Annotated in this window: 46 protein-coding genes, 3 tRNA genes and 3 pseudogenes (1 of these 52 running past the window's edge); 29 read left to right on the forward strand and 23 right to left on the reverse strand. The window is 67.0% G+C overall.

Going from position 1 to position 57,671, the window contains the following annotated elements; all coding sequences use genetic code 11:
- The 9 genes from GOPIP_RS19340 to GOPIP_RS19380 all read left to right on the forward strand — a co-directional run.
- Positions 1-321, forward strand: a 321-nt coding sequence (locus GOPIP_RS19340; protein ID WP_006371461.1) for a PhoH family protein, incomplete at its 5' end; no start/stop codon positions are given.
- Positions 318-920, forward strand: a complete 603-nt coding sequence (gene ybeY / locus GOPIP_RS19345) for an rRNA maturation RNase YbeY (protein ID WP_006371462.1) — start codon at positions 318-320, stop codon at positions 918-920. The genes GOPIP_RS19340 and ybeY, both read left to right, overlap by 4 nt.
- Complete coding sequence (locus tag GOPIP_RS19350) at positions 917-2,338, forward strand: hemolysin family protein (protein ID WP_006371463.1); 1,422 nt, start codon at positions 917-919, stop codon at positions 2,336-2,338. The genes ybeY and GOPIP_RS19350 overlap by 4 nt, the downstream gene beginning before the upstream one ends.
- Positions 2,335-2,694: a cytidine deaminase gene (locus GOPIP_RS19355; RefSeq protein ID WP_006371464.1), complete on the forward strand. Its 360-nt coding sequence runs from the start codon at positions 2,335-2,337 to the stop codon at positions 2,692-2,694. The genes GOPIP_RS19350 and GOPIP_RS19355 overlap by 4 nt, the downstream gene beginning before the upstream one ends.
- Positions 2,691-3,602, forward strand: a complete 912-nt coding sequence (gene era, locus GOPIP_RS19360; protein ID WP_006371465.1) for a GTPase Era — start codon at positions 2,691-2,693, stop codon at positions 3,600-3,602. The genes GOPIP_RS19355 and era overlap by 4 nt, the downstream gene beginning before the upstream one ends.
- A 57-nt stretch (positions 3,603-3,659) precedes the next feature.
- Positions 3,660-5,174 (forward strand): YhgE/Pip domain-containing protein, encoded by a 1,515-nt coding sequence (locus GOPIP_RS19365; protein WP_006371466.1) that lies wholly within the window; start codon positions 3,660-3,662, stop codon positions 5,172-5,174.
- 12 nt (positions 5,175-5,186) lie between these two features.
- A complete protein-coding gene (gene recO, locus GOPIP_RS19370) occupies positions 5,187-5,978 on the forward strand; it encodes a DNA repair protein RecO (protein WP_006371467.1) in 792 nt (263 codons plus the stop codon).
- Positions 5,959-6,780 carry an isoprenyl transferase gene (locus GOPIP_RS19375; RefSeq protein WP_006371468.1) on the forward strand — a complete coding sequence of 274 codons (822 nt, stop codon included), beginning with the start codon at positions 5,959-5,961 and terminating at the stop codon, positions 6,778-6,780. The genes recO and GOPIP_RS19375 overlap by 20 nt, the downstream gene beginning before the upstream one ends.
- On the forward strand, positions 6,777-7,190 hold the full coding sequence (locus GOPIP_RS19380; RefSeq protein ID WP_006371469.1) for a hypothetical protein: 414 nt from the start codon (positions 6,777-6,779) through the stop codon (positions 7,188-7,190). The genes GOPIP_RS19375 and GOPIP_RS19380 overlap by 4 nt, the downstream gene beginning before the upstream one ends.
- Here GOPIP_RS19380 and GOPIP_RS19385 read toward each other — a convergent pair.
- Both GOPIP_RS19385 and GOPIP_RS19390 read right to left on the reverse strand, forming a co-directional pair.
- The gene (locus GOPIP_RS19385) at positions 7,163-7,606 is read right to left on the reverse strand and encodes a Fur family transcriptional regulator (protein WP_006371470.1); all 444 of its coding nucleotides are present in this window, start codon (positions 7,604-7,606) and stop codon (positions 7,163-7,165) included. The genes GOPIP_RS19380 and GOPIP_RS19385 overlap by 28 nt on opposite strands.
- Positions 7,603-8,031, reverse strand: coding sequence for an ArsR/SmtB family transcription factor (locus tag GOPIP_RS19390; RefSeq protein WP_014360461.1), 429 nt, complete (start codon positions 8,029-8,031; stop codon positions 7,603-7,605). The genes GOPIP_RS19385 and GOPIP_RS19390 overlap by 4 nt, the downstream gene beginning before the upstream one ends.
- Before the next feature lie 126 nt (positions 8,032-8,157).
- On the opposite strand from GOPIP_RS19390, the pseudogene GOPIP_RS19395 reads away from it, so the two are divergent.
- The 4 genes and pseudogenes from GOPIP_RS19395 (at position 8,158) to GOPIP_RS19410 (ending at position 12,502) form a co-directional block, all read left to right on the forward strand.
- Positions 8,158-9,024: pseudogene (locus GOPIP_RS19395) on the forward strand (oxygenase MpaB family protein).
- 142 nt (positions 9,025-9,166) lie between these two features.
- Positions 9,167-10,567 carry a glycine--tRNA ligase gene (locus GOPIP_RS19400; RefSeq protein WP_006371474.1) on the forward strand — a complete coding sequence of 467 codons (1,401 nt, stop codon included), beginning with the start codon at positions 9,167-9,169 and terminating at the stop codon, positions 10,565-10,567.
- A 116-nt stretch (positions 10,568-10,683) separates the two neighbouring features.
- The gene (locus GOPIP_RS19405; RefSeq protein ID WP_035728456.1) at positions 10,684-11,187 is read left to right on the forward strand and encodes a cold-shock protein; all 504 of its coding nucleotides are present in this window, start codon (positions 10,684-10,686) and stop codon (positions 11,185-11,187) included.
- Entirely contained in the window at positions 11,180-12,502 is a 1,323-nt protein-coding gene (locus GOPIP_RS19410) for a deoxyguanosinetriphosphate triphosphohydrolase (RefSeq protein ID WP_006371476.1), read from the forward strand. The genes GOPIP_RS19405 and GOPIP_RS19410 overlap by 8 nt, the downstream gene beginning before the upstream one ends.
- A gap of 45 nt (positions 12,503-12,547) precedes the next feature.
- Here the strand turns inward: GOPIP_RS19410 and GOPIP_RS29735 are convergent.
- Positions 12,548-14,818: pseudogene (locus tag GOPIP_RS29735) on the reverse strand (glycoside hydrolase family 3 C-terminal domain-containing protein).
- Positions 14,819-15,151: 333 nt separating this feature from the next.
- Between GOPIP_RS29735 and GOPIP_RS19420 the strand changes: the two are divergent.
- Together GOPIP_RS19420 and dnaG are read left to right on the forward strand one after the other, a co-directional pair.
- Complete coding sequence (locus tag GOPIP_RS19420; protein WP_006371480.1) at positions 15,152-16,441, forward strand: PE-PPE domain-containing protein; 1,290 nt, start codon at positions 15,152-15,154, stop codon at positions 16,439-16,441.
- Positions 16,442-16,508: 67 nt separating this feature from the next.
- Positions 16,509-18,425 (forward strand): DNA primase, encoded by a 1,917-nt coding sequence (dnaG, locus tag GOPIP_RS19425; protein ID WP_006371481.1) that lies wholly within the window; start codon positions 16,509-16,511, stop codon positions 18,423-18,425.
- 78 nt (positions 18,426-18,503) lie between these two features.
- Here the strand turns inward: dnaG and GOPIP_RS19430 are convergent, their stop codons facing one another.
- A complete protein-coding gene (locus tag GOPIP_RS19430; RefSeq protein WP_006371482.1) occupies positions 18,504-18,668 on the reverse strand; it encodes a hypothetical protein in 165 nt (54 codons plus the stop codon).
- Between the two features lie 569 nt (positions 18,669-19,237).
- On the opposite strand from GOPIP_RS19430, the gene GOPIP_RS19435 reads away from it, so the two are divergent.
- The 3 genes from GOPIP_RS19435 to GOPIP_RS19445 are packed head-to-tail and all read left to right on the forward strand — an operon-like array spanning position 19,238 to position 24,389.
- On the forward strand, positions 19,238-21,484 hold the full coding sequence (locus GOPIP_RS19435; protein WP_006371484.1) for a glycerol-3-phosphate 1-O-acyltransferase: 2,247 nt from the start codon (positions 19,238-19,240) through the stop codon (positions 21,482-21,484).
- A complete protein-coding gene (locus GOPIP_RS19440) occupies positions 21,481-22,968 on the forward strand; it encodes an HAD-IB family hydrolase (RefSeq protein ID WP_006371485.1) in 1,488 nt (495 codons plus the stop codon). The genes GOPIP_RS19435 and GOPIP_RS19440 overlap by 4 nt, the downstream gene beginning before the upstream one ends.
- The gene (locus GOPIP_RS19445; protein ID WP_006371486.1) at positions 22,965-24,389 is read left to right on the forward strand and encodes a wax ester/triacylglycerol synthase domain-containing protein; all 1,425 of its coding nucleotides are present in this window, start codon (positions 22,965-22,967) and stop codon (positions 24,387-24,389) included. Before GOPIP_RS19440 ends, GOPIP_RS19445 begins: the two co-directional genes overlap by 4 nt.
- Before the next feature lie 42 nt (positions 24,390-24,431).
- Here GOPIP_RS19445 and GOPIP_RS19450 read toward each other — a convergent pair.
- Positions 24,432-24,504: transfer RNA gene (locus GOPIP_RS19450), tRNA-Asn, on the reverse strand.
- Positions 24,505-24,678: 174 nt separating this feature from the next.
- Positions 24,679-24,755, reverse strand: a tRNA-Ile gene (locus tag GOPIP_RS19455).
- Positions 24,756-24,879: 124 nt separating this feature from the next.
- On the opposite strand from GOPIP_RS19455, the gene GOPIP_RS19460 reads away from it, so the two are divergent.
- A complete protein-coding gene (locus GOPIP_RS19460; protein WP_006371487.1) occupies positions 24,880-25,305 on the forward strand; it encodes a pyridoxamine 5'-phosphate oxidase family protein in 426 nt (141 codons plus the stop codon).
- A gap of 19 nt (positions 25,306-25,324) precedes the next feature.
- Here GOPIP_RS19460 and GOPIP_RS19465 read toward each other — a convergent pair whose 3' ends face one another.
- Together GOPIP_RS19465 and GOPIP_RS29740 are read right to left on the reverse strand one after the other, a co-directional pair.
- Entirely contained in the window at positions 25,325-26,077 is a 753-nt protein-coding gene (locus tag GOPIP_RS19465; RefSeq protein WP_006371488.1) for a GntR family transcriptional regulator, read from the reverse strand.
- Positions 26,037-26,126, reverse strand: a pseudogene (locus tag GOPIP_RS29740) (acyl-CoA dehydrogenase family protein); the annotation flags it as partial. The pseudogene GOPIP_RS29740 and the gene GOPIP_RS19465, both read right to left, overlap by 41 nt.
- 114 nt (positions 26,127-26,240) lie before the next feature.
- On the opposite strand from GOPIP_RS29740, the gene GOPIP_RS19470 reads away from it, so the two are divergent.
- Complete coding sequence (locus GOPIP_RS19470) at positions 26,241-27,101, forward strand: Rv1363c family protein (RefSeq protein WP_210739538.1); 861 nt, start codon at positions 26,241-26,243, stop codon at positions 27,099-27,101.
- 1 nt (position 27,102) lies between these two features.
- Here the strand turns inward: GOPIP_RS19470 and GOPIP_RS19475 are convergent, their stop codons facing one another.
- Positions 27,103-28,272, reverse strand: a complete 1,170-nt coding sequence (locus tag GOPIP_RS19475; RefSeq protein ID WP_006371490.1) for a TetR/AcrR family transcriptional regulator — start codon at positions 28,270-28,272, stop codon at positions 27,103-27,105.
- A gap of 183 nt (positions 28,273-28,455) precedes the next feature.
- On the opposite strand from GOPIP_RS19475, the gene GOPIP_RS19480 reads away from it, so the two are divergent.
- The 5 genes from GOPIP_RS19480 (at position 28,456) to GOPIP_RS19500 (ending at position 33,860) form a co-directional block, all read left to right on the forward strand.
- Positions 28,456-29,283: an enoyl-CoA hydratase-related protein gene (locus GOPIP_RS19480; protein WP_006371491.1), complete on the forward strand. Its 828-nt coding sequence runs from the start codon at positions 28,456-28,458 to the stop codon at positions 29,281-29,283.
- Positions 29,284-29,373: 90 nt separating this feature from the next.
- Positions 29,374-30,978: a fatty-acid--CoA ligase FadD5 gene (gene fadD5 / locus GOPIP_RS19485; protein ID WP_006371492.1), complete on the forward strand. Its 1,605-nt coding sequence runs from the start codon at positions 29,374-29,376 to the stop codon at positions 30,976-30,978.
- A gap of 235 nt (positions 30,979-31,213) precedes the next feature.
- Entirely contained in the window at positions 31,214-32,344 is a 1,131-nt protein-coding gene (locus GOPIP_RS19490; protein ID WP_006371493.1) for an NDMA-dependent alcohol dehydrogenase, read from the forward strand.
- A gap of 27 nt (positions 32,345-32,371) precedes the next feature.
- The gene (locus tag GOPIP_RS19495) at positions 32,372-33,217 is read left to right on the forward strand and encodes a serine hydrolase domain-containing protein (RefSeq protein ID WP_006371494.1); all 846 of its coding nucleotides are present in this window, start codon (positions 32,372-32,374) and stop codon (positions 33,215-33,217) included.
- Positions 33,218-33,341: 124 nt separating this feature from the next.
- On the forward strand, positions 33,342-33,860 hold the full coding sequence (locus tag GOPIP_RS19500; RefSeq protein WP_006371495.1) for a DUF3145 domain-containing protein: 519 nt from the start codon (positions 33,342-33,344) through the stop codon (positions 33,858-33,860).
- A gap of 360 nt (positions 33,861-34,220) precedes the next feature.
- Here the strand turns inward: GOPIP_RS19500 and GOPIP_RS19510 are convergent, their stop codons facing one another.
- From GOPIP_RS19510 to aceE, 6 genes are all read right to left on the reverse strand, one after another.
- Entirely contained in the window at positions 34,221-35,672 is a 1,452-nt protein-coding gene (locus tag GOPIP_RS19510; RefSeq protein WP_006371497.1) for an acyl-CoA carboxylase subunit beta, read from the reverse strand.
- A 29-nt stretch (positions 35,673-35,701) separates the two neighbouring features.
- The gene (locus GOPIP_RS19515; protein ID WP_035728464.1) at positions 35,702-36,973 is read right to left on the reverse strand and encodes a KasA/KasB family beta-ketoacyl-ACP synthase; all 1,272 of its coding nucleotides are present in this window, start codon (positions 36,971-36,973) and stop codon (positions 35,702-35,704) included.
- Positions 36,970-37,275: a meromycolate extension acyl carrier protein AcpM gene (gene acpM, locus GOPIP_RS19520; RefSeq protein ID WP_006371499.1), complete on the reverse strand. Its 306-nt coding sequence runs from the start codon at positions 37,273-37,275 to the stop codon at positions 36,970-36,972. Before acpM ends, GOPIP_RS19515 begins: the two co-directional genes overlap by 4 nt.
- Positions 37,276-37,408: 133 nt before the next feature.
- Positions 37,409-38,317, reverse strand: coding sequence for an ACP S-malonyltransferase (locus tag GOPIP_RS19525; protein WP_035728476.1), 909 nt, complete (start codon positions 38,315-38,317; stop codon positions 37,409-37,411).
- A 195-nt stretch (positions 38,318-38,512) separates the two neighbouring features.
- Positions 38,513-39,784, reverse strand: a complete 1,272-nt coding sequence (locus tag GOPIP_RS19530; RefSeq protein WP_006371501.1) for a PucR family transcriptional regulator — start codon at positions 39,782-39,784, stop codon at positions 38,513-38,515.
- Between the two features lie 108 nt (positions 39,785-39,892).
- The gene (gene aceE, locus GOPIP_RS19535; protein WP_026920035.1) at positions 39,893-42,739 is read right to left on the reverse strand and encodes a pyruvate dehydrogenase (acetyl-transferring), homodimeric type; all 2,847 of its coding nucleotides are present in this window, start codon (positions 42,737-42,739) and stop codon (positions 39,893-39,895) included.
- 321 nt (positions 42,740-43,060) lie between these two features.
- On the opposite strand from aceE, the gene GOPIP_RS19540 reads away from it, so the two are divergent.
- The 4 genes from GOPIP_RS19540 (at position 43,061) to GOPIP_RS19555 (ending at position 45,670) form a co-directional block, all read left to right on the forward strand.
- The gene (locus tag GOPIP_RS19540; RefSeq protein ID WP_035728467.1) at positions 43,061-43,618 is read left to right on the forward strand and encodes an Rv2240c family protein; all 558 of its coding nucleotides are present in this window, start codon (positions 43,061-43,063) and stop codon (positions 43,616-43,618) included.
- Positions 43,619-43,759: 141 nt separating this feature from the next.
- Positions 43,760-44,197, forward strand: coding sequence for a DUF3052 domain-containing protein (locus GOPIP_RS19545; protein WP_006371504.1), 438 nt, complete (start codon positions 43,760-43,762; stop codon positions 44,195-44,197).
- Positions 44,194-44,676, forward strand: a complete 483-nt coding sequence (locus tag GOPIP_RS19550) for a peroxiredoxin (RefSeq protein ID WP_006371505.1) — start codon at positions 44,194-44,196, stop codon at positions 44,674-44,676. Before GOPIP_RS19545 ends, GOPIP_RS19550 begins: the two co-directional genes overlap by 4 nt.
- A 109-nt stretch (positions 44,677-44,785) precedes the next feature.
- On the forward strand, positions 44,786-45,670 hold the full coding sequence (locus GOPIP_RS19555; RefSeq protein WP_035728470.1) for an SGNH/GDSL hydrolase family protein: 885 nt from the start codon (positions 44,786-44,788) through the stop codon (positions 45,668-45,670).
- 6 nt (positions 45,671-45,676) lie between these two features.
- Here GOPIP_RS19555 and GOPIP_RS19560 read toward each other — a convergent pair whose 3' ends face one another.
- The 8 genes from GOPIP_RS19560 to GOPIP_RS19600 all read right to left on the reverse strand — a co-directional run.
- The gene (locus GOPIP_RS19560; RefSeq protein WP_006371507.1) at positions 45,677-48,607 is read right to left on the reverse strand and encodes an acyltransferase family protein; all 2,931 of its coding nucleotides are present in this window, start codon (positions 48,605-48,607) and stop codon (positions 45,677-45,679) included.
- Between the two features lie 407 nt (positions 48,608-49,014).
- Positions 49,015-49,911 carry an SGNH/GDSL hydrolase family protein gene (locus tag GOPIP_RS19565; RefSeq protein ID WP_035728472.1) on the reverse strand — a complete coding sequence of 299 codons (897 nt, stop codon included), beginning with the start codon at positions 49,909-49,911 and terminating at the stop codon, positions 49,015-49,017.
- Between the two features lie 89 nt (positions 49,912-50,000).
- Positions 50,001-52,058 carry a protein kinase domain-containing protein gene (locus tag GOPIP_RS19570; RefSeq protein ID WP_006371509.1) on the reverse strand — a complete coding sequence of 686 codons (2,058 nt, stop codon included), beginning with the start codon at positions 52,056-52,058 and terminating at the stop codon, positions 50,001-50,003.
- Between the two features lie 37 nt (positions 52,059-52,095).
- Positions 52,096-54,696, reverse strand: a complete 2,601-nt coding sequence (locus GOPIP_RS19575) for a protein kinase domain-containing protein (protein WP_006371510.1) — start codon at positions 54,694-54,696, stop codon at positions 52,096-52,098.
- 194 nt (positions 54,697-54,890) lie between these two features.
- Positions 54,891-55,808 (reverse strand): YfaP family protein, encoded by a 918-nt coding sequence (locus GOPIP_RS19580; RefSeq protein WP_006371511.1) that lies wholly within the window; start codon positions 55,806-55,808, stop codon positions 54,891-54,893.
- A 676-nt stretch (positions 55,809-56,484) separates the two neighbouring features.
- Positions 56,485-57,357, reverse strand: a complete 873-nt coding sequence (locus tag GOPIP_RS19590) for a bifunctional 5,10-methylenetetrahydrofolate dehydrogenase/5,10-methenyltetrahydrofolate cyclohydrolase (RefSeq protein WP_081482537.1) — start codon at positions 57,355-57,357, stop codon at positions 56,485-56,487.
- Between the two features lie 96 nt (positions 57,358-57,453).
- Positions 57,454-57,525: transfer RNA gene (locus GOPIP_RS19595), tRNA-Val, on the reverse strand.
- Positions 57,526-57,618: 93 nt separating this feature from the next.
- Positions 57,619-57,671, reverse strand: the 3' portion of a protein-coding gene (locus GOPIP_RS19600; protein ID WP_006371514.1) for a CPBP family intramembrane glutamic endopeptidase. Its footprint extends 700 nt past the window's final position; only the last 53 of its 753 coding nucleotides appear in the window; its start codon lies off the right edge, out of view — the gene reads right to left on this strand; it ends in the stop codon at positions 57,619-57,621.

Raw genomic sequence — 57,671 nt, forward strand, 5'->3', positions numbered from 1 at the left:
CAGATGAAGATGTTCCTGACCCGGCTGGGTTTCGGGTCGAAGGTGGTGGTCACCGGCGACACCACGCAGGTCGACCTGCCCGGCGGTGCGCAGAGCGGACTGATGGCCGCCACCCGCATCCTCGACGGCATCGACGACATCCACTTCGCCACCCTGACCAGTCAGGACGTGGTCCGGCACCGGCTCGTCGCCGACATCGTCGACGCCTACGGGCGGGCCGAGGAGGCGGCGCAGGACAACCCGCGACTGCGTGACTCGGATCGCATCGGTGGCCCCAATCGCGCCGCGCGGCGCTCGGCAAGTCAGGGACGACGCTCATGAGCATCGAATTCGCCAACGAGTCCGGCGTGGACGTCCCCGCCGAATTGGTGCTCGCCGCAGCACGATTCGCGACCGAGGCGATGGACGTCCATCCAGGTGCCGAACTCTCGGTGCTCTGTGTGGACGAGCCGACGATGGCCGACATGCACGTGCAATGGATGGATCTGCCCGGTCCCACCGACGTGATGAGCTTCCCGATGGACGAGTTGGTGCCCGGCGGGCGGCCCGACGCCGCCGAGCCGGGCCCCGCCATCCTCGGCGACATCGTGCTCTGCCCCGAATTCGCCGCCAAACAGGCCCGCGAGGCCCGGCGCTCACTCGAGCACGAACTGGCGATGCTCACCATCCACGGCGTCCTGCATCTGCTCGGCTACGACCACGCCGAACCCGACGAGGAGAAGGAGATGTTCGGCCTGCAGAACCGTCTGCTCGAAGAGTTCTACGCACAGCGGCACCGCGAGTCCCAGCAGCAACGCCAGACCGATCGGGACACCCGTCTGCTGACCAACATCGGGTTCACCGACTCCCCGTTCCCCGAATTCCCGGGAGGTGACGAGGGCTCCGCGCAGCAGCGGCCCGCGGGCTCGACGGAGCAGTGACCGGGGCCGCCTATCTGTGGTTCGCGCTGTCCGCCGTCGTCCTCGTCGTCCTCAGCGGAGTGTTCGCCGCGGTGGACACCGCGGTGTCGACCGTGTCGATCGCCCGTGTCGAGGACATGGTCAAGGAACGGCGCGCGGGTGCGGTGCGGCTCATGCGGGTGCTCGCCGCCCGCGCGACCTATGTCGGTCTCGCGGTGTTGCTGCGGGTGGTGTGTGAAACCGCTGCCGTCGCGTTGGTTGCGGTGATCGTCGTGTCCGAACTGGGCATCGGGTGGGGACTGATCGTCGCCATCGCCGGGATGGCGGTGGTGTCATATGTGGCGGCCGGGGTCGGCCCGCGCACGCTCGGTCGTCAACACGCCTACACCATCGCGCTGGCCTCGGCCGCGGCGCTGCAGATCCTGGGCGTGATCCTCACCCCGCTGACCCGGTTGCTCATCCTCATCGGAAACGCGGTGACGCCGGGTAAGGGATACCGCAACGGGCCGTTCGCCACCGAGGTCGAGTTGCGTGAGGTCGTCGACCTCGCCGAGGCGAGCGGGGTGGTGGCCGCCGACGAACGCCGCATGATCCAGTCGGTCTTCGAACTCGGCGACACCAACGCCCGCGAGGTGATGGTGCCGCGACCGGAGATGATCTGGATCGAGAGTGACAAGAGCGCCGCGCAGGCAACGAGTCTGGCTGTGCGCAGCGGGCATTCGCGTATCCCGGTGATCGGGGAGAACCCCGACGACATCCTCGGGGTGGTGTATCTGAAGGATCTCGTGGAGCGCTCGATGCGCGGCGAGGACGCCCGCTCGGTGAGCGTTTCGGCGGTGATGCGCCCGGCGGAGTTCATCCCCGACTCCAAACCGCTGGACCGGGTTCTGGAGGACATGCGGCGCACCCACAACCACATGGCGTTGCTCGTCGACGAATACGGCGGCATCGCCGGGCTGGTCACCATCGAGGACGTCCTCGAGGAGATCGTCGGGGAGATCACCGACGAGTACGACACCGGTGAGGTCGCCCCCGTGGAAGACCTCGGCGACGGTCGGTACCGGGTCTCGGCGCGACTGCCGGTGGAGGATCTCGGCGAACTGTTCGACATCGACATCGACGACGACGAGGTCGAAACCGTCGGCGGGCTCGTCGGCCTCGAACTCGGCCGGGTGCCGCTGCCGGGGGCTCGTGTCGCCAGCCACGGCCTGCAACTGGTGGCCGAGGGCGGACCGAATCGGCAAGGCCGCCAGCGCATCACGACCGTGCTCGTCGAGCAGATCGAGGAGCCCGAGACGGAGCGGGATCCGCTCGATGCCCGAGAGGACGAGCGCAACGACGCGCCGGGCAGGCGTGGCGGCTCGCGGGGCGGTGACCGCTCCCGACGCAACGGCGAATACGCTGAGCGCCGGGACGCCCAGCAGAAGGAGGCCATGTGAGCGAGCCATTGGGTGACGAAGACGCCAAGTTGGTGACTCTCGCCCGCGGCGCGCGTGGCCGGGCGCAGTCGCCGTCGGGCGCGGCGGTCCGCGAGGGAGACGGCCGAACCTATGCCGGTGCCGACGTGCGTACCGCCTCGTTGGAACTGTCGGCACTACAGGTCGCGGTGGTCACCGCACTGTCGAGTGGCGCCGAGTCCTTCGAGGCAGCGGTGATCGTCGGCGGTGGCGCCGACGACCCGGGCCGCGCGACGCTCGCCGAGATCAGCCCGGACGCACTGCTGGTGGTCACCGACGCCGCGGGCACCGTGCTCGACCGGGTCCGCGCCGGTGCCGGGGCGGACACGGCTTCATGACCGAATTCCGTTCGGGTTTCGTGTGTTTCGTCGGCCGGCCGAACACCGGCAAGTCGACTTTGACCAATGCGCTGGTGGGCGAGAAGATCGCGATCACCTCGAATCGGCCGCAGACCACCCGCCACACCATCCGCGGAATCGTGAATCGGCCCGACGCGCAGCTGATCCTCGTCGACACCCCGGGGCTGCACCGGCCGCGCACGCTGCTCGGTCAGCGGCTCAACGATCTGGTCCGCGACACCTACTCCGAGGTCGACGTGATCGGTGTCTGCATCCCGGCCGACGAGCGGATCGGTCCGGGGGACCGGTGGATCGTCTCGCAGGTCCGGCAGATGGCGCCGGGGACCACGGTGCTCGGCATCGTGACCAAGATCGATCGCGTCGGGCCCGAGCAGGTCGCCGCCCAGCTGCTCGCCCTCTCCGAATTGCTCGGACCCACATCGGAAGTGGTACCCGTCTCGGCGACCTCGGGTGAGCAGATCGACGTGTTGACCGACGTGCTGGTGTCGCTGATGGAGCCCGGGCCGGCGTTCTATCCCGACGGAGAACTCACCGACGAGCCCGAACAGGTCCTGATGGCCGAGTTCATCCGCGAGGCCGCACTCGAGGGAGTTCACGACGAGTTGCCGCATTCGCTGGCGGTGGTCATCGAGGAGATCATCCCGCGCGAGGATCGGGCACCGGAGCAGGCGCCGATGGTCGATGTCCACGCAATCCTCTACGTCGAGCGTGACAGCCAGAAGGGCATCATCATCGGCCACAAGGGTGCCCGTCTGAAGGCGGTGGGCACCACGGCGCGCCGTCAGATCGAGGCGATGCTGGGTGTGAAGGTGTACCTTGACCTGCACGTGAAGGTGGCCAAGGACTGGCAGCGCGACCCAAAGCAGTTGCGCCGCATGGGCTTCTAGGACACCGCAGGCTGGTGCGGGCGAGGTGGGCCCGCATCGCGGACCGGAGGGGTAGCGATGGGCAGGCACGAGGAGACCGGGCACGTCCCCGAGGGTGAGGAACTGGCTCGGCCGGGCGAACACGAACGTCCACAGCGGGACGTCCGGGTCACCACCACGATCTCCGGGGTCCTGGGCTCGCCCCGGTTCTGGCTGCTCCCGCTGCTGTTGGTGGTGGTCGTGATGTCGTTCATGGCCGCCCTCTACATGGGCGCCATCGCCGATCCGGAGAAGAACCTGCACAACTTCCCGGTCGCGATCGTCAACGAGGACAGCGGCGGCAGTCTCGACAACGGCAATGGCACCTCCACGCAGGTCGATTACGGCAAGCAGGTCGCCGACGGCATCATCACCAACGCCGCCAAGAGCGGTATCGCCGTGCACCGCACCGACCGGGTCACCGCACTCAACGAGCTCAACGGCGGCAAGGTCTACGGCGTGGTGGCACTCGGCGCCAACTTCTCCGATTCCGTTCTCGCACTGGGCAAGGCCACCGTGCTGCAGGCGCGGCCGGAGCCGGTCACCATCGACGTCTACATCAACCGCGGGTCGGGGACCTTCGCCTCGGCGGTCACCACGACCTTCGCCGACCGAATCTCCGAGCAGGTCAACGCGCAGATGGGTCAACAACTCACCGACACCGTGCGCGCCCAGCTGGCCAAGGCGGACGTCGCGTTCTCCGGGGCGGCGCAATTGGCCCTGTGGCAGCCGGTCAAGGTCGACGTCATCGAGGCGACACCGCTGCCCGACGGCTCCGGAAATGGTTTGTCCGCCTTCTATTTCACGCTGTTGCTGATCCTGGCCGGGTTCACCGGCGCGATGATGGTGAGCATCGTGGTCGACGGCATGCTCGGCCAGACCCCGATCGAGTACGGCCCGTTCTACCAATTGCGGGTCCGGCTGGCGATCTCGCGGTGGGGCACCCTGGCCGCCAAATGGACGATCATGGCGCTGGTGGCCGTGATCCAGTCGGCCATGTACATCGGCGTGTGCACCGCGGTCGGGACCTCCCTGCCCAACGCGTTCACCCTGTGGATGGTCTCGGTGCTCGCGATCTTCGCGGTCGGGGTGTCGGCGAGTTCGATGATGGCGGTCTTCGGCAACGCCGGGCTCATCCTCAATCTGGTCTTCTTCGTCATCCTGGGACTGCCGTCCTCCGGTGGGACGGTGCCGCTGGAGGCGAGTCCGCGGCTGTTCTCCTGGATCGCCGCGGTGGAACCGATGCACCTGGTGTACCTGGGCGTGCGGGCGGTCCTGTACTTCGACGCCGACTGGGACGCCGGGCTGGGACGGTCGGTGATCCAGATGGTGATCGGGCTCGTCGTCGGTGTGCTGCTCGGCTGGCTGGGCACCACCTTCTACGACCGCAAGGGCTGGCATCGCTATCCCGGTGGGATGCGTCTGCCCGAGCGGCTGGCGAAGGCCATGGACAAGACCGGCACGCCCACCATCACCACACCGTCGCCGCACCACTCGCCGGTGGGAGTTGCCGATGACGGGGTGTCACCGCCGGGCTCTGTCGTTGATCGGTGACAGAATGACCCGGTGAGGTTCTACCGTGATGAGGCTGTCGTGCTGCGCCAGCACAAGCTCGGCGAGGCCGATCGGATCATCACGTTGCTGACCGCCGACCACGGGCTCGTGCGCGCGGTGGCCAAGGGGGTGCGCCGCACCCGGTCCAAGTTCGGTGGACGCCTCGAACCGTTCGCCCACGTCGACATCCATCTCTATCCGGGCCGCAACCTCGATGTCGTCACGCAGGTGCACAGTCTGCACGCCTTCTCCGACGCCATCGTCGCCGACTACGGGCGCTACACCACCGCGTGCGCGGTGCTCGAGACCGCCGAACGACTCGCCGGCGAGGAGCGTGCACCGGCCACCCAGTTGCAGCGACTGACCGTCGGGGCGCTCGAGGCGCTCGCCGAGGATCGTCGCCCACGTCAGCTCATCCTCGATGCATTCCTGTTGCGGGCCATGCATTGTGCGGGCTGGATGCCTGCGCTGGAGTTGTGCGCACGATGCGCCACCCCCGGCCCGCACCGTGCGTTTCACGTCGCCGCCGGGGGAGCGGTGTGTCTGCACTGCCGGCCGCCGGGCGCGGCGACCCCCTCCCCGGGAGTGCTCGACCTGATGGATGCGCTGTTCCGCGGCCAGTGGGAGCACACCACCGACGCCTCCGATTCGCTACGTCGCCAGGCCAGCGGACTGACCGCCGCGCACCTGCAATGGCACCTGGAACGGCAGCTGCGCACCCTGCCGCTGATCGAGCGTGCCGCTCCTCATAGGGTGATCGAGTCAGGCGTGAGAGGAGTCGAAGATGGCGTTGCGGCCGGGTAGCTCCGCCAAGAAGCAGACCGCGCACCGGGCACGTACGCTCATCCGCCCGCCCGATCCCCATCCCAGCGGTGCCACCCCACCGAATCTGCCTCCGGAGTTCGTCCCCAATCACGTCGCCCTGGTGATGGACGGCAACGGACGGTGGGCCACCGACCGCGGCCTACCCCGCACGGAGGGGCACAAGCGCGGCGAGGCCGTGCTGATGGACACCGTGTGCGGATGTATCGAGATCGGCGTGAAGTGGTTGTCGGCGTACGCGTTCTCGACCGAGAACTGGTCGCGTAGTCCCGACGAGGTCCGGTTCCTGATGGGGTTCAACCGTGACGTGATCCGACGTCGGCGTGACGAGATGCACGAGATGGGGGTGCGCGTGCGCTGGGCGGGACGGCGGCCGCGGTTGTGGCGCAGCGTCATCAAGGAACTCGAGGTCGCCGAGGAACTGACCAAGGACAACGACGTGATGACGCTGACCATGTGCGTCAACTACGGTGGACGTGCCGAGATCGCGGATGCCGCAAGGGAAATCGCGCGGCGAGCGGCGGCCGGCGAGATCGACCCGGAACGGATCACCGAGTCGTCCTTCGCGCGATACCTCGATGAGCCGGACATGCCCGACGTCGACCTGTTCTTGCGTCCCTCCGGCGAGCAGCGCATCTCCAACTTCTTGCTCTGGCAGTCGGCCTACGCCGAAATGGTGTACCAGAAGAAGCTCTTTCCCGATTTCGATCGCCGCGACCTGTGGGCGGCGTGTCTCGAATACGCCTCACGCGACCGGCGCTTCGGCGGGGTCAGGCCCACATGACCGACGACGACGCGACATCGGTTGCGCGCGTGCGCGGGTTACTCACCGAGGTCGGTGACGTGGTGGGCGGTGACGCCGACTCGGTGGTCGTCCGGGTGGGACGCACCCGCGCCTCGATCCGCGCGGTCGACATCGCCGAGAACCTCGAGGTCCTCAGTGTCACGCAACTGATCGCGGTGAATCTGCCCAACACCCCGGAACTACGCGACGACGTCGAAACCCACGACGCGAAGCTCAGTTTCGGCAGTCTGCGACGCAGCGACCCGGAGGGCGTGACCACCGACGTGTTGCTCTACTACACGTTTCCGATCGGTGGCCTCGCTGACATGGCGCTGCTGACCATGCTGCATCTGGTGCTGGTGACCGGCGCCGACGTCGCCGGTCATCTGGTCGGCGGCGCCATTTCCTGACGACGGGCCTGGCACTGCGCGCACCGCCCGAAGACCTCGACGGTGTGGTGGATGTCGGTGAATCCGTGTTCCTCGGCGACCGTCGCGGCCCAGCGTTCGACGGGGTCGGCCTGGACCTCCACGGTGGTGCCGCACTCCCGGCAGACCAGATGGTGGTGGTGACCGGACGAGCAGTTGCGATAGCGGGTCTCACCCGTCCCGTCCCACAGCGCGTCGATCTGTCCGGACTGCGACAAGGCCTGCAGGTTGCGGTAGACCGTGGTCAGTCCGATCGACTCGCCACGGGCCTTGAGTTGTTCGTGGAGTTCCTGCGCGGACCGGAAGTCCTCGCTGTCGGCCAGGGCGTCGGCGATGGCCGCACGCTGCCGGGTGGAGCGGATGCCGGTGACGGGTCCCGCGGCCGATCGGCTGCTCACGAGGCGGCTCCGGTTCGGTCCTGCGCCACCGGATCAGCCGGGTCGCCGGTGGCGCCAACCGATTCGGGGTCGCCGGCCGACTCGGTCTCGACCGACGATTCGGTGGCGTGGACCAGGGCGTCGGTCACGATGTGCGCGAGGTGATCGTCGATGAGTTCATACATGATCTCGCGCCCGTTGCGGTGCCCGCGCACCACGCCGGCGTCCTTGAGCACCCGGAGGTGCTGACTGACGAGAGGTTGGCTCAGCCCGAGTCCGCCGACGAGCTCGTGGACGCATTTGGCGCTCTCCTGCAGGGACAACACGATGGCGATCCGGGTCGGCGCGGCCAGCGCACGGAGGAGGTCACTGGCGGCCTCACGGGCCTGCGCGTCGGTGCGCTCGGTGAGGGCGTCGCAGGGTCGGTGGGTGTCCATGTCGACCATCTTATGGGAAGTCGTTGTCATTTGGGATGAGCGTTGCCGACGACCACCACATACCGAGAGGCATACCCGCTAGTCTGGAAACGTATGTTGCCAGAATGTGGCGGTTCAGAGTGGGAGGGCTTCGAGATGACCGATGAGGATGAGCCGCATCGTACGAGGGTGTCCCGTGCGCAACTCGACGCACTCGACGCGAGTTTGTTCGCCCGCTCGTTGATGGCGATGGGCAACACCATGAGCACTGCGAACGTGATCATGCAGCTCGCCGATCCCGCGGTCGGTTACGGCGTCGCGCACAGCACCGTCGACAATGGGCGGCTCGATCGGCATCCGGTCAAGCGGGCACGCACGACCGCGTCATATCTGGCCGTCGCCATCCTCGGCGACGCCGACGACCGGCGCTGATTTCGGCGTGCGGTCAATGGCCAGCACGCGCAGGTCCGGTCCGCGCCGGACAGTCCGGTCGAGTACGACGCCATGAATCCGCACCTGCAGCTCTGGGTGGCGGCGTGTCTCTACGTCGGTCTCGAGGACATCTACGAGCGGGTGTACGGGCCGCTGTCCGGTGACCTCCGCGACGAGTTCTACCGCCAGGGAATGGTGTGCGGCACCACCTTGCAGATGCCTGCCGAGAGCTGGCCCGCCGACCGCGACGCCTTCGACGAGTACTGGGATCGGCGGGTGGCCGAGATCTCGATCAGCGACGAGGTGCGCGAGTTCCTCCTGTCGATCGCCCGCTTCGGGTACGCACCGCAGTGGGTGCAACGCCGGTACGGCCCGGTCAAATACCGGCGCACGATCGGCTATCTGCCGCCGGCGTTCCGGACCGCGCTGCGCGTGGAATGGACCGCCGACGACCAGCGCTGGTTCGACGACTACATCGCGCGCTGCGTCGCCGCGGAACGTCGACGGCCCCGCTGGCGCTCCCAGTTGGGATTTCGGCTCTTGCTCTGGGACACGCGGATACGGCATCGACTGGGTCGGCCGCTGGTGTGAGCCGGCGCGCGGTGGCGTGGTCCTCGGGTCGGGACCGCCGGGCGGATCCGCGATTGTTCTCCGCTTGTGATCGACGGCTACCCTGTAGGGGTTGCCGACATCGAAGGTGCCGGTGGCGTGACCCTGTCCCAACGTCTGTGGAGTGCGATTCATCGTGGCCGCCGCCCCGTCCAAAGTCGAAGCCGTCGTCAACCTCGCCAAGCGGCGCGGTCTGGTCTACCCGAGTGGTGAGATCTACGGTGGCACGCGCTCGGCGTGGGACTACGGGCCGCTCGGTGTGGAGCTCAAGGAGAACATCAAGCGGCAGTGGTGGCGCACCATGGTCACCTCCCGAGACGACGTGGTGGGCCTCGACTCGTCGGTGATCCTGCCGCGGCAGGTGTGGGAGGCCTCCGGTCACGTCGAGGTGTTCACCGACCCACTGGTCGAGTCGCTCTACACCCACAAGCGGTATCGGGCCGATCACCTCATCGAGGCCTACGAGATCAAACACGGCCACCCGCCGGAGAACGGCCTCGCCGACATCAACGACCCCGAGACCGGCCAGCCCGGAAAGTGGACCGAGCCCAAGGCATTCAGCGGTCTGATGAAGACCTACCTCGGCCCGGTCGACGACGAGGAGGGGCTGCACTATCTGCGGCCGGAGACCGCGCAGGGCATCTTCGTCAACTTCAAGAACGTCATGACGACGTCGCGGAAGAAGCCGCCGTTCGGCATCGCCCAGATCGGCAAGAGCTTCCGCAATGAGATCACCCCCGGCAACTTCATCTTCCGCACCCGTGAGTTCGAGCAGATGGAGATGGAGTTCTTCGTCAGGCCCGGCGAGGACGAGCAGTGGCATCAGTACTGGATCGATCAGCGATTCAACTGGTACGTCGACCTCGGGATCGACCCGGAGAACCTGCGGCTCTATGAGCACGCGCAGGAGAAGCTCTCGCACTACTCCAAGCGCACCGTCGACGTCGAGTACAAGTTCGGTTTCTCCGGTAACCCGTGGGGTGAACTCGAAGGCGTCGCCAACCGCACCGACTTCGACCTCTCCACGCATTCGAAGGCCTCCGGTGAGGACCTGTCGTTCTTCGACCAGGCCTCCGGCGAGCGCTACACGCCCTACGTCATTGAGCCGGCAGCCGGACTGACCCGGTCGGTGATGGCGTTTCTGTGCGACGCCCTCACCGAGGAGGAGGTGCCGAATGCCAAGGGCGGCACCGACACCCGCACGGTGCTGCGTCTCGACCGCCGTTTGGCCCCGGTCAAGGTGGCCGTGCTGCCGCTGTCGCGCAACGAGAAACTCTCGCCGAAGGCCAAGGATCTCGCCACCGAGCTGCGCAAGAACTGGAACGTCGAATTCGACGATGCGCAGGGCATCGGCAAGCGTTACCGGCGCCAGGACGAGATCGGCACGCCGTTCTGTGTGACCGTGGACTTCGACACCCTCGACGATCACGCGGTCACCATCCGCGAGCGCGACACCATGAGCCAGGAGCGGGTCGCCCTGGACAAGGTGGCCGAGTATCTGGGTGGCAAACTCCTCGGCTCCTGATCGGCGAACCGCTTTCGATTGGGCCTGACCTGCGGCTGTCTGTCACAATTGGGGACGGAGTCGCGAGGTTCGGGCATGGGGTCCGCCGCAGCGATCAGTAGAGAGTGAGTGCAATCGTGGCAGTCAGTGGCAAGGTCGTCCATTACGACGCCAACCGTGGATTCGGGTTCTTGGCCCCGGAATCCGGTGGGGCAGATGTGTTCTTGCACATCAATGACATCGACATCGACGAGAACGACCTGAAGCCGGGCGCCAAGGTCTCCTTCGATGTCGAAGAGACCGACCGTGGTTCCAAGGCGATCAACGTCGCGGTCACCGAGGCCGCCCCGGCCGAGGAGTCCGGCGGTGGACGGCCGCCGCGCCGTGACGATCACCGACGCGATGATCACCGACGTGACGACCATCGCCGCGATGACCACGGTCGTTCGCACGGCGGCGATCGGGACCGTCCGCGCCGTCCGCGCGGCGGCGGGGGCGGATCGTTGGATGCCGCCGCGTTCACCGAAGAGGTGACCGAACTGCTGCTCGATTCCTCCGACGACCTCACGGCCGCGCAGATCGTCGCGATCCGCAGCCGGATCACCGACTTCGCCGTCGCCCGGGGCTGGGTGCTTGACTGACCGCCCTCCGACGGGACGGTCCGGGGGGTCCCAATCCGGGATTCCCCCGACGGCGTTCTACGGCGACGAGGCCACCGAGCGGATGGTGCCCGAGGGCGCCAAGGTCGCGAGCCTGCCCGGAACCCGGACCGACCACCGCAGTGAGTACGCGCGCGACCGTGCGCGCGTACTGCATTCGGCTGCCTTGCGTCGCCTCGCCGACAAGACCCAGGTCGTCGGCCCGCGCGAGGGCGACACGCCGCGTACCCGTCTGACCCATTCGCTCGAGGTCGGGCAGATCGGCCGCGGGATCGCGATCGGCCTCGGCTGCGAACCCGATCTGGTGGAATTGGCCGGCCTCGCCCACGACATCGGCCATCCCCCCTACGGGCACAACGGTGAGCGTGCGCTCAACGAATTCGCTTCCGACATCGGCGGATTCGAGGGCAACGCGCAGAATCTGCGAATCCTCACCCGGCTTGAGCCCAAGTTGCTCGACGATCAGGGCCGCAGTGCCGGGCTCAACCTGACGCGCGCCTCTCTCGATGCGACCCTGAAGTATCCGTGGACCCGCCGGCCGCCGAATGTGAAGTTCGGCGCCTACGCCGACGACGCCGCGGCCCTGGATTGGGTCCGACGCGAGGCGCCGGGCGATCGGCAGTGCATCGAGGCGCAGGTGATGGACTGGTCCGACGACGTCGCCTACTCGGTCCACGACCTCGAGGACGGTGTCATCGCCAACCGCATCGATCTGCGCACGCTCGCCGATCCCGACGACCAGCGCACGCTCGCCGACATCGGGATCAAGGAGTTCCCGGGTCTCGAGCCCGAGCCGTTGATTGATGCCGCACAACGACTCTCGCGCATGGAGATCGTGGGCGCGGTCGGGGTGTTCGACGGCAGTCTGGACGCATCGGTCCGGCTCAAGCGGCTCACCAGCGAACTCATCGGCCGGTTCGCCTCGGCCGCGATCACCGGCACCCGCGAGGTGGTGGGCGGGCGGTCGCTGTCCCGGTACGACGCCGACCTGTCCGTGCCGCCGCTCATCGCCGCCGAGGTGGCGATCCTGAAAACCCTTGCGCTGCGGTTCATCTTCTCCAACGTGCGGCACAAGACCCATCAGGCCCGGCAGCGCGAACGCATCCACCGCGTCGGCGAGTGGCTCAGCGCCGCGGCTCCCGGGGGGCTCGACCCGGTGTTCGTTCCCAGCTGGGAACACGCCGCCGACGACACTGCCCGCAAACGGGTCATCGTCGACCAGATCGCGTCGATGACCGAGGGCAGGCTCGAACGGATGGACAAGCAGAACTCGGGCGCGCAGGCACATCTGGGCTGAGTGGTCGGGCGCGGCGCCGCAGATCACTCGGGCCGGGCGCCGGGTTCATCGCGCGGCGTTGGCCCGATCCAGGATGTCCTGCAGCACCTCTCGGGGTAGCGCCCCGGCGGAGAAGTCGACGATCCGGCCCACCGGGACCGAGCCCATGATGGTCACCAGGTCCATGCCCTCGCCGGTGTCGGCGCCATCGGTCAGGGCGTCGGTGATCTTCGTCATCGCCTCGGCCGCAACCGGATCGGCCAACACCTCGGCGATGCTCGATTCCAACGTGAGGTCACCGGTGGTGTCGTCACCGACGACGTCGACCTCGGCGGTCAGCCGGATGTCGCGGCTGGAGGCCCCCCACCGACACCGCGTACCGCCCGGACCGGACCACGAACGAGTGTGTCCGGAGATCCCATCGGGACAGGTCGTCGGCCGTCACCGTCATCTCGACCCGCGCGCTGCAGCCCGGATCGAGGTCGATGTCGGTGAACGCCTTGAGTTCACGCGGCGCGGTCACCGGGGTCGGCATGGTGACGGGGGTCGGCCCGGTCGCCGGCGCGGAGGTGGCGGCGCCGAGGTAGACCTGTACCACCTCACGTCCGGTCCGTGCGCCGGCGTTGGTGATCGTCGCCGCCACCCGCAGGCCGCCGTCGTCGGTGGTGTGCACCTCGAGGTCCCGGTACTCGAAGGTGGTGTAGGACAAGCCGTGTCCGAAGGGAAACGTCACCGGCAACTCACGTGCGTCGTACCAGCGGTAGCCGATGAACAGGCCCTCGCCGTAGATCACGTGCCCGAATTCGCCGGGAAACGACAGATGATCAGGGGTGTCGGACAGACGCTCGGGAACCGTCTCGGCCAGTCGGCCCGAGGGATTGACGTCACCGAACAGCACGTCGGCGATCGCGGCGCCCACCGCCTGGCCGAGTAGTGCACCGTCGAGGAGCGCCGGAGCCGTCAACGGCGACAGCCGCAGCACCCCGCCGTGCGCCAGGACGATCACGGTGCGCCGATTGGCGGCGACGATCGCCTCGGCCAGGGCGAGTTGGGCAGGCGGTAACTCGATGTCGGCCCGATCGAACCCCTCGGATTCCTGCTCGTCGGCGAGTCCGAGAAACAGCACCACCGTCGACGCGGCTCGAGCCACCGAGACCGCCTCCTCGAGCAATGCGGCGTCGGTGTCGGTTTCGGCACCGATGCGGTATCCGGCAGCGAATCCGACGCCGGCCTCGGCGCGGGCGCGGATCTCCTCGAGAGGGACGTCGACGCGGGTGGCGTGCACATGCGATGATCCGCCACCCTGATATCGCGGGTGCGCTGCGAGTTCGCCGATGACGGCCAGATCCGCGGTCGGGGTGAGGGGCAAGAGGTCGTCGTCGTTGCGTAACAACACGATTGCGCGACCGGCGACCTCACGTGCCAAAGCGTGATGCGCGTCGAGATCGGGGGTTTCGGGCGTTCTCGGGGCGCGCGCGGCAGCGGTGCGCGCGAGTGCGGCGACACGGACGTCCGCCGACGTCAACGCCTCGGGAGCGAGGCGGCCGTTCGCGACGGCCTCGGCCACCGCCGCATCGGCTGCGGGCCCGGGGGAGGGCATGGTCAGATCCACACCCGCGGCCAGCGCAGCCACCCGATCGGCGACCGCGCCCCAGTCACTGATCACCGCACCGCCGAAACCCCATTGTTCGCGCAGGATCTCGGTGAGCAACTCCCGATGCTGGGAGGCGTGGACGCCGTTGATCCGGTTGTAGGAGCACATCACCGTCCACGGCTGCTGTCGGGTGACGATCGTCCGGAACGCACGCAGATACAGCTCGTGGAGCGTGCGCTCGTCGACGTCGGGCGCTGATGCGCATCCGGTCGGTCTCCTGGTTGTTCACCGCGAAATGCTTCAGGGACGCACCCACGCCACGAGCCTGCAGACCGTGAACCCACGCACCGCCGAGCTCCGCGGTGAGGTGAGGATCCTCGGAGAAGTACTCGAAGGTTGCGACCGCCGCGCACCGACCGCTTCAGATTGACGCCCGGCCCGAGCACCACACCGACAGACTGTGCGCGTGCCTCGTCGGCGATGGTCGCGCCGACGCGTCGCGCCAAGGCGGGACTCCACGTCTGGGCCAGTCCGACAGCCGGCGGAAAACACGTTGCGGGCACACTGCCGGAGATTCCCAGATGGTCGGTCGGGCCGTCCTGTTTGCGCAGCCCATGGGGTCCGTCGGTCATCAGGATCGAGGGAACGTCGCGGACGGACTCGGTGGTCCAGAAATCGTGGCCGCTGGTCAGGCGAGCCTGCTCCGCGATGCTCGAAGGGGCTCCGTCCGGCTGCTGTGTCACGGGAGAACTCCTCTGTGGGCTCTGGGGGGGTCGTGGCGGGCGCGGGAGGCGACCGTTCACCCCCGACCGTAGCCGTGGACGCCGAGCATGGTGGGTCGTTCGGCGGTCGGTCCGGCGCCGGAAATGCGTGATGGTGTGACGCATTGTGGTGCATTGACAACGCGGCGCCGTGCAACCTCGCCGTTTTCACAACAATATTGTTGGTGCCTTTTCCCGAAAACCATCTGTACGTGGAACCGAGCATTTTCTATGCTCAGAGCGTCACTATGAGGGCGTCCTTGAAATAGATGAGAGTCCACTCATCTCGACGGGGGCCATGAAAGGACACCCGTGATGGTGCATGTTCGGCGCAGCCTGCTCGGAATGATCATCGCCTGCGCCATGCTCGTTGTTCCCGCGGTGTTCGTCCCGGCGTTTCCGAATGCCATGGCGCGCGCATCGGTATTCCCGTCGTCGGGATCCGGCACGGAGATCTACACCATCGAGCCATTGGATTTCAATCTGATCGATGCGATGGCGATGCTCTTTCAGGGACGGTGCAGCGCGGCCGGTGCCGAGTGCCGGCAGGTGCCGACCTCGGCGTCGCCGGACCCTTCGCATTTGTTCGGTGTTCCAGGCGAATTCGGTCCCATCTCGCTGGGTGCGGACTCCCTGGACGCGACCCTGCGGGCCAACGGCGCCGACGCGCACCACCCGATTCTGGTTTTCGCATATTCGCAAGGTGCGCAGGTCGCAGGATTCTGGTTGCGCAACCTGAGTGCCGATGCCGATTCCTACGCCCCGCCGGCGACCACGTCGTTCCTTCTCGTGGGCGATCCCGAGAATACGTACGGCCCCTGGTGGTTGCCGAAGGTACCGACCACCACGCCCTATCACGTCACGGAATTCTGGAAAGAATACGACGGCTGGGCCGATTGGCCCTCCGACCCGAATCCCCTCGCCGTCGCGAATGCCATCGCCGGGATGATGTTCATTCACCCCACCGCGTATTTCTCGATGAATCCCGATGACCCGAACGACATAACCTGGACCGACGGGAATATGACGTATGTCATGGCGCCGACCGCAGATCTGCCGCTGCTCGATCCGCTGCGCTGGCTCGGGCTGACCTCGGTCGCCGATGAACTCAACGCACAATGGAAGCCGATCGTCGACAGCGCCTACACGCGACCGTCGACCCAGGCGGCAGCGAACGCCTACACCGCCGCCGCGTCTACGACGCAGAGTCAGACGACGACTACGACGCAGAGTCAGACAGCTTCGACGGGGCTCGTGACCCCCGCGACGGAGTCCCGGCTCGAGGCGGCGGTCGCCCCCACGACCGCACCGGTCCCGGAGGTGGCCTCGTCGAGTACAACACCTGCCCCGATGTCCACGAGTCCGACAACCACCAGCCCGACAACCACCAGCCCGGCAACCACCAGCCCGACCTCCGCAGCAACCGCACCCACCACGGCCGCGCCGTCGTCCGTGGCCGCCGTGCCACCTGCGATCTCGCCGTCGGCGACCACATCATCAACGGCATCCCCGACAGCAGCGACGAACGATCGCGCGCAGGCCGACTCGGCCGGATCGCGCGCGTCGACCACGGCGGCTTCGGCGAAGGCCGATTCGGGGAATTGAGGGCGGTTCCTCCTCGCCGGTCACGTCGGTCGCGATCACCCCGGTCACGGTCACTACACTGGTCGAAGTGGCAGGCCGAATCCCCGATCGCGACATCACGGCAATCCGTGAGCAGACCCGCATCGAGGACATCATCGGCGAGTACGTGGCATTGCGCCAGGCCGGTCCCGATCGGCTCAAGGGACTGTGTCCCTTTCACGACGAGAAGACCCCGTCGTTCCACGTCCGCCCGGTGCACGGCCATTTCCACTGTTTCGGATGCGGCGAGGGCGGCGACGTCTACAGCTTCCTGCAGAAGCAAGAACACATCGGCTTCGTCGAAGCCGTCGAGCAGCTCGCCGACCGGATCGGCTATCAGATTCACTACGAGGGCGGCGGACCGAGTGTCGCGCGTGATCGCGGCACCCGGGCGCGCCTGGCCGCCGCGAATGCCGCGGCACACAAGTTCTACGTCGAGCAACTGCGCTCACCCGAAGCGCAGATCGCGCGCGACTATCTGACCGAACGCAACTTCGACGCGGCCGCGGCGGCGCAGTTCGGCTGTGGGTATGCCCCGGCCGGCTGGGACACGATGACCAGACACCTGCTCGGTCAGGGCTTCGAGTTCGACGAGCTCCGTGAAGCGGGACTGTCGAAGGAGGGCCGCAAGGGGCCGATCGACCGGTTCCATCGGCGGCTGCTCTGGCCGATCCGCAATCTCGGCGGCGACATCATCGGCTTCGGAGCGCGCAAACTCTTCGACGACGACAACCTCGGCAAGTACATGAACACCCCGGAGACCATGCTGTACAAGAAGTCTCAGGTGCTGTTCGGTCTGGATCTGGCGAAGAAGAACATCGCCAAGGGCCATCAGGTGGTCATCGTCGAGGGGTATACCGACGTGATGGCGATGCATCTGTCCGGGGTGACCACGGCGGTCGCCTCGTGCGGGACGGCCTTCGGTGAGGATCATCTGGCGCTGGTGCGCAGGCTGATGATGGACGACTCGTACTTCCGTGGCGAGGTGATCTACACCTTCGACGGCGACGACGCGGGAAAAGCGGCTGCGCTCAAGGCTTTCGAAGGAGAACAGTCGATCGCCGGGCAGACCTTCGTGGCGATCGCCCCCGACGGCATGGATCCGTGCGAACTGCGGCAGGAGCGGGGCGAGGCCGCAGTACGCGACCTGATCGCCCGCCGAATCCCGATGTTCCAGTTCGCGATCAAGACACTGATCGCCGCGCACGATCTCGACACCGCCGAGGGCAGGGTGCACGCGCTGCGTGAAGCGGTGCCGGTGGTGGCCCGCATCAAAGACGTTGCGCTGCGCGACGAGTACGCACGTCAACTCGCCGGCTGGGTGGGCTGGGAAGAGGTGCCGCAGGTGCTCGCCCGGGTCCGTGAGGAAGCCGCCCGGCACAACCGCGCCACCGGCCGCGCACAGACATCCGGGGCTTCGGGGATGCGACGCGACCGACCCGAGGCGGCGAAAGACCCGGGGTCGGCGCGTCCCCGCCCCGACGACCCGCGGCTCTGGCCGCAACGCGAGGCGTTGAAGGCGGCGCTGCAGTATCCGGCGATCGCCGGGACGGTGTTCGACTCGCTTCCGTCCGAGTGCTTCACCGAGCCGATCTACATGCGGTTGCGCCAGGCGATGGCCGACCTCGGCGGCACGTCGTCGGGCATGGGTGGCGCGCAATGGGTGGACGCGGTGAACCACGAGGTCGACGACCCGGTGCTCTCACCGATGGTCACCGAACTCGCCGTGGAGCCGATGAGCGTGACCGAGGACAACATCCCGCGCTACGTCAACAGCGTGCTCGCCCGCTTGCAGGAGGTGTGGGTCGGTGCGCAGATCGCCGACATCAAGTCACGCCTGCGGCGGATGGCGCCCAGCGAGGACCCCGACGCGTACAACGCCGTCTTCGGTGATCTCGTCGCACTCGAGGCCTATCGCCGCAGTCTGCTCGAGCAGGCCGTCGACCCCACCCAGGGCGTCGGCTGACCGAGGCCTTTGCCGGGCAGTGCGCTCAAGAGGCCTTGGCCGGGCAGTGCGCTCAGAGGCCGTTGCCGGGCAGTGCGCTCAGGCCGCTTCGGAACGGATACCTGGACGCAACTCGGCCGGATACATCGGTCGATGCGGGTCGTCGGCGTTGTAGACGCAGCCACCCGCATATGTGTGGATGCCCGAGCAGCGGTCGGGGATCGGGCGCGGACGCCCCCAGATGTGATCGGCGGTCGGAGTCATGGTCGCCTCCTCGGTACTTCGTGGACGATGCACAGAAGTATGGGGGCATACCTGTCCGAATGGGCAGTGAGCGCGGTGTTTCACTCGCGATGAGCGTAGGTGAGGTGTCTCACACTCCGGTGCGGGTGATGCGTCGGACCCCGCGCAGTCGAATCCGAACGACGGCGACGTGGGCGCTGTGGCCGCACGCAAACACGTTGAGCCCGAACCGATGTGATCACCGGTCCGGGCTCAACGTCAGTTGGTTCTGGTCTGGTCAGTCTTTCCTGCCGGGAATCCCGATCGCGAATCCGATGCCGATGATCACGCAGGAAACCAGTGCGACGGCCGGCATCACCCACATTGCGTTCATGTCGGGAACGCTACGCTTCGGCGCCCGCGGTGACGGGGTGTTTGCGAGAGATCGGGACCTTGGCCCGCCAAGTCGGGTCTTTGGGCCCGGCAAGCCTGCCCGGGCCGAGTCGGACGGCGACACGAGGCGATTCCCGGCGTTCAGCTGAGCGTGCGGTGTGTTGTGGGCCACAATGGCCGTTACCCGGAGTCGTCGGGATGAGGAGAGGTGGCGGTCGTTGACAGACATCGTGCTCGCGGAGGTCGGGACGCCGTGCGAGCGGCAGGTGGTGGCGGAGTGGGCGCAGACCGCACATCCCGACGCATTGTTGCGGACCCTCGACGAGATCGACGCCGAGACGCTCCAACCCGAGACCGCGCTCATCCCCGCACGCGTCGTGTGGCTTCCCCCGGTCCGCAAGGGCGAGCGTCGGGTGTCGGTGGCCGACGTTCTCGTGCTGTCGAATCCGCGGCGACCGCCGGCCTTCCGGCAGAACGCGATCAAGAAACGCCGACCCGATCGGGTGCGGGTGGCCGTCGGGGAGGCGGCCACGGTCGCCGATCTACGTGCCAGGCACGAACAGTCGTCGGCGGAGGGGGAGGCGTTCACCGCATTCGTGGGGGTACAGGCGGCGTTGTCGGCCGAACGGGCCGAACGCCAGATCGTCGGCGACCGATACAAGGTGCCCCGGCTGGTCGCCGAACAGATCGGTTCCTCGGCACGTTTTCGTGACAATGCCGCGAAACTGGCCGCCGATCTCGGCCGGCCGGTCGCCGCGGTGGTGACCGAAGCCACCGACAAGATGTCGGCGTTCGTGGCCACCCAGAGCCGGCTCATGGACGACGTGTTCTCCTCCACGTTCCGAGCGCTCTACGAGCGCGCGTGGACGGTGTCGGTCGACCTGGACACCCTCGGCCGGCTGCGCACGCTGAACAAGAGCCACGGTCTGATCTTCCTGCCCTCGCACCGCTCCTACGTCGACACCCTGGTGCTCTCGGAAGTCCTTCGCAGCCATGACTTCCCACCGAATCTGGTGCTCGGTGGCAACAATCTCGCGATCTGGCCGATCGCCCCGGTGGCGCGGCGCGCGGGAGTGATCTTCATCCGGCGCAAGTTCGGCGGCGACCCGGTGTACAAGTTCGCGATGCGCTCGTATCTGTCGTTCATCGTCGACAAGCGCTTCAACCTCGAGTGGTACATCGAGGGCGGCCGCAGCCGAACCGGCAAACTCCGCCCGCCGAAACTCGGCCTGCTCTCGTATGTGGTCGATGCGATCGAACAACTCGACGACGCCGACATGATGGTGGTGCCGACCTCGATTGTCTACGACCAACTCCACGAGATCGCGGCGATGGCACGCGAATCGGCCGGTGGCGCAAAGAAGCCCGAGGACGTCACCTGGCTGTTGAAGTACGCCAAGGCCCAACGCACCCATCTCGGCGAGGCGCGGGTGCGCTTCGGGACACCCTTCTCGCTGCGCGAGGCCATCGCCGACGGCGGGGACGATCCGGCGGCACTGGACAAGATCGCGTTCCGCGTGATGGACGAGATCAACGCCGCCACACCGATCTCGGCCACGTCGCTGGCCGGCTTCGCACTGCTGGGCGCGGGCGAGCGAGCCTACACCGCCGGCGAGATCGAGGAGATCCTCGAGCCGCTGCTGGACTACATCGACCGCCGGGGGCTGCCCGGTCCGGACGCACAATTGTGCCGCGGCCTCGGTTTGCTCTCGACCCTGCGCGAACTCACCACCGCGGGAGTGCTCACCCGATTCGACGGCGGCACCGACACCGTCTGGTCGATCGCGCCGGGCAATCATGCCGTCGCCGCGTACTACCGCAACGGCGCCCTGCACCACTTCGTCGACCGTGCCATCGTCGAGATGGCGTTGGTGGCCGCCGATCGCGGCGATCTCGAGGCCGATGTCGATGCGATGCTGGCAGCGTCGCAGCAGGAGGCACTGCGCATCCGCGATCTGCTGAAGTTCGAGTTCTTCTTTCCGACCAAAGAGGTGTTCCTGCATCGCCTCGGCGCCGAACTCGACCTCATCGCACCCGAGTGGCGCGAGACCCCACCGACCCCGGAATGGATTCACCAGACCCTGCTCGCCACGTCCGGCGCGCTGTTCGCGCGGCGCACACTGCAGACGTTCTTCGACGCGCAACTCGTTGTCGCGCAACGGCTCGTCGCCCTCGACGACGCGCCCATCGACAAGGAGCAGGTGCTCGCCGACTGTCTCGGACTCGGCCGCCAGTTGGAATTGCAGGCGGTCATCCGCAGCAAGGACTCGGTGTCGACCGAGCTGTACGACGCTGCATTCCGTCTTGCCGAGAACCGTCATCTGATCAGCCCGGCGGAGGGCTCCGAGCGGGGTGTCGATCTCGCCGTGGCGCGGCGGGCGTGGCTCGACGAGGTCGAGGAGATGCGCGAAAGGCTGGCCAAGATCGCGGCGATCGAGGGCGAGCAGGCCGGGGGCATCCGGTGAGCGCGCTCGCCGCGCGACTCGCCGAGATCCGATCGGCCAAGCGCGGCAAACAGATCGGGGCGTTCTTCGACTACGACGGCACGTTGATCGAGGGATTCTCGGCGACCGCGATCATCGGGGCGCGGGTGCGCAGCATGGAATTCGGACTCGGTGAACTCGCCGACTTCCTGCTCATCGGACTGCGCGGCGTCGAGTCCGAGCAGGATTACGCCGAGGTGCTCGACGCGACCCGACCGACGTTCGCCGGAAAGACCTATGAGGACCTACTCGCGTTGGGCGAGAGCCTGTTCAAGCACGAGACGGCCGCGCAGCTGCGACCACAGATGTGGCAGATCCTGCGTGCCCATCGGGCGATGGGCCACCGCATCGTCATCGCGTCGTCGGCGACGCGGTTCCAGATCGCCCCGATCGCCCGTGAGATCGACGCCGATCACGCCCTGGCCACCGACGTGGAGGTGATCGACGGCGTGGTGACCGGTCGGGTGGTGGGCCGGCCATTGTGGGGGCCGGGTAAGGCGGCGGCGGTGCGTGCGCTGGCGCGAGAACACGATATGGATCTCGACGCGTCGTTCGCCTACAGCGACGGCAACGAGGACATTCCGTACCTGGAGTCGGTGGGGCATCCGGCGGCGGTGTCGCCCAAACATGTCCTGCGCGCCGAGGCGCAAGCCCGGGGATGGCCGATCCTGGATCTGCGCAACCCGACCCACAATCGACTCGAGATGGCGGTGCGCACCGGCGCGTTCTACGGCACCTTTCTCACCTCGGCGGCGGTCGGGGTGCTCGGTGGGCTGGTGCGGCGGGACCGGTCGGCGGAGATGATGCAGTCCGCGGTGTCCGGAGGTATGGACGTCGGGCTCGCGCTGGCCGGGGTGCGTGTCGAGGTCATCAGTGGCGCAGAGTATCTGACGTCGGCGCGCCCGTGCGTCTTCGTCTTCAATCATCAGTCGAAACTCGATCTGCCGGTGATGATTCACCTGGTGCGCTTCGATGCCACGGGCGTCGCGAAGAAGGAGATCGGCCGGCTACCGGTCTTCGGGCAGGTCCTCGACGCCGCCGGGGTGGTGTTCATCGATCGCGCCGACGCCGGGAAGGCCATCGAGCAACTCGCGCCCGCGGTGGCGAAACTCCGCGACGAGGGCGCCTCGTTGGTCGTCGCACCCGAGGGAACCCGTTCGGCGACACCACGAATCGGCCCGTTCAAGAAGGGGCCCTTTCACATCGCGATGCAGGCCGGGGTACCGGTGGTCCCGGTCGTGTTGCGCAATACCGGGGAGCTGATGTGGCGCGGGGCGCAGCTGATCAAGCCCGGGGTGGTGGAGGTCAAGGTGCTCGAGCCGGTGGACACCTCGTCGTGGATCGCCGACGACATCGGGCGCCACGCCGAAGAGGTTCGGCAACAATTCATCTCGACGCTGGCCGACTGGCCGGTCGACTATGGCGAGGACGGCGGGGCAGCGCCGGACCAGGAAGTGATCGGATGAGCGGGGACCGCCCACTCGACTGGGGCACCGAACCCCACATGAGCCCGGTCGACACCGTGATGTGGCGTGGTGACAGCGATCGCCGGCTGCGTGGCACGATCTGCATGCTGGAGATCTACGACCGTGTGCCGGACTGGGATCGGCTGATCGCCGCCCACGAGTGGGGAAGTCGTATGGCACCGCGCTTTCGGCAGCGGGTGATCGACTCGCCGTTCGGTACCGGCACACCGAGCTGGGCGATCGACCCGGAGTTCGACCTGCACTATCACGTGCGCCGGCTACGGTTGGCAGGAGACGGCTCGATGCGCGAATTGCTGTCCACCTGTGAACAATTGGCGATGACCGCGCTCGACCCGGCGCGGCCACCGTGGGAGGGCTATCTCATCGAGGGGCTGCCCGACGGCAAGGCGGCGTACTTCCTCAAGGGCCACCACGCGCTGACCGACGGTCTCGGCGCGATCATCGCACTGGCGCAACTGCATTCGACCACCCGCGAGCCGAAACCCGATAAGCCGCAGCCGCCCGAACCCGCGCCGGTCAACGTCTCGGCACTGGAGGTGTTACGTCGTCAGATCGGCGACGAGGTGGCGCGGGTACCGCATCGCGTCGACGTCGTGGTGAGCGGTGCCCGTGCACTCGTCGACCCGCAACGGGCGTTGAGCAAGGTACTTCGCTACGGACGTTCGGTGCCGCGGGTCGCCGGTTTGGTGAGCCCGCCCGGGTCACCACTGCTGGCCCATCGCAGCCTGTCGTGGCGGTTCGCGGCGTTCGAGGTGCCCTTCGCCGATCTGCGGGCCGCCGGGTCGGCGGTGCGTGCCTCGGTCAACGACGTGTACCTGGGCGGCCTGATCGGCGGATTCCGCATTTATCACGAACGCCTCGGCCGGCCGGTCGAGGCGATCCCGGTGGCGATTCCCATCTCGGTACGCCGACCCGAGGACCCCGAGGGAGGCAATCGGATTGCGGTGGGCCGCATGGCCGGTCCCGTCGGCATCGCCGACCCCTTCGAGCGGGTGCTGACGATCCGCGAGCAGGTGCGGGCGGCACGCACCGAACCCGCCGTCGACGTGTTCAACACCATGGGGCCGGTACTGGCCTGGATACCGGGACGGCTGCTGGGACAGTTCAGCGGCGCCACGAGCGGCAACGACCTGCAGGCCAGCAACGTACCGGGAATCCCATGGGAGACCTTCGTCGCCGGCGCCAAGGTGGAACGAATGTATCCCTTCGGCCCGCTGCCCGGCTGCGCGGTGATGGCGACGATGATCACCCATAACGGCATTGCCTGTCTGGGAATCAATTTCGATGCGGCGTCGATCACCGAACCGGAGATCTTCGCCGAGAGCGTCGTCGCCGGATTCGATGAGGTGCTCGCCCTGTCCGGGGCCGCCTCGCCGGCGACCATGACCCACGTGGTGTGAGGCGAAAAGCAAAAAACCGCCTGTGACCAGGCGGTTTTTAAGCTCCCCCAACTGGACTCGAACCAGTAACCGTTCGATTAACAGTCGAATGCTCTGCCAATTGAGCTATGGGGGACTGCTCGGGTGGTGCCGGTGTCCCCCCGTCGGGGCGGCATCAGAACCGAACGCTGACTCTAGCGCATGGATCGGGCAAAGAACAAAACGCCAGTTCGCGGGTACCTTCTGGTGATTCCGGGTGATCCTGTGCCCGGTTGCCGGCACAAGATCACCCGGAACCGCGGCTGGGTGATGGTGGGGCGGGCGGGGCTCGAACCCGCGACCTACGGATTATGAGTCCGCGGCTCTAACCGACTGAGCTACCGCCCCGGTGGGCATCTCGTGCCCGAGCAGCGACATTACCCCACGGCCTGCGTGCGTCGCCCTCGCTGTGTCGCTGACGAGGCCGTCGCTGCTTGACGCATCCGGCAGGCCGGGGGCCTACCCTGGTGACATGGCTCTGAGTATCGAAGAACGACAAGCTTTTCTGGCCGAGCCCCATATTGGTGCGCTCTCGATCGAGGCGGGTGCCGACCGCGCTCCGCTCGTGGTGCCGATCTGGTATCAGTACACCCCAGGCGGCGACCTGTGGTTTCTGACCGGAGCCGATTCACGCAAGATGCGCCTGCTCGACACTGCCGGACGCTGTTCGCTGATGGTCGAGCGTCTCGACCCGTCGATCCGGTACGTCGCGGTGTCCGGGCCGGTGATCGATACCGCGCCGGGTACGCGTGCCGATCTCGTGGAGATGGCCGCGCGGTATCTGCCGGCCGAGAAGGTGGACGGCTATGTCGAGTTCGCCGCCGCCGAGCACGGTACCCAGACCCGCGTGACCGTCCGGACAGATCAGTGGGTCTCGGCGGACCTGGGGAACGTCTGACCCTACGTCCAACGCGATTTCAGCTGTCGACGTCGTTCCAGATGCCGGTCTGCTCAAGGTGTTTCACCAGTCGCTCGGCGCCGTCGTCGAATTGGCGGCGGGTCTGAGCGATCACCTCGTCGCGATCGCCGGCGCGGTAGGCCGCGATCAGTCGGTCGTGACTGTCCACGGCGACCTCGCCCCATTCCGGGTCGGAGGCGTAGAGCTGGGTGGGGGTGTAGCGCGCCGCCGAGAGCAGGAACCAGGCGAGTTTCTTCCCGGCCGCGATCACGTTGTGGCGCCGGTGGAACTCGAATTCCGCGTCGATGATGGCCGCCGTGTCGCCGGAGGCCACGGTCGAGCGCAACTTCTGGTTACACCACTCGAGGTCGGCGATTTCCTCGGAGGTGATCACCTCGGCGGTGCGCAGAGCGAGCTTCACCGCGATCTCACCTTGCAGCCAGAAGAGGTCGTCGACGTCGATGCGGTCGAGATCGGAGACCCGGTAACCGCGATGAGGCTCGAGGCTTACCATTCCCTCACCGCGCAGCGTGAGCAGGGCCTCGCGGACCGGTGTCACGCTCACCCCGAGCCGCTCGGCGGTCTCGTCGAGGCGGATGTACTCGCCGGGCCGGAAGTCCGCGGTCATGATCAGGTGCCGCAGATGCGCGGCGACCTCCTCGGACAGCTGCGGGCGGCGGCGCAGGCGCGCACGGTCGTCGGCGCCGCCCGCGCGACCTTCCGGACGCTCGGACGCCGAGGGTCGTGCCGATGATGTCGCGCTGGATTTCATTGGTGCCACCGTAGACCGTCGAGGTGAGTGCGCCACGCATCCGGCGTCGGGTCGAATCCGGGTGCGTGCGTCGCCCGTGGATCATCACGGCCGCCTCCGAATCATATGTTTGATATGTCTACCCGTGACCGGCGCCACAGATACTGCCGCTACATTGGTGGCCATGCCCAAGTCAGCACGCCGATCCACGCAGAGTTCTCCGGTGGACGAGAGCTCGCTTGCCGGCGATGGCGATGAGAGTGAGACCAGGGGAGACGTCGACACCGTAAGAGCGGGCGAGGACTCGGTCGGTGCAGGTGAGTGTGCCGGATCGGGGATCTCGGAACCCACCCCGCTCGACGGCGAGGGTTTCCTCGAGGCCAATCGCCGCGAGCGCGAGCGGTTGCGCGCCGACGCCGAACGCAAGGCGGCCCGCTCGTCGGACCCGGATCGGGTGCCGCGCAAACTCGGTGACGACGAGTCGGCTGCGACGTCGGGACCTGCACGGCGCCGGCGCCTGACGGTGGGCGGGAGCCGTGCCCTGTTCGCGGTGGTTGCGGTGCTCGTCGTGCTCGTGGTCGGACTCGGGGTGTCCACCGGTGTGCTGGCCTATCGCCTGCACAGCGCCGACAGTGCGGCGGCCGCCGGGCCGTCCGATGCCGACCGGAAGACCGTGATCGACACCGCCAAGAACTACGCCGCGACGCTGACCACCTACGACTCGTCGAACTACGGCGATCTCGACGCGCGTATCCGCCAGATCTCCACCCCCGACTTCGCCAAGACGTTCATCGCGTCCTCGCAGGACGCCCGAGCGGGTAACGCCAACGCCAAGGGAGTCTCCAAGGCCACCGCCGCACACGGGGGTATCGAGTCGATGAGCGCCGACAACGCCGTCGTGCTCGTCAGCCTGGATCAGACCATCACCTCACCGGAGCTGGCGAGCGAGGTGCCCCAGGGCATCCCGTATCAGTCCAGGGTGTTGGTGACGCTCACCAAACAGGACGGACGCTGGATGCTGGCGGGGTTCACGGTCGTCGAATAACTCACCGGGTCAAGAGAATTCGTCGACCGATCGCGTCGATGCGAGCCGGCGCGGGCGGCTGGGAGCCGCGAACCAGATCGGCGACGACCGCCAGTTCGGCATGGACCAGGAAGCGCGCTCGGCTCGCGTCGACGTCGGGGTGCGCCCGACATACCCAGGCTGCCCACTCCTCGACGTTGCGGCGTTGCTGGGTGCGCAGCGCGGTCCGGGTACGGGCCTCGAGATGGCCCGCTTCGGACAGGTAGACGGTCATCAGTTCCGGTGCAGCACAACATAGGTCGATGTAGCGTCGCACCATGTGTGCTACTGCGTCGGCCGGCGTCCGCGACGCGGCGAGGGCGTCGGCGATACTGGCGGTGGTACGGTCGGAGGCTCGCCAGAACGCTGCCTCGAGAATCGCCACCTTGCTGGTGAAATGCCGGTAGACCCCGGAGGCCGGGATGCCCGCGGCCTGCCCGATTTCCTCGATCGTCACGTCGTGGAAGCCGCGGACGGCGAACAGGGCGATCGATTCGGACAGGATGATCTCGCGTCTGCCCGTCGGGGAGAGTCCGGGTCCGGTCACGGGATCCGACGCGGCGGATTCGAGGAGATCGAGGTCGAGCAGGCTCATCGCCGCGTCGCAGAGCAGTTGTTGCACCTCTGGTGCCGGCAGAGTGGCCCGATGGGTGGCGGGGCTGGCCACGACACTGGTCATCGCGGCGGCGAGGGTGTCGGCGTCGTCGCGGTCGAGATCGGTGCGCGCGCGCAGAATCGCCGACCGGATACGACGATGCTGTGCGATCACCACCGCACGCACGTGTGCGGCGTCGGCCCCGCTCAGATACCGCGATTCCCAGCGATAGAGACCGCCGGTGCGCCGGTTCTCGATCGAGGTCGCCGCGATGGCTGCCAACAGTGCATGCAACTCCCGGCGTGGATCGGTCTCGGCCGGGACGTCCGAGGTGGCTGCGGCGAGACGGTCCGCCAAGACCGTGGTGGCCTCGGCGAACAGGGCGTATTTGTTGGGGAAGTGGCGATACAGCGCCGGTGCCGACACGTCTGCGGCCTCGGCGATGTCGTCGAGGCGGACCGCGTGAAAGCCGCCATCGCTGAACGCGCGCGCCGCCACCTCGATGAGGTGCTTGCGGCGATCGACCGGCCGCCGCCGGGGCGTACTCCGGATGGTCACGTCGACAGCGTAGTCGGATGGTCCATTCGCAGAGACGATCCAGGAAAATTTCACGAAAAGTGCTGCTGAAGCGCTTGTTGATAAAATATATGTTAATCGATATTCTCGTGATTCAGATCTCATGGTGGTGTACCGTGAGGCCTGCGCCCGCAGATGCGGACAGCGGCGAGAGTCAGGAGAGCGGTGAGCGAGAACACGACGATCGACGACGTGGCCGGCGGGGCGCAGGAGGCTCCCGGCGTGATCGAGTCACTCGACGACAGGGGCGTGGCGCGGCTGACGATCTCGCGGCCCGAGCGGATGAACGCCCTCGACACCGACGCCAATCGACGCATCGTCGAGGCATTGACGAAGTGGACGGCCGACGACTCCGTTCGCGTGGTCGTCATCGATGGTGCGGGAGGCAGTTTCAGCACCGGCGCCGACGTCACCTCCATCGCTCACGGCGGTGGCCTCGACGGACTGGGTCGCGAGCAGGCGCACGGGATCATCGCCTCCGGCTCGGATCTGGCCCGCGCATTGCGTGCGGTGCCCGTGCCGGTCATTGCTTCGGTCGACGGGGCCGCGGCGGGAATCGGTGCCTCGCTGGCACTGGGCGCCGACCTGATCTATGCCACCCCCCGGTCGTACTTCCTACTCGCCTTCATCAACATCGGTCTGATGCCCGACGGCGGGGCCTCGATGCTGGTGGCCGCCGCAGTCGGTCGGGCGCGCGCCAATGCGATGGCACTCCTTGGCGAAAAGCTCCGGGCGCCTGCGGCATACGACGCCGGACTGGTCACCGAGGTCCTCGAGGACCGCGCAGCACTCGACGCGAAGGTCGCCGCAGCGGTCGACAAACTCGCGGGTCTGTCGCCCTCGGCGGTGCGTCGAACAAAGGCGGCCCTCGACGCGCACACGATGTCGGGATTCGAGCCCGCGATCGAGCGGGAACTCGACGGGCAGACCGAGTTGCTCCAGTCGCCGGAGTTCCGCGCGGCGCTCGCCGCCTTCACCGGCCGACGAGGCTGATCCCCGGACCTGCCGCCGAGCACAGGCGCCGCACGTACATCATTGCCGCACAAGCGTATTCGCGAAGCACACCAAGGAGAAAACGCCACGATGACCGCCACGATCGACAACACCGCCGACCTCACCACCGAACCACTCCGGTCCCGTCGTAACCATTGGAACAACCAGGTCCGCCGGCATGCGTTCATGAATCCCGACGGACCGGCCCTGAAGTTCCTGGGCAACGTCACCACGTGGAAGCAACTCGACGAACGCACGCGCGGGTTCGCCGCTGCACTGAGCCGACGCGGCGTGGGCTTCGGCGACCGCATCCTGCTGGTCTTGCTGAACCGATCCGAGTACGTCGAGGCCGTGATGGGCGCCAACCTGATCGGTGCCATCCCGGTGCCGGTCAACGTCCGGATGAGCCCGGCGGAGATCGCGTTCCTGGTCCGCGATTCCGGTGCCAAGATCATCGTCACCGAGTCTCTTCTCGCGCCGCTGGCCGACGCGGTGAGTGCCTCGACCGGGGCGATCGACGCGACGATCGTCGTCGGTGACACCGACAACCCCGCGCACCTCAAGTTCGAGGACCTCGTCGCCGAGGATTCGTCGGATCTCCCCGAGATCGACGTGCCCGAGGAGTCGGTCGCACTGATCATGTACACCTCGGGTACCACCGGAAAGCCCAAGGGCGCCATGCTCACCCACCAGAACCTGCAGGCCCAGGCCGTGACCTGCCTGCAGGCCTTGAGTACCCGACCCGACGACGTGGGCTCGTGTGTGGCGCCGATGTTCCACATCGCCGGACTCGGCGCGATGGCGCCGCTGATCTACATGGGTGCGCTGTCGGTGATCCACCCGCTCGGGGCCTTCGACCCCGATGACATGCTCGACACCCTCGAGCGGGAGGGCACCACCTCGATCTTCCTGGTCCCAGCGCAGTGGCAGGCGGTGTGTGCCGCGCAGCAGGCCCGGCCCCGCGATCTCAAACTGCGGGTCATCAGCTGGGGTGCGGCCCCGGCGTCGGACACGGTGCTGCGCGCGATGAACGAGACCTTCCCGGACGCATTGAACGTCGCGGTGTTCGGCCAGACCGAGATGTCGCCGATCACCTGTGTCCTCGAGGGCAAGGATGCCCTGCGCAAGATCGGTTCGATCGGCAAGGTGGTGCCGGCCGTCACCGCCCGCGTCGTCGACCCGGAGATGAACGACGTCGCCCCCGGCGAGGTCGGTGAGATCGTCTATCGCGGTCCCAACATGATGATCGGCTACTGGCAGAACCCGCAGGGCACCGCAGATGCCTTCCACGGTGGCTGGTTCCATTCCGGAGACCTCGTCCGCCAGGACGATGAGGGCTTCCTCTACGTCGTGGACCGCGCCAAGGACATGATCATCTCCGGCGGAGAGAACATCTACTGCGCCGAGGTCGAGAACGTGCTGTTCGGCCACGAGAAGATCGCCGAGGCGGCGATCATCGGTCGCGCACACGAGAAGTGGGGCGAGGTGCCGGTGGCCGTCGTCGTGCTCGCCGAGGGCGTCGACGATCTGACCCTCGACGACCTCGAGCCGTACCTCAACGAGAATCTGGCCCGCTTCAAGCATCCCAAGGACCTCGTGATCGTCGACGAACTGCCGCGTAATGCCGGCGGCAAGGTCGTCAAGCCGTCGCTGCGATCGACCTACGGCAGCAAGGACGCCGGTCTGGCGAACTGACCGACCCCTTCCATGAACGCGGGGTGGACCCCGGTCGTGAGGTGATGTGCCACGCGCATCACGTCGTCGGCCGGGGTCTTTTTCGTGGTCGGCGGCCGGTCGGTGGTCCACGGCCAGGTCAAGATTCACAGATTCGAAAACTGAAACACGTTACAATCCAAAACTGGAACACGTTACAATTCTGCCCAGGGAGTGGCATGCGCCACGCCGTGCCGGCACGAGTGGAGGTTCGAGGGTGAAGACCAAAGGTGCACTGCTGCGGGAACTGAACAAGCCGTGGCAGATCGAGGAGATCGAGATCGGTGATCCCAAGGCGCACGAGATCAAGATCCGGATGGAAGCGGCCGGGATGTGCCACTCCGATCATCATCTGATGACCGGTGGCATCCCGATGGCCGGATTCCCGATTCTCGGCGGTCATGAGGGGTCCGGCGTGGTCGAGGAGATCGGCGAGGGGGTCACCGACTTCGAGGTCGGCGATCACGTGGTGCTCTCCTTCATCCCGTCGTGCGGCAAGTGTCCGTCGTGCAAGTCGGGCATGGCCAACCTCTGTGACATGGGTGCCATGCTCTTACAGGGAGAAGCGGTGTCGGACAACACGTTCCGAATCCACACCGCCCAAGGTGAGAACGTCTACCCGATGACGCTGCTCGGTACGTTCGCGCCGTACATGGTGGTGCACGAGGCGTCCGCGGTGAAGATCGACAAGTCGATTCCGTTCGAGGTGGCGGCGCTCGTCGGTTGCGGGATTCCCACCGGCTATGGTTCCTCGACCCGTAGCGGCGATGTCCGCCCGGGTGAGGACGTGGCGATCGTCGGCGTCGGCGGCGTGGGCACCGCCGCACTGCAGGGCGCGGTGATCTCCGGTGCGCGCAATGTCTTCGCGATCGACCCGGTCGAGTGGAAGCGCGAGCAGGCCATGAAATTCGGGGCCACCAAGACCTTCGCCTCGATCGAGGAGGCGGCACCGGCCATCGCGGAGATCACCTTCGGGCACATGTGCCACAAGGTGATCGTCACCGTCGGTGAGGTCCACGGCAAGGACGTCGACAGCTGGATGGGGATCACCGCCAAGGGCGGTACGTGCGTGTTGACGGGCATGGGCAACATGCTCGAATCCGACGTGACCCTGAACCTGGCGATGCTCACCCTGCTGCAGAAGAACCTGCAGGGCACCATCTTCGGCGGCGCCAACCCCAAACTCGACATCCCGCAACTGCTGTCGATGTATCGGATGGGCAAACTGAACATCGAGGACATGATCACCCGGCAGTACCGCCTCGACCAGATCAACCAGGGCTACCAGGACATGCTGGACGGCAAGAATATCCGCGGAGTCATCCGCTACACCGACGAGGACCACTGAGCGCGATGCCGCGTAACCTCTGCTGATGTGGCGGTACTGGATGCATTAGCTGAGTGGCCGGTGGACAATGTCGCGGCCGCGGTGATCGGCGGCTCGGGCATTGTCTCGAGCCATGGCGATATCGACCGGGTGTACGAACTGGCCTCGGTGACCAAGCTTCTGGTTGCCGAGGCCGTTCTGGTCGCGGTGGAAGAGGGTGCGCTCGAACTCGACGATGAGGCGGGACCGCCCGGGGCGACGGTGGCCCACTTGCTGGCGCATGCTTCCGGACTGGCCTTCGACAGCCGAACGGTGATGGCCCCGCCGGCCACCCAGCGGATCTACTCCAGTGCCGGATTCGAGGTGCTCGCCGAGACCGTCGAAGCCGCGACGGGCATCGACTTCGCCGAGTATCTGCGGCAATCGGTGTGTGAACTACTGGGGATGACCCGTACCGTCCTCGATGGTCCGGCCGGGCATGGCGCACGCTCGTCGGTCGCCGACCTGGCGCGCTTCGCAGTTGATCTGTTGGTGCCGACGGTGCTGTCGTCGGAGATGCTGGACCGAGCGACCCGCGTCGCCTTCCCGGGTCTCGACGGATTCGTGCCCGGTTATGGCAAACACAAGCCCAACGACTGGGGGCTCGGGTTCGAGATCCGGGGGCACAAGAATCCGCACTGGACCGGTGCGAACAACTCGCCGGAGACCTTCGGTCACTTCGGGCAGTCGGGGACCTTCCTGTGGGTCGACCCACGCTTCGGCCGGGCGTGCGTGGTGCTCACCGACCGGCCGTTCGGTGCGTGGGCCAAGCCGTTGTGGAGCGAATTCAACGACAGTGTGTGCGAGGCAATGGGCGGCTGGCGGTTGTCCACTCCAACCACACAAGATTCATAAAAGCGCATCAGAAACTGGCGCAACACGTACCTCATAGGGCACAATCGGTATCACGAGTGTGCTATCCGGTGTTGCGAGGTGTGTTGGGGAAGACGTTCCTCGTCGACAACCGGAGGTGACCAAGGTGCGCAACCTGAATCAGTTTGCGGACGTGACAACAGGAGTGGTGTACATCCACTCGGCGCCGGTGGCGCTGTGCCCGCATGTGGAGTGGGCTCTGTCGTCGACCCTGAATGCGCGCGCGAACCTGAAATGGTCGGCACAGGATGCCGAGCCGGGGATGCAGCGTGCGACGGTCGATTGGGCAGGGCCGGTGGGCACAGGCGCCCGTTTGGTGACCGCGCTGCGCGAGTGGTCGGCGTTGCGCTTCGAGGTGACCGAGAACGCCAGTGAGGGCGTCGACGGCGAACGCTTCTGCTACGTCCCGGGATTGGGTTTGTGGCGCGGTTCGATGAGCGCCAACGGCGACGTGATCGTCGGGGAGACCCAGCTGCGCGCGATGATCGAGTCGCAGCCCGACAGTGCCGGTCTGGCCGGCGAGATCGAATCGGTGCTCGGCACGGCGTGGGACCACGCACTCGAGGCCTACCGCATGGGTGGTTACGGTGCCGAGGTCACCTGGCTGCAGCAGCGCGTCGGATAGCTCACGAGACTCTCATTCGGCCCCGGCATCCGCCGGGGCCGAATTGCGTGCACGGGCACCGCGTACCGCGCCACACCATCAGGACGACAAGCGCTGCCAACGTAGGGAAGGGCGCTGTCGGCGCAGGGAAGAGCGCCGTCGCCGTCGAGATGAGCGCTGTCGGCGTAGGGAGCAGCGCTGTCGGCGTCGAGACGAGCGCTGTCGGCGTAGGGAAGAGCGCTGTCGGCGTAAACCCACTCACCACGCCGCCGCGCGCCCGCGTCTGGACTGACGAAGAGCGAGGAGCGCAGCGACAATGCGATGAGGAGGGAAGACGCGGGTTATAGCGCGGACGGCACGCGACGGCGGAGCCGGCGCCAATCACAAAGGTATGTTCTTGTGCCGCCCGCGTCGTGACGGTGCTGCGGCGAGTGCGGCGGTGATGATGCTGCGGGTTTTGGCCGGGTCGATGACTTCGTCGACGACGCCGATGGATTGGGCGCGTCCGACGCCGCCGGCGATGGCTTCGTGTTCGGCGGCCAGGCGGTCGTGGAGGGCTTCGCGTTCGTCGTCGGGGGCGGCGGCGAGGGCTTTCTTGTGCAGGATTCCCACGGCGGCTTTGGCTCCCATGACGGCGACCTCGGAGCCGGGCCAGGCGTAGACGGCGGTGGCGCCCAGGGCGCGGGAGTTCATGGCGATGTAGGCCCCGCCGTAGATCTTGCGGGTGACCAGGGTGACTCGGGGTACGGTGCATTCGGCGAAGGCGTGCAACAGTTTTGCGCCGCGTCGTACGACGCCGTTCCATTCTTGGCCGACGCCGGGGAGGTAGCCGGGGACGTCGGTGATGACGACGAGCGGGATGCCGAAGGCGTCGCAGAGTCGGACGAAGCGGGAGGCTTTTTCGGCGCTCTCGGAGTTGAGGCAACCGCCCATGCGTAGTGGGTTGTTGGCGATGACGCCGACGCTGTGTCCGGCGAGGCGGCCGAACCCGGTGACGATGTTCGGAGCCCATTTCGCTTGCAGCTCTTCGAAACTCGAGATCTCGGTGTCGCCGTCGGCGGCGAGTTGGGTGTCGAGGAGGGCGGTGACGACGGGGTGCACGTCGTAGGCCCGGCGGTTGGATTCGGGCAGCAGGGCCTTGAGGTCGGTGTCGCCGGCTTCGGCGTGCTCGGTGTCGAACCGGCCGGGGCGGGCGAAGGTGGAGACGAGTCGACGGGCGCGCCAATAGGCGTCGGCCTCGGAGTCTGCGGTGATGTGGCTGACCCCGGACTTCTTTCCGTGGGTGAGCGGGCCGCCGAGCGATTCCATGTCGACTTCTTCGCCGGTGACGCTCTTGACGACGTCGGGTCCGGTGACGAAGACGCGACCGGCGGGGGCCATGATCACCACGTCGGTGAGTGCGGGTCCGTAGGCGGCGCCGCCGGCGGCGAATCCGACGACCACCGAGATCTGCGGGATGTAGCCGGAGGCCCGCACCATCGCCTCGAAGACTCCGCCGACGGCGTGCAGGGCTTCGACGCCTTCGGCCAGACGGGCACCACCGGAGTGCCAGATGCCCACGACCGGGGCCTGTTCGGTGATCGCGGTGTCGATGGCGTTGACGATGTGGGCGCACCCCACGACACCCATGGCACCGCCCATCACGGTGCCATCGGTGCAGTAGGAGACGGTGCGAACGCCGTTGACCTCTCCGATCGCTGCCTGCACTCCCGATTTGTCCCGGGGGTGCAGCAGCGACAGGGAGCCTTCGTCGAAGAAGTTGGTCAACCGCAGCAGTGGATCTCGCGGATCGACTGAGTCCTCATGGCCGGTGATGGGGGCCAATGTGGTCATCGCTGTCTCCTCGGGGGTGTCGCGAATGGTCAGTAGCGACCGAAGGCGAGCGCCACGTTGTGCCCACCGAAGCCGAACGAGTTGTTCAGCGCGTAATCAATCTGACCATGACGGGCCTGCCCGTGCACCACTTCGATGTCGCACTCGGGGTCCTGGTTCTCCAGGTTCAGCGTCGGCGGGATGACGCTTTCCTCGACACTCTTGATCGTAAGCACCGATTCGAGGGCTCCGACCGCGCCGATGGAGTGACCCAGGGCCGACTTGGGGGCATACACCGCGGCGTGGTCGCCGATGGCCGCCTTGATCCCGACCGCTTCGGCGGTGTCGCCGATGGGGGTCGAGGTGGCGTGCGCATTGACGTGGGTGATGTCCTTCTTGGTCAGCCCGGCGGTCTGGATGGCCCGTGTCATCGCTCGTGCGTTGCCCTGACCGCTGGGGTCCGGGGCGACGAGGTGGAAACCGTCGGAGGTGATACCGGCACCGAGCACGCGCGCGTGGATATGTGCCCCACGGGCTTTGGCGTGTTCCTCACGTTCGAGGATCAGCATCGCCGCGGCCTCGCCGAAGACGAATCCGTCGCGATCCTTGTCGAACGGTCGTGACGCCGCGGCCGGGTCGTCGTTACGGGTGCTCATCGCGCGCATCATCGAGAACGCGGCGATCGGGATCGCATCGATGTGTCCCTCGACGCCGCCGGTGACGACCATGTCGGCATCGCCCATGACGATGTGCCGCCAGGCGTGCGCGATCGCCTCGGCACCCGACGAGCACGCCGAGACCGGGGTGATCACACCTGCGCGTGCGCCGATGTTGAGGCCGACGACGGCGGCCGGGCCGTTGGGCATGGCCATCGACACCGCGAGCGGGGAGACCTTGCGGTAGTTGCCGGAACTCTCGATCGCCTTGACGGCGTCGACCATGGCGTCGCCGCCGCCTTGGCCGGTGCCGAGCACCACGGCGAGGCGTTGGGGATCGACTTCGGGTTCGCCGGCCTGCGCCCACAGGCGCTTGCTCATGACGTGGGCGATCCGCTCGACGTAGGCCATGCGGCGAGCCTCGACGCGGGTGACCTCGTCGGCCGGATCGGAGAGCAGTCGCCCGCCGACGCGGCAGGGCAGTTCGCCGAATTTGGTGACGAAGTCGTCGGTCAGCTCACGGATGCCGGTCTTGCCGTCGAGCAGCCCCTGCCAGGTCGATTCGAGGTCGACACCGAGGGAGGTGGTGGCCACCATCGAGGTGACCACCACACTCGGGAAGTTCCCGCCCAGCGTTGAGTATTCGCGGAGGGACGGCGAGCTCACGAGTTCTGTTCTGCCTCGATCTGGGCCTGGATGGCGGCAGCGGCTTCGGGGTTCTCGGCCTCGAGCTTCTGGATGTAGTTGACGGCGTCACCGACGGTGCGCAGGCCGGCGAGGTCCTCGTCGGGGATCTTCACGCCGTACTTGTCCTCGGTCTGCACCGCGATCTCGACCATCGACAGCGAGTCGATGTCGAGGTCATCGACGAACGACTTCTCCATCGTCACCTCGGACGGCTCGATGCCGGTGACTTCCTCGATGATCTCGGCGATGCCGGCAATGAGTTGTTCCTGGGTGGCAGCCACGTGGGTGGTTCCCTTCTCGTGATTTAGCTGTGGGTGGTGATTGTCCGGAGCTACCCGAGGCACGAAAGCACCTCGGGTGCTTGGATATCCGGTGACAACCGGATTTCCGGTGGGGTCGCGTGGGACGCGACCACTATCCAAGTTCGATGACCTTCTCGATGTCGTCGGGGGTCTTCCACGCCACGGTGGGGGTCCCCTTCATCTCGCGCTTGGCGATGCCGGCGAGAGCGCCGGCGGGCGGGAGTTCGACCAGAGAGGTGACGCCGACCTCGCGCATGTAGGCCGAGCACAGGTCCCAGCGGACCGGGCTGGTGACCTGCGTGACGAGCTTGCTCAGCGCCTCGGCGCCATCGGCGACCGGCCGGCCGTCGGAGTTCGACAGCAGGACCCGGGCCGGGTCGGCGGGGGTGATCTTCGACGCGGCAGCGGCGACGGCGTCGCGTGCCGGGGCCATGTAGTCGGTGTGGAAGGCGCCGGCGACGGCGAGTTTACGGATGCGGGCCTTCTCCGGCGGACTCGCGATCAGCTCGTCGATGGCCTCGACCGGTCCGGCGGCGACGATCTGGCCTGCGGCGTTGCGGTTGGCGGGCACAAGCGCGAGCTCGTCGAGACGGGCGAGGACCTGGCCCTCGTCACCGCCGAGCACCGCGGCCATGGTGGTGGCCTGGCGTGCGCAGGCCTTGGCCATCTCGGATCCGCGGATCGCGGCCAGTTTGACGGCTTCGTCGGAGCTGATGACGCCGGTGATGGCCGCGGCGGCGAGTTCGCCGACCGAGTGACCGGCGATCACGGCGTCGTCGGGCAGCTCACCGCGCTTGAGGTACTCATCGAAGGCCAGCAGGGCCGCGGCGACGACGAGCGGCTGGGTGACCGCCGTGTCGGTGATCTCCTCGGCGGTGGCGGTGGTGCCGAGCCGTTCGAGATCGAGTTGGATCAGCTTCGACCACGTCGCCAGCTGATCGCGGACGCCGGGGAGTTCCAGCCACGGAATCAACATGCCGGGTGTCTGAGAGCCCTGACCGGGCGCAAGCATCGAAAGCACGTGACCAGAGAACACCGTTTCGGCGTCCTATGTGGGTGTGGAGGTCGCTAGACCTCATCGGAAGGATTTGTGGGGTTCCCACAAAGGTGTCTCTGGCTGGTTCCGCATCGTCATCACTTCGAGATTCGTTACAGAAATGTGTCCGAAAGGCATCTGCCAGCGGAAATGTGGAAACAGCGGTGTTACTGATGTTCCTCATGTGGCTGAGTGTGGCGATTCGTTCCTCAGATGTGTCAATCGTCCGACGGTTGCCGCGATACGTAAGACGTAGCCGTCGCGAGGGTTAGTTGGATCACGTCCTGTCACTTCTGCAATTTTCTTCAGTCTGTACCGGACAGTATTTGGATGGATATACAGTTCGCGGGCACATGCCTCCACCGAGCCGCCACAGTCCAGATAGGACTCGAGGGTGCTGTTGAGGGTCGAACCGCCGGTCGACAGCGGACGCACCAGCGTCTCGATGAGTGTCGCCGTCGCCGATGCGTCACCGTTGAGTGCCCGCTCGGGCAACAGTTCGAGGCTGTGCACCGGCCGCGGTGCGCCGGGCCAGCCGACGACTGCGGAGATCCCGGCCATCGCCTCGGTGGCGCTGGTGTGCGCCGCGCCCAGATTGGGCATGGTCGGCCCGATGACCACCGGGCCGTCGGCGAAGTGGTCGAGCAACGCATTGCTGAACGGATCGGTCATCTTGATCGGCCCGCTGACGATGGTCACCAGCAACGTGCCCTGCACCACCGAAAGTGCGGCCCGGTCATAGCGTTTCGCGGTGTTGTGGATCGCCAGCGGGACCGAGACGTTCTGTTCGGGAGGTGGCGCGCCGACGATGACGGTGGCCGGGGCGTCGGAATCCCAGTTCAGCGCGGCCGCCCGCGACAACAACTGTGGGCCGGTGTCGCCGCGGACGACGGCGTCGACCACCAGGGCCTCCAGACGCGAGTCCCACGCGCCGCGCGATTCGGCCGCCGACGCGTAGATGGCCGCGGCGGCGAACCCGATCTCGCGACCGTAACGCAGCACCGACTCGGTCAACGCGCGGAGTTGGGCGTCGTTGCGGGCGAGCAGCGGCAACCACTTCTCGAAGAACTCCATCGCCACGCGCACCATCTCCACGGTCTGCAGCAGCGTGATGCGGCGCGCGAGATCCTGCGGGACGACCTGAAAGGCCTGAACGGTGAACTTGACGTTGCCCTCGGGGTCCTGAATCCATTCGACGAAGTTCACCACCGCGGTCTGCACGACCAGCTGCACGCTGGCACGCTGCGCGGCGTCGAGATCGGCGAAGTAGGGGAGCTGGTCCTGCATCGAGTGGACGGCCTCGGTGGCCAGTCGACCGCTGTACTGCTTGACGCGACGCAGCAGCGTGTCGGGCAGTGCGTCGTGCACGGTGGCCGGTGCGGGCACGTGCGCACCACGTTCCCCGAAGACGTCGCTGGGCGGCGGCGTCTGATTCACCCGATGCTCCGACATGTGTTCACAGTAGGCGTCCGCGGCCGCCGGGCCGACGAATGCGCCGTCAACGACTGCGGCGGTCGCCCGCGAAGGGGCGACCGCCGCAGTCGACGGACCGGTCGAACTCTAGGCGCTGCCGGTGTCGGCGTAGGACACCTCGGCGGCGTTGACGTCGGTGATCTGGTACTTGTCGGCGGCTTGCGCCGCGACGCCGGCATCGATGTGCCCGTCGCGGGCCAGGGCCACCAGCACCCCGACGACGATGGACTCGGCGTCGACGTTGAAGACCCTACGAGCGGCCGGACGGGTGTCGGAGAACCCGAAGCCGTCGGCACCGAGCGTCAGATACGTGCCCGGCACGTAGGCGCGGATCTGCTCCTGGACACCACGCATGTAGTCGCTGACCGCCACGAACGGCCCGGCGGTGTCCGAGAGGACCTTGGTGACGTAGGGCTGACCCGCATCCTGCGACGGGGTCCGCACCGCGGCACGGTCGATCGCGATGCCGTCGCGGGCGAGTTCACTCCACGACGTCACCGAGTACACCGCGGCGCCGACGTTCCAGTCCGCGGCCAGGAGCTCCTGGGCGCGCAGCGCGTCGGGCATGGTCACCCCCGAGACGAGGATGTTGGCCGGGTACTGCTTGTCCTGCGGGGCCGGGCTGAACCGGTAGATGCCCTTGAGCACACCTTCGATGTCGAGGTCGTCGGGCTTGGCCGGCTGACTGATCGGCTCGTTGTAGACGGTGAGGTAGTAGAAGATGTTCTCCGGATTCTCGCCGTACATCCGACGCAGACCGTCGGCGACGATGTGTCCGAGTTCGTAGGCGAAGGCCGGGTCGTAGGCCACCACCGCCGGGTTGGTCGCCGCGAGCAGCGGTGACTGGCCGTCGGCGTGTTGCAGGCCCTCGCCGGTCAGCGTGGTGCGTCCCGCGGTGGCGCCGATGACGAAGCCGCGCGCCATCTGGTCGGCGGCCGCCCAGAAGCTGTCGCCGGTGCGTTGGAAGCCGAACATCGAATAGAAGATGTAGAGCGGGATCATCGGCTCGTCGTGCGTCGCATACGAGGTGCCGACGGCGGTGAACGAGGCGGCCGAGCCGGCCTCGTTGATGCCCTCGTGCAGGATCTGGCCCTCGCTGCTCTCCTTGTAGGCGAGCATCAACTCGGCGTCGACCGAGGTGTAGAGCTGTCCGTTGCGGTTGTAGATCTTGAGCGTCGGGAACCACGAGTCCATCCCGAAGGTCCGCGCCTCGTCCGGGATGATCGGCACGATCCGATGGCCGATCTCCTTGTCGCGCAACAGATCCTTGAACACGCGCACCAGTGCCATGGTGGTTGCCACCTGCTGTTTGCCCGAGCCCTTTGCGGTGGTCGCGAGCGCCTTGCTCACATCGGGGGACAACGCCTTGGCCTTGGTACGGCGCGCGGGCAGGAAGCCGCCGAGGTTCTTGCGGCGGTCGAGCATGTACTGGATCTCCGGGGCGTCCATCCCGGGGTGGTAGTACGGCGGCAGGTACGGATTCTCCTCGAGTTGGGAGTCGCTGATCGGGATTCGCGTCTCGTCGCGGAAGTCCTTGAGATCGTCGAGGGTCAGCTTCTTCATCTGGTGGGTCGCGTTGCGGCCCTCGAAGTGCTTGCCCAGGGTGTAACCCTTGATCGTGTGCGCCAGGATGACCGTCGGCTGACCCTTGTGCGCCATCGCCGACGCGTAGGCGGCATAGATCTTGCGGTAGTCGTGGCCGCCGCGCTTGAGATTCCAGATCTCGGCGTCGGACATGTTCTTGACGAGTTCCTTGGTGCGCGGATCGCGGTTGAAGAAGTGTTCCCGCACGAAGGCGCCGTCGTTGGCCTTGTAGGTCTGGAAGTCGCCGTCGGGCGTGGTGTTCATCAGATTCACCAGGGCACCGTCGCGGTCGGCGTGCAGCAGTGCATCCCACTCACGGCCCCACACCACCTTGATGACGTTCCAGCCCGCGCCGCGGAAGAACGACTCGAGTTCCTGGATGATCTTGCCGTTGCCGCGGACCGGTCCGTCGAGCCGCTGCAGATTGCAGTTGATGACGAAGGTGAGGTTGTCCAGGCCCTCGGTCGCGGCGAAACTGGCGAACCCGCGTGACTCCGTCTCGTCCATCTCGCCGTCGCCGAGGAAGGCCCACACGTGCTGGTCGGAGGTGTCCTTGATACCGCGATCGTGCAGATAGTGGTTGAAGCGCGCCTGATAGATCGCGTTCATGGGACCGAGACCCATCGACACCGTCGGGAACTGCCAGAACTCGGGCATGAGTCGCGGGTGCGGGTAGGAGGGCAGACCGCCGCCCTCACCGGCGTGACTGTGCTCCTGCCGGAACCCGTCCATCCGCTCGGCGGTGATCCGGCCCTCGAGGAAGGCACGGGCGTAGATACCCGGCGACGCGTGACCCTGGATGAAGATCTGGTCGCCGCCGCCTGGGTGTTCGTGCCCGCGGAAGAAGTGGTTGAAGCCGACCTCGTACAGCGACGCCGACGACGCGTAGGTCGAGATGTGACCGCCGACCCCGACCCCGGGACGCTGAGCGCGGTGCACCATGATGGCGGCGTTCCAGCGGATGAACTGACGGAAGGTGCGCTCGACGCCCTCGTCGCCGGGGAACCAGGGTTCGAGTTCGGTGGGAATGGTGTTGACGTAATCGGTGGACGTCAGCGAGGGGATGGCGACGTGCTTCTCGCCTGCGCGCTCGAGCAGCCGGAGCATCAGATAGCGGGCTCGGGCCGGTCCGGCATGTGCGACGAGGTTGTCGAAGCTCTCCAGCCACTCGCCGGTCTCGTCGGGGTCGATGTCGGGCAGGTAGGACGCGACACCCTCACGGATGACGCGCACGCGCGGACCCGACCTGTCGGGGGTGCCGCCGGAGGTCGCGCTGACGTCCTTCTCTGCCTGTTCGGTCACGGTGATGCCTACTCCTCGATCGGGCCGGGCGGGGGTGCTGCCCGGCATGCGATGACACGAGAGTCCGTCGACGACGATGGTGTGCTCGCTCACGGACCCACCCCACATCGTGCCCCATGTCGCCTCGCTTGGCATCGGGGGTGTTCGGATTGGGCGCGTAGTACCTGACCTGCGGTAGCGTTCGGTTTGTGATTACCACGGAGTAAGGAGCGTGCAGTGAGGCGTGCATCGGCCCGCCGGGCATACCGGGCGGAGCTGCGCAACGTCGGGGGGTGCCACAGCGGGACAGAAGAATGCCATCAGACGGATGCCGACCAGGGGCGCTCCGGGGTGTTGCGCGTCCGGAGAACCGCCGGGGGTGCGACACGGGTGGGTGTGACCGTGGTCCTGACGGCCGTGATCCTGACGGCCGCGGTGCTGATCTTCGCCGGATGTGCGACGTCGGTGCCCGGCGCGCCGACCGTCGACTCCGCACAGGTGTCGATGTACCGGTCCGAACAGTCGGCCTCGACCTCGGCGGCGCGCCGGGAGCTCGCGGTGACGCTGTGTCGGCAGGCCATGTCGTCGATGGTCGTGATGGTCCGCGGGTACAACACCTTTGTCGATCGTCTGAACGCGGTCCAGTCCTACGACCGTGTCGGTGACCTCGACGACCGCGCCCGGGCGAGCCTGATCGCCGGTGTGGACCAGATCCGGGCGAAGGTCACCGGTGCGGTCACCGCCGACGTGACCGGCCCGGTGAACGCCTTTCTCACCAGCTCGGGGCGGCTCGGTGACGCCATCGGACGACGTGAGCTCGTCGGCCTGAATCCGATCGCCGACACCTGGACCCGCGACAAGCAGTCCGTGCTGGCCGTCTGCGCGACCTACCTGCCGACCCCGCCCGGACTGGCCCCGACCACGACCGGTGCACGCCCACCCGGATAGCCCCGCGGCGCGCGAGTTCATGAATTCGTGTCGGTGCACGATCGTCGAGTGCATTACGCTGTCCCAATAGTCGGCTGATCGGGTCGGCTGCGATCGAATTGCCGACACGGCGAAACATGTTGACTTGGGAGGTCTCGCGCGGTGGTAGCCGCCTCAGGGAGCAATGGCTCCGACGGCAGCAGTGCACAGAAACTGGGGTTCGCCCCCGGCATGGTGGTCCAGGAACTCGGCTGGGACGAGGACACCGACGACGACCTGCGTGCCGACATCGAGGACACGATCGACGCGGAGATGCTCGACGAGGACGCCGACGACGTCATCGACGCGGTGGTGCTCTGGTGGCGCGACGACGACGGTGACCTCGTCGACCGTCTGATGGACGCGATCGGCCCGCTCGCCGACGACGGATACGTCTGGGTCTTCTCGCCGAAGACGGGCAATCCCGGTTACGTCGACCCGAGTGAGATCGCCGAGGCGGCGCCCACTGCCGGGTTGACCCAGACCTCGGTGGTCAGTCTCGGCGACTGGTCGGGTTCGCGTCTGGTGCAACCGAAGTCGCGTTCCGGCAAACGCCCATGAGCGCTCCGGAGATGTCGGTCCCGCTGGGGATCGGCGCCACCGCACCGGACTTCGAGCTACGCGACCAGAACAACCAACGGGTCTCGTTGTCGCGGTTGCGTTCCGAGGGTCGCAAGGTCCTCATCGTGTTCTTCCCGCTCGCTTTCACCGGCACCTGCCAGGGCGAACTCGGGTACATCCGTGACAATCTGCCGCGCTTCGCCAACGACGAGGTGACCACGGTCGCGGTGTCGGTCGGGCCGCCGCCGACGCACAAGGTGTGGTCGGCGGCGCAGGGGTTCCTGTTCCCGATCCTGTCGGATTTCTGGCCGCACGGCGACGTCGCCCGCTCCTACGGCGTGTTCAGCGAGGGCCGCGGATACGCCGATCGCGGAACCTTCCTGGTCGACACCGACGGCAGCATCGCCTTCGCCGACGTCGTCGGCCCGGGTGAGGCGCGCTCGGAGGCCCTCTGGGACAAGGCGCTCGCCGCCGTCTGACTCAACTGTCACCGCACCGCTCGCCACGAGCGGGGCGCCAAGTCTTGACCAAGTCGTTGCACGCCTCGGGTTGCGACAGAAGTGACTGGTGTAGTTCAGTGTGACTATTGTGAACAAACTGTCGCTGTCTCAGCTCACCAGGATCTGCACCCGTGGCCGCTTGCGCCGCGTCGGCGTCGGCATGCTCGCCGGGGGTGCGCTGGCCTTCGCGGGAGCCGGACACTGCGCCGCCGCGCCGTCGGACGCACTGCCGGACCTCAACGACCTGCCGGGCATCGTCGCCGGCATCCCGAACTCGTCGTCGGACATGGGGTTGGGCGATCTGCTGCCCAGCCTGCAGAGCCTGATCCCCGGGACGGGTGACCAGACCGGTATGTCACGATGCACCTCGGTGATCCAGGTCGGGGATTCGACGTCGGTGCGCGCCGACGATCCGGCGTACGTTCCGGCGGCCGGAGACACTGCCAGTGCCCAATACCGCCGCGTCGGGGTCAACAGCTTCACCCTCGATGCGGTCAGCGGCCGGGCGATCGTCGGCGGACCCTCACCGGATGCCGAACACGCCGTCGCGTCCCGGCTCGCGTCCGGCGCACGCGGCTGCTGGGTGATCGCCATGGGTGTCAACGACGTCGGGGACATCTCGACGGGAAGTTCGATCAACGCCGACGCCCGCATCGATCGGATCATGCGCCAGCTGTCCGGGCAGCCGGTCCTTTGGCCGACGGTCACCTCGTCGAACCCGAGTAACAAGGCGTTCGATTCGGCCGCCATGGCCACGTTCAACACCGCACTGCGCAACGCGACCGCTCGCTACGCCAATCTGGCCGTGGTGGACTGGGCCGGCGCCGCTGCGCCGGCCGAGTTCACCGACGGCGTCCACTACACCGCCGCGGGCACCGCCGATCGCAACAAGCGATTCGCCGATGCGCTGGCCGCGGCGTATCCGTCGGGCAGCGTCGGCGCCGCGCCCTCGACGCGGTGGGTTGCCGGCTGACGGTCCTCAGATCGGGCAGGTGATGTTGGGATCACGCTTACCGGTGACGGCTTGCTGCAGGCCCACGGTCACCGCATCGGCATACATCCAGGTGCCTGGTCCCATCGGGTGGACGTCGTCGGGACCGAGGTTCTCCGGATGGGCGGCCGCGGCCTGACACCACGGCGCCAAGAAGACGTTGCGGTGTCGCGGCGCGTACTGCAGAACCTGTTGTGCTGCCTGCGGGATGCCGTCGACCGGACCAAACGGGACCAGCAAGACGATCAGGTGACCCGGGCCGATCTCGGAGAGGATGCGATCGAGCTGTCCGGGGAACGCCTGCCCGTTGGTGCCGAATCCCAGCACCACGAACTTGCGGAGCGCGCCGGACGCGCGGAGATCCTCGATGACGCCTTCGCCGCCGCTGTAGTGACGCGAGACCTGCGCATCGATGTAGATGCCGGGGAACCGCGCACGCAACGCCTGCGACGAGGCGAGCATGACCGAGTCGCCGATGCCGGTGATCTCCTGGCCGGTCGGTAGCCGTGGTGCACTCGGCGCGGCCGGACGTGGGGGAGCCGGAGGCGGGCTCGCATTGGCCCGGCGCTGCAGCTCGGCGAGGTGGTCGAGCTGCAGTTCCAACTGCGACTTCGACGGGCTGGTCCCCAGCGCGGAACCGGCGAACAGGATCACGACCAGGCCGGCGGCGAACACCGCGGCCGGGATCGGTAGACGTGCCGAATTCCCGAGGTCGCGCAGCACGCCGCGGAAACCCTTACGGCGGAACGGTGTCTCGATGTAGCGGTAGGACAGTTCGGACAGGCCGAGGGTGATCACCGCGGCGAGAATGCCGATCAGCCAGCCGGGAAGGGTGAATGACGCCGTGCCCTTGCCCTCCTGGAACCAGGCGCGCAGGAAGACCACGACCGGCCAATGCCACAGGTACAGGCTGAACGATCGCTCGCCGAGGTATCGCAGGGCCTTTACGCGCAGGATCACCGGGACCGGCCCGGTCTCGCCGACCGCGGTGTGGATCACGCCCGCGGTCAGTACCGAAGCCAGCAGGAGCCCGCCCTGGTAGGTGAGTGGTGAGGTATCGGGCAAGGTGAACATGAGGACCAGAAGCCCGACGAAGACGACCGGTGCGACGGTCTTGCCCAGGATCTCGGCGGTGCGCGGCGAGACCCGACGTGGCCACGAATCGGCGGCATCGGCGGCCGGGGCGGTGCACAGCAGTGCCAGTGCGGCGCCGATCAGCAGGCCGAAGGAATGGGTGTCGCTGCCGAAGTAGACCCGGCTCGGGTCGGTGTCCGGGTTGTAGATCGCGATCATCGCGGCCACCGACGCCGCGCCGAGTGCGATCGTCACCGCGGCAGTGATCCGCAGTTGCGTACGCGTCGAGGTTCGGCGTGCCAACCACAGCACACCGAGGAACAGCAGTGGCCACACCACATAGAACTGTTCCTCGATCGCCAACGACCAGTAGTGCATGAAGATCTGGGGTGTCGTCTCGGCGAAGTAACTGTGCGACTGCGCGATCTGCACCCAGTTGTTGACGAAGAACGCCGACCCGAGGAATTGGCTCTTGAGCTGCACTCCGACGTCGCCGCCGATGAGTCCGGCGACGGCGGTGGCCACGACCAGGACCGTCAGCGCGGCCGGAAGAATGCGACGGGCGCGTCGGGTCCAGAACTGCGACAACGAAATTCGCTTGCTGGCTCCGTATTCGCGAACGAGTAGCGAGGTGATGAGGAAGCCCGACAGGACGAAGAAGACGTCGACGCCGAGGTAGCCGCCGCGAACCGCGTCGCCGAAGAAGTGATAGAGCACGACGGCGAGCACTGCGATACCGCGAACGCCGTCGAGCGCACGGCTGCGCCGGATGCGACCCGGCGCCAGAGTGGCTGCGCCGGCCGGTGAGACAGCCGATTCCGGATCAGCTGCCGGCTCCGAGGTCGTGGGAGTGGTCGGTGAGAGGAGCTTCGTGGACAGCGTCCAGACCGGTTTGGGGATACGGACGGTGGGCGCCGACGACTTCTCGTCTGTGTCGGTGTCTGTTTCTCTGTCTGTGCCGGCGTCTGGCTCGGCGCTCTTCTGGGCGGTGCGCCGGTCCCGCATGTTCGGGATCGCCGTGACCGTCGCGGCCTGGGCCGCATCGACCGGTATCTCGACCGTGTCGTCGGACGGGGTCTCGGCGCTTTCCTGCGCGGAAGTGTCGTCGTCGGCGGGCTCGTCAGCGTCGTCGGCGTGGTCGGAGTCCTCCGCCGCGTCGGCGGTGGCCTCCGCGTCCTCGTCCTCGTGTGACGCTTCGGCGTCGGGAGCATCCTCGACCACCGATGTCTCGCCGGCCTCGACGTCGGCGTCGGTCTTCTCGCCGACCTCATCGGTGTCGGGGTTATCGGTGTCGGCGCGTTTTCCGTCGACGAGTTCTTCTTCCTCGACACCGACCGAGTCGGTGGCGGCCGAGTCGGTGCTGTCAGAGTCGGTGCGGTCAGAGTCGGTGTCGTCCGCCTCGGGACCGTCGGTCTCGGCCGCTTCCTCGTCATCCGACGGGGTGTTGGCCGCCTCCTCCTCGGCTGTGTCTGTGTCTGTGTCGGTGTCGTCCGACGTCGTCTCGGTGCCGAGTGCGACCGGCAGTTCGGCGGTGACCTCGTTGGATAGGCGTCGGAGCTCGACGGTGTCGGCGTCGCTGATCGCCCTGAGTTCCACGGTCTCCGCATCGGAGCCTTCGATGTACGGCTCGGGTCCTCGTGGTGGCGCCGGAAGCGCGTACACCGGCTCCGTTCCGGGCTCGTGGAGGACTCCGATCGGGCTCAGGCTCGCCATCGGGCCGGTGATCTCCAGGCTCGTGGGGGGAGGCGCACCGAGCAGGGTCGACGTCGTGTGCCCCGAGCCGTGGTGATGGGTCATCGATGGGATGTGCCGACGCGCGCGCCATGTGCGCAGGCGTGCCTTCATGCGTTCGCCCTCCCTTCTCTCGATGCTGTCGTCGGTGTCGTGTCTACCTCCGTGACGATCGATATCACCCTCGTCGTGGCTCGGTCGACATGGCTACGAGACCAGGAATCGGTGACGACAAACCCGACGGCATGCGCGCGCACGTCGTCGAGGGCGGGCAGGTGGGCTGACCCTGTGTGGATGGGGCGTGGCATACAGGCAGGTAAGCGTTTCGTTCGGGTGCGGTGGTGACATGACAGCGATGTCGAGGTGCTCGCAGGGGAGCATCAGCCGCTCAGTGTAGCGGGGTGGCGAGACGTTTCTGCGCACGACCGACCGCAGTGTCCTCCGGTTGGGGGAACGATGACCGATTCGCGAATATGGATTGTGGCCCAAAAGAATTCGTTGCGATTGCAACTACTTCCAGGTCAGTTCGACACCCACTTCGTTGCCGGTGTGACACCGGTGCCGGGAGGGAAGGCCGTGGCCAGTGCGCCGGCGAAACGCATGTTGCGAGCCGCGATTCCGGCGGCAGTGTAGTGGATGCCATCGTCGAACCATTCGGGTTGCCCGGCGGCCGCCGCGGCCCAGTCGTAGACCGCGAGATTCGGGTAGCGCACCACGGCGCGTCGCAGCGCGTTGTTGAATGAGGCCGTTGCCGTGGTCGTGTATCCCCGCGCGGCGGCGTCGGCGGTGACCGTCGGCCACAGCACCGGCTGGCCCCGCAACTGGTTCATGATCCGATCGATGCGCTCGTCGGCGGCCACGGTCGAGCCCTTGGCGATGTCGGCTGCGTCCTCGAGGCCCATCGCGATCACCCAGCAGCCCCTCTCGCCCCTGGCCAGATGTGTGGCGACAGCCTCGGCCGCATTCGGCCGCCCGTCGACCGCACCGACGATCGATCGGCCGCGGTTGGCGTCGAGGTCGACGGTGCCGACACCGACCCGCTTGTACTGCGCGGACAGGGTCTCGGCTGGGCTGGGAACCTTGGTCGGGGAGTCCACGCCGACCGAGGTCGAATCACCGATCTGGACGACCGAGGTGCAGCGTGTGGTGCCCGGCGCACCGCCCTGGCGCAGGAGGTCGCCGAGTCCGGGGATCATCGGCAGCAGCTGTGACAGTCCGAGCTCTGACGAGCCGGTCGTCAATTGCCGGCTCAGGGCGCCTGCGACGTCGTCGGCGGGATCGGCCGCGGCGGTGCCCGCCGCGGCACCGATCAGCGCGAGCGCAGTCGTCGCGCCCAGGACGGCGGTGGCGGTGCGGCGCAGACCTGGGCGGCCGAGCGCGGTGGGTCGTGGACGGAAGGCACGAAGAAGTCGAGTCACAGTAGTCACACTGAACTACATCAGCCACTTCTGTAGCAATTCAGGTCGCGGCACAATTCGATCACGGCCCGGGTGTCGTCGGCGACCGATCAGGTGGGGAACTTCATCAAGGTCGGTGTCGGTCGAGACTGGGTGGTGCCGTCACCGAGTTGTCCCTCACTGTTGAGTCCCCAACAAAACAGCTGGTCATCGGAGATCGCGCACGTGTTGTTGTCCCACACGGCCACCGAGGTCACATCGGCGATCCCGTGAACGAGCGCCGGTGTCAGCTGATTGGAGTAATTGTTGCGTTGATCCCCCCAACACATGAGGGTGCGCGAGCTGGTGACCGCGCAGGTGGCGCCCCCGTTGGAGGTGATCGAGTCGACGTCGGAGAGCACCTTCGTCGGCAGCGGGCGATTCGCCGTGGTTCCGTCACCGATCTGGCCGGAGCTGTTGTTGCCCCAGCAGTAGCCGACCTTGTCGGCCCGGCGCGCGCAGGTGGTGCCGTCGTCCCAGTTGTCGCCGACGGTCAGCGTGGAGGCGAAGCGGAAATTCTTGATCTGGGTCGGGGTCGATCGGTCCTGGGTGGTCCCGTCGCCGAGTTCACCACTGGCGTTGTGGCCCCAGCAGTAGCCGACGGAGTCGGCGATGGCGCACGTGGAGCCCGCCGCCACCGACACCGATGTGACCGAGGACAGCGATTCCACTTTGGTCGGTGCGGTGCGCGTGGTCGTCGTACCGTCCCCGACCTGCCCTTTGTCGTTGAGACCCCAGCAATACAAGAAACTGTCGGCGATGGCGCAGGTGGTGAATGCGCTGCTGACGATGTCGGTGACATTGGTCAGCCCCGGAACCTCCTTGGGCAGGAGAACCTTGCTGATCGAGCCCCAGCAGTAGGCTTTACCCGAGGCCACCGCGCAGGTGGCGGCGCCGCCGACCGTGATGGCCGAGACATCGGTCAGACCGCTGACCCTGGTCGGAGTGCTGCGGTCGGTGGTGGTGCCGTCGCCGATCTGACCGTTGTCGTTCTCGCCCCAGCAATAGGCCAGCCTGTTGTAGACGGCACAGGTGTTCGACGAGTTCATGCTCACCTCGCGCAAGGCGAGTGGCGCGGCGGCCGGCGGTACCGGGTCGGAGCGTCCGACCGCCCATGCGGTGCTCGCCACCGCGATCACCGCGACGGCGAACGCCGCTGCGAGGGCCAGCAGCAGGTTGCGACGACGGCGGGTGGTGCGTTGACGCGATTCGACGGTCGGTGCATCGGCGTCGGGCGGCAGGTGGCTCCCGCCGCGGGGGTCCGTCGTCGCCAAAGGACTGATCGCCGATGCCGGGCCGCCCGTGGAGGTCATCAGCACCGCAGCCAGGTCGCGTGCGAACGACTGGCAGTCGGGGTAGCGCTGCGCGGGGTCCTTGGCGAGCGCACGGGCGAACACCGGATCCAGCGCCGCCAGGTCGGGTCGGCGTGCACTCAGTGGCGGTGCTGGTTTGGACAACAGTGCGGCCATCATCGCTGAGGGCGTCGGGGCCTCGAAAGGTGCAGCGCCGCTGAGTAGTTCGTAGGTGCTGCACGCGAGCGCGTACTGGTCACTGGACGGTCCGGCGGGTACTCCGTCGATGACTTCTGGTGCGGCGTAGGCCAGCGTCCCGATGAACGCGTGGGTGGCAGTCATCGACGTCGAATCGGCGAGCTTGGCGATGCCGAAGTCGAGGAGGACCACCTGATCGATCGACCCGTCGGCCTCACGGGTGACGATGATGTTGGCCGGCTTGATGTCGCGGTGGATCACCTGATGACGGTGGGCGTAGTCGAGTGCCTCGGCGGCACGCACGACGACGTATCCGATCTCCGCGTCCGAGAGCCCTCCGGCCGTGAGGTCCTTGCCGTCGAGATAGGTCATGGTGAACCACGGCGAATCGTCCTCGACGCCGTAGTGATGGATCGCGACGATTCCCGGATGATTCAACGAGGCGACGGTTCGCGCCTCATTGGTGAATCGTTGTTGGAACTCTGCGTTGTCGGCGGCGTTGACCGAGATGACCTTGAGGGCCTCCCGACGCAACAGGTGTGGGTGCTCGACCAGGTAGACCTGGCCCATTCCGCCGGCACCGAGCTTGGCGAGGACCTGATAGCCGGCGAAGATGCTGCCTTCTTCGAGATGTGCCACTACTGGGTGCCCCTCTCTGCGTGACTGCGGTGCGCGATCAAAATGCGACCTGCACGGGCGCGTTGACCGGATCGGTGGAGCCGATTCCCAGGCCGCCCTGATTGTTGTCGCCCCAGCAGTAGAACTTGTCGCTCACCTGAGCACAGGACGCGACGGAGTTGGTGGTGACGGCGGTGACCGTGCCGTTCAGTCCGGAGATCTTCATCGGCGTGCTGAAGTAGCCGCGGGGATCGTATCCGGCCCCGTTCGAGCTGTTGTTTCCCCAGCAATAGGCGGCCCCGCCGGCGACCGCACACGTCGTCTGCGTCCCCAGCGACACGGACGTGACGTCATTGAGGCCCGGGACCTGTGTCGGGGTCCGCGACGTCAGTCGGTCGCCACCGCCGGTCTGGCCGAAGGTGTCGTTACCCCAGCAGTACAGGTTTCCGTCGCCGACGGCGCAGGTCGTACCGACCGACGTCGCGACGTCGGTGATGTCGGACAGTCCGCCAATCCGGGTCGGGGTGTGGCGATCATTGGTGGTGCCGTCGCCGAGTTGGCCACGACTGTTCGATCCCCAGCAGTACACGGCCCCGCCGTCGGTCAGTGCACACGTCTGGCCGGAGTCCGTGGTCAGCGAAACGGCCCCGTCGACACCCTTGACCCGGGTCGGGGTGGTGCGGTTATCGATGGTGCCGTCGCCGATCTGGCCGTAGGTGTTGGCGCCCCAGCAGTACGCACCGCCGTCGGCGACCGCGCAGGTGGTGGAGTCCGAGGCGACGTTGTCGCCCGACAGCGTCACGTCCGACCCGACCGACACCGACGTCACGTGATGGAGTGCGGCCACCTTGGTGGGGGTCAGGCGATTGTCGGTGGTGCCGTCACCGAGTTGACCGGCGGCATTGTTCCCCCAGCAGTACAGGGTTCCGTCGGCGATCGCGCACGCCGACGTCCAGCCGACCGAGATGCTTGTCACCTTGGACAAGGTGCCGACCTGTACCGGAGTGGTGGAGTCGACCGTGGTGCCGTTGCCGAGAGCGCCGTCGGAGTTGGAGCCCCAACAGAAGGCCTGGCCGTTGCGGATTGCGCACGACGTGTTGTGGGCGTTGGACAGTGGCGTGGCGGTGACCTGGGCCAGGGTCGGTCCGCGGCCGACGACGAACCACGTGGCCGCCACGGCGACGACCGCGATCACGGCTGCGGCGGCGAGCGCCAGCGCGGAGGCGAGCACGCGGCGACGGACGCGCGTGCCGCGACCCGAAGCAGACGGGTCCGCCGGAAGGTCCATCGGTGGCAGCGTGTCCGGCGAACCGGGAGTCGCCGATCCGGTCGGCGGCGGTGCGAGCCGGTCGTCGGGGGAATGCGGTGGCGGTGGGTCTGCTGCCACTCCCATGCCGGGTGGAATGGTTTGGCCGACAGAGGGATTCGGCATGGGAATGCCCGGGGAGAGGTCGCCCTGGGATGGCCCGGTGGCGGGTGACGCCGGCGGCGTCGATGAGCCGCCGGGGGTAGAACCGGTATCGAGGGGCACGACCGTCGGCGGTGCAGGCGCCGGGGTCACCGGGCCGGAGGTGGGGTCGACGTCAGCCGCAGCGACGTCGGGCGCAGCGACGTCGGGTGTGGGCGGAACGGACAGGGGGTGAACGGTTGCGTGGCGTGCAGCACGTTCGGGGACGGGGAGTTGTTGGACGGGCGCTTGTGTCGGCTGCTCCGGCACGGACACGGGGGGTGCAGCCGGTGCCGCTGTGACCACCGGTGCAGACGGTCCCGGTGCAGGGGAGTGGGCGCGCTCGCGGAACGACGTCGGCGGTGTTTCGGGTGCGGAGGGCTGGTGCTGCGCGGCGGCCCGCGACGCGAGGGTGGCGACCGTTCCGACGAAGGCCCGGCAGTCCGGGTAGCGCCGGGCGGGGTCCTTGTCGAGCGCGTGGCCGAACGCCACGTCGAGTGCGGTGAGGTCGGGACGCGTCGCGCTGATCGGCGGTGCTTGGCGGTGCAGGTGGCCGCTCACGACCTCGGTTGGCGACGAAGCGGCGAAAGGTGTTGTGCCGGTGAGTATCTGGTACAGCAGGCAGGCCAGCGAGTATTGGTCTGACGCGGGACCGGCGGGCTGACCCGCGATGACCTCGGGCGCGGTGTACTCCGGTGACCCCGACAGGGGGTTCAGGATCGGGCGGCCGGCAAGTGCCAGCGTGCCGACGTCGAGGACGACGACCGATCCACCTGTCGTACCCGGCCCGGCGGCACCGGGGAGCAGGATCTCGCCCGGCCCGAGGTCGCCGTGCACGATCCCGCGGCGATGGGCGTGATCGAGGACATCGGCGACCTGCCCGGCGATACCCAGGGCCTCGGCGTCGGCGCGCCGGTCGGTGGTCAGCAGGTGGCCGTCGACGAAGCGGCTGGTGAACCAGGTGCGGCCGGACTCCTCGCCGTACTGCAGGAGTCCACCGAGGCCGGGATGGACCAGTCCCTGCACCGCATGCGCCTGCGCGGCGAAGCGGGACCGGAAGCCGGGGGCATTCGGGTCGACGGCCAACAGCCGCATCAACACGCGTCCGGTGGGGCCGGGACGGTCTGCGATGAAGACCTGCCCGAGTGCATCGGTACGGATGGGACCGATCAGGTGATACCCGGCGACCATCCCCGAATTGCCCGCGTTCACACACTTCCCCCTCGGCCAGCCACTGATACGCCACCAGCGATTCCGGGATGACGATACCCAACACCTCGTCGCGACCGGTGCCGTAGTCGTTCAGGCGGGAGAGGAACGGCGTCGACGATTGTCGATGACGGGCGGCCGACGGCCCATCTCAGCGGACGGTTTGGTGATCTCGGGCAGGTGGTCCCGCGTGAACTTCAGCCCACCTGGAAGGTGGTCACCTCACGGATCTCGGAGGTGTCGGCGGTACGCAACCCGGGACCGGTGAAAGTCCCGGTGAAGGTGCGTGGTTGTTGACCGCCCACACTCACCGTCACGACGTAATCGGTTGCCGGCGTTCCACACGACGAATACAGATTCACGTACACGGTGTAGGTGCCGGAGGGGGCCTGCGGGTAGGTGATGTTCTCGTTGTTTTTGCCGTCGATGTCGCAGTCGGCGTTGGAGTCGAGATCCAGCGTGCCGCCCGACGAGGACGTCTTGTTGTTGAAATAGATCTTGTCGCCCGACGGCTCGACCAGGATCAGATCGAGGTCGCTGTCGACGGTCCACGACGTACTGACCTGTACCGCGCCGGTTCCGACCTTGAGCGCCTTGACCTCCTGACGCACCATCGGACCCTGCACGCCCGATGCGTCGACACCTGCGAAGTAGAAGGCGAAATCCTCCGACGGAAGTTGTTGCGCCAACGTCATCACCACCGAGGCGGTTGCCGTCGCCGATCCCAGCTTCAGTTCGGTGTATCCGGGCGCGGGTTTGCCGGTCGACTTGCCATTGTGCTTGGCCTCCAACGCTATTCGCATGGAGGTGATGGGAGTCGACGAAGTGGTGTTCTGGAGGACGCTACCGCCGTTGATCGCTGTGACGTTGTCGGGCAACCGCAGCGTCGGTCCTGCCGACTGTCCTGCGCCGAGCGTCCCCGACACCGTCGACGACGACCCGCCCGAGTCGTTGATCGCGGTCACGCCGGTGACGAAGCCGTCGATCGCGGGGCCTGCCGCGACGGGTGTGCCGCTGACCGAACAGGCGGTCGTGAGGCCGATGATGACGGTCAGGACGGCGATCGCGACCCGGCCGGCGCGTGACCGACGGGTACGAACATGTACAGAAGGCATGAAAACGATTAAAGCGACCTGAGAGACGATCCGCGCGACAACGGTCGAACCGGGGTGTTGGGGCGGGTAATCTTGTTCACCGTGCTGTGTGCTGACGATCGGCTACCGGTTGATCCGCGGAGGGTGGCAGTTGCAGGGGTGTCAGGGTCCGGGAAAACCACACTAGCCCAACAGATTGCGCATCTCATCGGCGCGGAACACATCGAGATCGACGCTTTGTATCACGGGCCGGAATGGGAGCCGAGACCGTCATTCATCGAAGATGTCAGAGCACTTGTCGCAACGGACACCTGGACCATCGAGTGGCAGTACAACGACGCCCGAGCGCTGATTGCCGAGCGCGCTCACCTGCTGGTATGGCTGGACCTGCCATTCTGGTGCACCACGTTCCCGCGTGTGGTCCGCAGGACTTTGTGTCGACGTCTACGGCGTGAGGTTCTGTGGAACGGAAACGTTGAGCCACCATTGCGCACTCTGTTCACTCACCGCGAGAACGTCATTCGTTGGTCGGTATCGACGAGACATAAGTACCGGGCACTCCTGCTCTCGCCAGGAGCTTTCGACACCGGCACCACACCTATCGTCCGACTGCGATCCCAATCCGAGGTCGACCGCTGGCTGGCGGGTCCGCTGACCTCGGCCGCGCGTGGTCGAGCCGGATTCTGAAGGTGGTGGACTAGCCTGTCGCAGGGCCGGCCTGCTGCACCCTGGTTTCGGCGGCGTCAACAGTCTGTGAGAGCAGCATCGCGATGGTCATCGGGCCGACCCCACCGGGGACCGGAGTGATCGCTGCCGCTACCCGCGCGGCGGACGCGAAGTCGACATCACCAACCCCGCCGGGGTGATAGCCCGCGTCGACCACGACCGCTCCGTCCTTGAGATGTGTGCCGTTGATGAACCGGGGCCGGCCCACAGCAGCGATCACGATGTCGGCCCGGGACAGGTGAGCGGCCAGGTTGCGGGTGCGGGAGTGACACAACGTCACCGTGGCATCGCGCGCGGACAACAACGCAGCCAACGGTTTTCCGAGGATGGCGCTGCGCCCGACGACGACCACGTCGGCACCGGCGACCACCACCCCGTGATGCTCGAGCAGGCGCACCACCCCACCTGGAGTGCACGACTGAAAACCAGGTTGGCCCAACGCCATCGCCGCAAACGATGTCGAGCTCACCCCGTCGACGTCCTTGGTCGCGGTAATCGCATCGAACACCGCGCGCTCATCGACATACTCGCCCATGGGATGCTGCACCAAGATGCCGTCGACACCAGTGTTGTTCGACAGTTCCTCGACGCGCTCGACGATTTCTGCGGTGCCAATCGAGGCCGGCAACCCCACGTGCACTGCGCCCAGCCCGAATTGCTGACAACGTCGCTGCTTCATCGACACATACGTCACTGACGCGGGATCGTCGCCGACCAGCACAGTAGCCAGCGTGGGCGGCAGTCCGGACACGTCCGTCACGCGAGCCGCCCGTGACGCGGTATCGGCATTGATGGTTGCTGCCAGATCGACACCTGACAACAGCTGTGCATTCGACATGAACACTCCTGAGCCTCGTCAATGCCCAGGCGCACGACACACACTCCGGAGGCCGGTGGTACTCCACCCCAGCGCCAGTTACGACCTGCCCTGATCCTACGGTGCGCGCAAAGGGATTCGAACCCCTGACCGCTGGTGTGTAAGACCAGAGCTCTACCGCTGAGCTATACGCGCGTGGCCACGGCCGAGGCGGCCGCACCAACTCACGAATGTAGCGGCTGAGGTGGCCTTCGCCCAAACCGGTTCGGGTTCGCCGAAACCTGGCTCTCACACCCCGACGATGGGCGGCAGTGCGAACAGCACGATCACCGACCACACCA

Origin of the sequence: Gordonia polyisoprenivorans NBRC 16320 = JCM 10675, from assembly GCF_000241325.1 — a bacterium.
Taxonomy (GTDB): domain Bacteria; phylum Actinomycetota; class Actinomycetes; order Mycobacteriales; family Mycobacteriaceae; genus Gordonia; species Gordonia polyisoprenivorans.

Coding starts and splice junctions, on each gene's coding strand:
- ybeY (WP_006371462.1), top strand. CDS start 318: ATGAGCATCGAATTCGCCAACGAGTCCGGCGTGGACGTCCCCGCCGAA.
- era (WP_006371465.1), top strand. CDS start 2,691: ATGACCGAATTCCGTTCGGGTTTCGTGTGTTTCGTCGGCCGGCCGAAC.
- GOPIP_RS19365 (WP_006371466.1), top strand. CDS start 3,660: ATGGGCAGGCACGAGGAGACCGGGCACGTCCCCGAGGGTGAGGAACTG.
- GOPIP_RS19375 (WP_006371468.1), top strand. CDS start 5,959: ATGGCGTTGCGGCCGGGTAGCTCCGCCAAGAAGCAGACCGCGCACCGG.
- GOPIP_RS19380 (WP_006371469.1), top strand. CDS start 6,777: ATGACCGACGACGACGCGACATCGGTTGCGCGCGTGCGCGGGTTACTC.
- GOPIP_RS19390 (WP_014360461.1), bottom strand. CDS start 8,031: ATGGTCGACATGGACACCCACCGACCCTGCGACGCCCTCACCGAGCGC.
- GOPIP_RS19420 (WP_006371480.1), top strand. CDS start 15,152: ATGGTGCATGTTCGGCGCAGCCTGCTCGGAATGATCATCGCCTGCGCC.
- GOPIP_RS19430 (WP_006371482.1), bottom strand. CDS start 18,668: ATGACTCCGACCGCCGATCACATCTGGGGGCGTCCGCGCCCGATCCCC.
- GOPIP_RS19445 (WP_006371486.1), top strand. CDS start 22,965: ATGAGCGGGGACCGCCCACTCGACTGGGGCACCGAACCCCACATGAGC.
- GOPIP_RS19460 (WP_006371487.1), top strand. CDS start 24,880: ATGGCTCTGAGTATCGAAGAACGACAAGCTTTTCTGGCCGAGCCCCAT.
- GOPIP_RS19465 (WP_006371488.1), bottom strand. CDS start 26,077: ATGAAATCCAGCGCGACATCATCGGCACGACCCTCGGCGTCCGAGCGT.
- GOPIP_RS19470 (WP_210739538.1), top strand. CDS start 26,241: ATGCCCAAGTCAGCACGCCGATCCACGCAGAGTTCTCCGGTGGACGAG.
- fadD5 (WP_006371492.1), top strand. CDS start 29,374: ATGACCGCCACGATCGACAACACCGCCGACCTCACCACCGAACCACTC.
- GOPIP_RS19510 (WP_006371497.1), bottom strand. CDS start 35,672: ATGACCACATTGGCCCCCATCACCGGCCATGAGGACTCAGTCGATCCG.
- GOPIP_RS19530 (WP_006371501.1), bottom strand. CDS start 39,784: ATGTCGGAGCATCGGGTGAATCAGACGCCGCCGCCCAGCGACGTCTTC.
- aceE (WP_026920035.1), bottom strand. CDS start 42,739: ATGCCGGGCAGCACCCCCGCCCGGCCCGATCGAGGAGTAGGCATCACC.
- GOPIP_RS19550 (WP_006371505.1), top strand. CDS start 44,194: ATGAGCGCTCCGGAGATGTCGGTCCCGCTGGGGATCGGCGCCACCGCA.
- GOPIP_RS19560 (WP_006371507.1), bottom strand. CDS start 48,607: ATGAAGGCACGCCTGCGCACATGGCGCGCGCGTCGGCACATCCCATCG.
- GOPIP_RS19580 (WP_006371511.1), bottom strand. CDS start 55,808: ATGCCTTCTGTACATGTTCGTACCCGTCGGTCACGCGCCGGCCGGGTC.